Genomic DNA, 57,671 nt, shown 5'->3' with positions numbered 1-57,671 from the left:
GTTGCAGCACTTACCGCCCCCTGAGCCTGAGCAATCTTTGCCGACACCTCAGGTACGTCAAGCAGAGCCAGCGTATCACCTTTCTTTACAGTCTGACCTTCGGTTACGTATATTTTTAAGATTCTTCCGGTAACCTTTGGTGCAAACGAGATCACATCTTTTTTGGTCTTGCCTTCGGAATCATTAAGGTTTTCTTTTTTTTCGCCGCAGCTCCCTACTAGAAAAAGAGCAGCAAGGAGTATGAATATATTTTTATGCATCATTTTAATGGTAAGGGATTAATAAAGTTTGGTAATATCAAGTTCCTGAGTTGATCTCATCAGTTCTATTCCTGCTCTTCTCTGATTAAAAAGAGCATTCTGATACTCGAGCTCTACAAGTTCGAGATCATTTTCAGCATCGATGAGCTGTGAAGATTTGCTCATTCCGTATCTGAATTCTTTTTCAGCCTGAATCAATGCATTTTTCGCCAGTTCTTTTTCCTTTGCCTTTAAAGTAATCTGTGCGCTTGCAATGTCATAGTTGGTTTGGTTATTCGCCAGATTCAGGGTTAATTTTTTCAGAGCATCTTCTTTTTTATTCTGAAGCACCTCTTTTCCTACTTTAGCGGTTTCTTCGGCGTGTTTTCCTTCTCTGCCGTCAAAGATTTCCCATTTAAAACCTACACCGGCTGTAAACAAAGGAAGGATATTGATATTGGTAGGCCTCCAGTCGAGTTTAGCACCTTCGTATCCTAAGGCCGGAACGGCAGGAATTACATTTTCTGAGGTTTTGATACGGCTTCCATAAAGACCGATATAATAAGCGGATGCCATCAGCTGTACTTTAGGGATCATCCATGTTCTTTCTGCTTTTATTTTATAATCGGCAGCACTGATACCGTGTTCCAGAGCGCGTACCTCAGCTCTTTGCTCAATTCCTTTTTCTGAAGATAAAAGCTCTACAGGCGAAAGTACAGGATCAATCATTCTTAAACGTTCTTTACTGATTCCTGTCAGGATATACAGCTGGGTAAGAAGGAGTTCTTTTTTTCCTTCATATTCAACCATTTTAGCATCAAGTGTGGCCTGTGCCAGTTCTATTTTCTTATGATCATAGGGAGTAATAAGCCCATAGCCTAAAGCTTTATCTGCTGTTTTACGGTTGATGTCCAGTCTTTTTTTACTTTCATCCAAAACATTCTTAGACTGATGGATCAGAGCCAGCTGGTCATATGCCTTTGAGATATTAGCAACCACATCATCTTTTGTTTTTTCGAGAAGAATATCTTCGGAAATTTTCTTTTCTTCAATGGCTTTCTTCAGGTACTTCACTTTTCCACCTGAATAGAGAAGCATTTTGGCATCTGCTTTAGCAATTCCTGAGAATCCGGAAACATTGAGATTATTGTTAAAACTTCCCTCGGGAATATTAATAAAAGGAGCGAGATTAATTTCCGGTGATGTAAGCCTTGCTGTGGCGTTTAGATATCCGACCTGTCCGCTTACTTCCAGGGTGGGAAGAAAGATATCTTTCAGTTTGTGTCCGTCAAGATCTGTGAGTTTGTTCTGGGTAATCTGCATTTTGAGATCGGAATCACGGACCATGGCACTGTCTAAAAGTTCTTTAAAGTCCGGCGCAGACTGGGCCCAGCAAAAAGCAGGGAAAGTCAAAAAACTAAACGTAAAAATCAATAAATTGTTTTTCATGGTTTATGTTTATAACAAATATAATGCAAAAATCTGTTAAAACCACGAAGATAATTCATCAATACGGTGAATTTAAAGTAAGTTTAAAAAGCGTTTAGCTTTAACCCTCTATTGGTGATGGGGATAGGAGATCCGTTTAAGGTTGATTTGAGTTGCGTTTTAATTTAAAAAAAACTTAAATTATCTTTTGTTCATGGGAGTTTTCGAATATCATTCTGTTTCCTGTAGTTTGTAAAAAACAAATACATTATGCCAAATTCATGACTAGTGAGTCTAAAGGATTTAGCAGAGACCAGAGATTTCACTGAACAGATCACTTTTACAAACAAAAAACTCCCCACAAAATGTGAGGAGTTTGATATTTAAAGATTATTCAGATTATCTCTGAACTGCTGATTTCATTTTAGCATCGGCACGCAATACTCTGTAACGCACTTCAAGATCTTTCGGTACATAAAATACCAAAGGAAGCTTACTGTTGTATCTTACAATCTCCGGCTGAAGAGTCACAAACTTCTTTGTTTTCTTCTGATCGCGGCACCCCATTAAGGTTCCTGCTGCTTCACCGTTTGATTCTACTTCGTAATAGTTGTAGCCCCATCCCTGAAGGTCCTGAGTCTTTACATTCCCCATTAAAAAGTAATTGTTACAGTCCAGCATTTTCTCAGCTCCTACAAAAAACTCTACTTTCAGATCGTTTTCATTTTTTGCAACAGGCAGCTGAATATATACCTGCTTAAATCCTTCTTTAGCTTTTGGGAACATTTCAATTTCCAGCTTCTCAAACTTTTCTGCTTTCTTTTGTGCGAAAGCATTTACACCTGCAAACATAATCAGTCCCGTCATTAAAGTTTTTGAAAATCTCATCTTATTTTTGTTTTAAAATTTTTACTAGTTCCCTATAGCCAAAAATCATTCCAAAATCTGAACATTCGTACCTTTTGTATGAGCATTCATCTGCGGTGCATAGTAATTCTGCATCGTTGTGATCCCATTGGAGAACTTACCGGCTGCATTGGAGATCAGATCATATTCAAACACATATTTTCCTTTCGGCATGTACTGAATATAGAAATTCGTGGAAGCATCTTTGGTAGACTGATAATAGCCTAAGCTGTTCTTCCACTGGTAACCGGACAATGTATCAGCAGGTTCAAAACCAGCTGCACGCATATCTTTAATATGAATAAACTCCATTGCTCGGTCTGTATTCAGAATCATTCTTACGGTCACTTTATCCCCTACTTTTAAAGGCGTATCCGCTGAAATTTTCTGAAGTTCTTCACCATTTACCGTTTTTACTTTTTTGTAAAGCTCTTTGGTAATGGAGATATAGTTTTCAGAAGATTTTATTTTATCCAGATCTTCATAATACTGCCAGAACAATCCACCCTGTACAATTCCCGGACCTGGCTTGGTAACGGTCACAGTTCCTAAGTTTTTGTCTACTGCATCCGTTTTCACGGTTGATTTCACATAACCTGTAGCCTGTGTTTGCGGAGCTAATTCTTTTCCGCCCCAAACGATGGTAGCTTTATCGCTTTCAGCACTTGTCCATGATTTTCCTGAATTTAGGATCGTAAAGATCACTTCCGAAGTTCCTCTTGAACTTCCCCATGAGTTAACTTCCTTCTGCGTGATAAGCCAGATTTTCATATCTTCAATGAACTTCTGATCATTAGATTTCAGTTTGTTGAAGGCTTCCAAAGCACCCGCCTGATTCACAACTTTAGATCCAAACCATCCCCAGTCATTAAGATTCTGTTTCCAGTAAACACCCTGAGTTTTTGTATCGGCAGATGTTTCTTTCAGGTAGTTCATTAATTTATCGGAAACATCTTTTAATCCGTAATCATTCATCAGCAACGCAGCACGGTGAAGTCCGAAGAAAGTGAAATCTGTAATTTTTGCCGTTTTTGCTTTTTGTTTTACCAATGTTTTCAATGAAGCTCCTTTTCCTTTTAAAGGATACTGTTTTTCCCAATAGTTTCTGGTATCAAGATAATCCATGGTCCAGTTGTTCCAGATATTATTTTCCTTCACATCCCAGTATTTACTGATTTCATTATCTATATACTGAACCAGTTGACTGATCATTTCCTGCTGTCCGGAACCCTGATAATCTTTCGCATTATCTTTCAGCCATGTATTGATTTTCCCCAGGTTTTTAAGGATATACAGAGATGTCCCGTAAGAACTTGGATATCCCGAATACCATGAGAAGCCTCCGTCTGGATTCTGCAGTTTCTTAAGATCGTCCCAATCCTGATTAATCGAATTCCTCATCGTATTGGTATCAAATAGCAGGGCCAGTTTCTGCATTTGCTCTTCCTCATTTTTACTTTCCAATACCCAAGGGGTTTCTTCCAATAGAAGCTGTTTCAGTTCCTGATTCTTTTCAAGGTTTGATTTCAGCAATCCTTTACTCTGATATTCTTCAAAGACAGTTTTCATTTTCGGATTGGCCTTAAAAATTTCAGAAGCCAGTACATCTGCAAACCATCTATTGAAGACCACATCAGCAGAGCTGTTCTGATCATTTTTCAGGCTTGGTAATGCAAACATAATTTCCCATATCGGATTTGTTGTCAACTCCAGCGTGTTGGAAACATTGGTGATCGTCGTTGAAGTTGTATTTTTAAGATTATCTAAAACAAAAGTTTTCGTTTCACCTTCTTTTACAAACACAGGTACAGCATCAGTTACGAGCATTCTGTTCGGAAGTACGGCAACTGTCTGCTGTTCTCCATCTGAATACGCTCCTGCTTTTGCTACGACTTTTAATATAATGGAAGACACATTATTCGGAACTTTCAGTTTCCATGTTAATGCGCTGTTTCCTTTTTCATTTAAATTAAAATTCTGTGTTCCTGCATTGATCCCGAATTTGGAAGAAATATTTTCATTCGTAAAGGCATCCAGAATCTGCAGTTCTGCGGAACCGCTTAATTTTTTATCGGTAAGATTGGAAAGTTTCGACTGAAGATTCAGTTCGTCTCCTTCTCTTAAGAATCTTGGATAATTTGGCGTCACAGAAAACTCTTTCTGAGTTACTACCTGTTTTTCCAATACGGCAGCTCTCGCATCTTTTGTATGAGCCAGGAACATCAGTTTCCACTTGGTCAATGCTTCCGGAGAAGTGAATTCAAAGCTTACATTTCCTTCTGCATCGGTTTTCAGATCAGGATAGAAGAATGCTGTTTCGTTTAGATTCTGACGTACGGGAACTTTTTCCAGGTCTTCTTTTTCAACTGCTATTTCATTCAAAGATCCTGCAACATCAGCCTTAGCTTCGGCAGCTCCTACAGCCATTTCCGTCTTTCTGGCCATCTTAGCCTGCGCTGCAACAGGTGCATTGGGAGGAGCCGGAGCGTAAGCTGGACTTTTCACTTCGTCAACCATCGCATTAGCGCTGTAAATTGCATTACTCATTTGATATATATCACCATCAAACCAGTTGAAATTTGGAATATCTACATATTTTCCATTGTAATATTTCAGCCTTTTCTGATAGTATTGTTGAAGCAGATTTTGTCTGATATCATAAGATGTCACAATAGAATAAGGCGTATATAAATTCTGCCAGCTGAAAGTGTTAACAGCAAACTGATCCAATGACATATCGTACATATTGGCCAGTACTTCAGCATTCACTTTTTCTTTATCGTTTCCTGAAACTTTTACCGTCCATTTTTCTTTTGAGTTGGGTTCCAACTTATCTCTGAAAGTTACCGTCTCAATTTTAAGAGGCTGATTGGTATCTTTTATTTTTAAAGTAACAGCTTGGGTCTGCACATCGTTGAACGCTGCAATCTGAAACTGGATATTCAGAGCTGATACACTTTTGTCTTTTGGGATGTCTGTGGTATATTCCAGAACTCCTTTTTTCAGCTGATGAACCTCTGAAACTGTTTTTCCTGAACCATCCTGAACAAATACATTCACAACTGCATCCGGAACTGCTGAGTAGACGTAGACTTTAGCCTTCTCTCCTCTTGAGAATTCATTTTTCGGTTCAATAACTGTTAAGAAGGTTTTCTGAGAAGGTTTTAAAGATCCCTTATCCCAGATACTGAAATTCTGAGACGATTTTATAGTGTCTTTACCTTCCATATTATACAGCTCAAGCTGATAATCACCTGCCTCCAGTTTTCCTAAATCAAGCTCTGCACCTGACTGTTGAAGTTTATCAGAAATTAATTTTTCGGCTTTCCAGTTTTTAGTCTCATCTTCTTTATTAAATAAATCATGCGGAAATTTGCTGATAAACTCTTCCTTTGAATATTTTGGAAGGTTTTGAACATCCTGCGAGAAGTTATCTCTGAAAATCCTGTTGGGAGAATTCAGTTTGGACAATTTAACGTTATATGATTTTTTAAGATCCTGCTCGTTATAATTCAGAGTTTCTACTTTCAGTTTTACATTTTCATCACTGAATGTATTTTTGATTCCGTCAGCTTTGATATAATGAGAAACCGAGGCTACTTTCAACTGTGTATTGGCAGACTGCGTTTCTCCGTTAATATCGGTTACTGAAGCATTGATCTCATAATTATCGATCTGAATCCCTTCCAGCTTTTCATCTTTTTTAAGATCAAGACGAATTACAAATTCTCCTTTCTCGTTGGTTTTAGCTTCACCAAGAATCGAATTTTCATTATCATTACCACGTGGATACCACCAGAAATATCTCCATCTGATGTTGTGTTTTTTAATTTCGTAATTAACTGTGGTATTGCTCAAAGCGACTCCGGAGAACATCATGGCTTTTCCTTTCAGCTCAATGGTCTGTCCGTATTTGTATTCCTCTTTTACGGGATCAAAAGTCACTTCAAACTTCGGTCTTTTATATTCTTCCACTCTGATATCCTTATATCCCTGGGTACCTTCATCTGTTCTAAGGTAGAAAACCCCGTTCAGTTGACCTTTAGGAAGAATAAAACTTCCATGGTATGAACCGAATTCATTGGTAGAGAAATTCTGAGAAGAAACTTCCTGACTGTTGGCATCAAGCAGTGTGATTTTCTGTTTTAATCCTGACGTTACAGCTTCTGTTTCTTTATCGATCTTTGTATTGATCACCTTGAAATAAACAGTCTGTCCCGGTCTGTAGATCGCTCTGTCTGTAAAGATCTGTGCTAAAGTGCGGGTCTGATTATTGGGATTATAGTCTTCGGCATTTCCATTGTTTCCGTAAACCTGCATGATCTGGAAGTCATTGGTTTTTGGCTGGCGGATCAGGAAAGTCCTGTAATACTCTTTACTGTCTGTAGAAGGGAACTTAAACACACCGTTCGCGTCCGTTTTACCATCGATTTTATTTAACGTTTTATTGGCAACAAACTCATAAAATGTAAGACTTTCGTTCGCTGCCGGTTTTCCATTCTCACTGTTTACAAGCTTTAATGTATTGGACAACTGGTTTCTGTCTGTTTTAGTCTGATAAATCACTCTGTTTCCTGAAACCAGGAAATAAAAGTTCTGTCTGGAATTGTTATCCTTTAGCTCTGATCCTGCCACAGCATATTCAACAACATATACTCCTGAAGGAAGAGGTTTTATTTCCAGTGATGTTTTATGAACCTGATAATCTTTGGAATCACCAGGCTGGAATGTTTCTTTTCTTACAAGAGTTTTTTTAACTTTTCCAAAGGTATTGTTGTAAGAATTCTGTACATACTGCATGAGTGTGGTAAAATCCTCTTTTACTTCATAAATGTTCAGTGAAAATTCTGCCACATTTTTATGGTCGGCTACAAAATGAATGGGCAGATTGTTCTGGGTTTGCTGCTCATATTTGATCGTAAGAAGCGGATTGGTAATCTGATTCTCTTTACTTTTTATGTTTTCAATGAATGGAGACTTTGGATACTGTTTCTTCGCCTGATCTGCAATGGCTAAAGCTTCTTTCTCCTTCTTTTTCGCAATAAGCTCGTTCATGATATCTTCCATGATGATCACTTTGAAGTCCCCTTCTGCATCGGATTTCAAAAGGTTCTGAAGCTGTTCCAGTTTATCTTTACATTGACTGTAGTTACAATTTTCCGTCAGCTTTTCCTTCATGAAATACAGCTTGGGATTCCCGCTGTTTTGTGCAATCAGTTCATCAAAAGCTGCAGTAATCTGCGTTCTGTTTACCGTCAGTTCATCTTTTGTGAAAAGATTATTCTCCGAAAGGAAGCTGATCTTTTTCATGGAATACCATTCAAACAAAGTCGGAAAATAGGCAATATCCTTGTTTTCGGTAAAAATATTTTTGTACTTCGCCAGAGATACCTTTTTCATATCCTGTTTCTGCTGATCAAGCTCCTGATAACTTTTCTTCAAATAGTTTTTAAAATCAAGCTTGCTCCAGGTTTCGATCTGTGATAAATCCTGCGAGTTGATATTGGTTCTGCTTTCGATTTCCCATGAATTCTGATTATAGTAATCCATAAAAAATCCGTTCAGAAGAATAGTGTACACCAATTTCTCTTCACCCTTCAATTGCTTGTCTGCATCTTTAAGTTTGGTGAAAAATTTAGAGGCAGCATCATTCCTGTCGTCATCTACGGTAAGATTCACAACACTGAATTCCGCTTTCAGGGAACGGATGAGCTGGATGGCATTATTTTCTTTCATGGCGTGATTTTGTATATCTAAAATAATGGGAAGATTAGATTTGTAGGCACCTTTCGCACTGTTTTCGGTTACCTTCTTCCATTGGTCATCGTAGTATTTCTGCGCATGCATCTGGGCAAAAAAGCCGAAGCACAGGAATATTACTATCAGTTTGACATTTTTCATATAGTATTATTTTGTTATTTCTATTTTATCTCCTTTTGTTCTGGCATTCATCTGAGGCGCGTAATAATTCTGCAGAACGGCAAAACCACTGGAGAAGCTTCCCGAAGCATTACATACCAGATCATATTCAAATACATATTTTCCTTTTGGCATATAATAGATGAAGAAGTTCGTAGAAGCATCTTTAGTCACCTGGTAATAGGCCAGATTATTTTTATACTGATACCCGGACAGTACATCGACAGGCTCTAAGCCGGCAGCTCTCATATCTTTCAGGTGCATATACTGCATAGGGCGGTCTGTATTCAGGATCATTCTAACTGTTATCTTATCTCCTACTTTCAGCGGGCTGTTTTCCGTAATCTTAAGAAGCTGTTCCCCATTTTCGGTCTTTATCTTTTTATAAAATTCTCTGTTCATCGAAAGATAGGTTTCTGTAGATTTTACATTTTCCAGATCTTCATAGTACTGCCAGAATAATCCACCTTGGGCAATTCCCGGGCCAGACTTTGAAATGGTAACTTCTGCCAGGCTCTTATTGATCTGATCTGATTTGATGACCTGCTTCAGGTAACCTGTAGTCTTGGTCTGCGGCGAAACTTCTTTTCCGCCCCAGATTACCGTAGCTTTATCTGATTCCGGTGTTGTCCATGATTTTCCTGAATTCATCATAATGTAAATGATCTCTGCCGTCGTTCTGGAATTCCCCCATGAATTTACTTCTTTTTGAGTCGCCAGCCACACTTTAGATTCTTCAATGAAGTCAACATCGTTTGGCATCACTTTATTTAAAGCTTCTATGGCTCCTGCATGATTTACTGCTTTGCTTTCATACCATCCCCAGTCGTTCAGATTCTTTTTCCAGTAGGCGCCCTGGGTTTCTGAGGATACAGATGTTTCTTTGAGATAATGGATCAGCTTTTTTGAGGTATTTTGAAGCCCATAACTGTCATAGATCAGTGCTGCTCTGTGTATCCCAAAAAACGTAAGATCTGTTACTTTGAATTTATCTGCCCGGCTAATGATCATATTTTTCAGCGTTGCTCCTTTTCCTGTGATAGGATATTCTTTTTCCCAATATCTTCTGGCATCGAGATAATCTAAAGCAAAATTACTCCACGGATTGTCTTCTTTCTCCTTCCAGTATATATCCAGCTGATCGTCCAGAAAGCTGATCAGGGAAGAAACCATACCATTCCGGCCGGATGATTGGTATTCAGAAATTCCGTCTTTAAGCCATTCATTCATCTTTCCAAGATTTTTAAGGATATATAATGAGCAGGTATAGGAACTTTCGTAGCCTGGAAGCCAGGGAAATCCTCCATCACTGTTCCGGTATTGCATAAGCTTGTTCCAATCTTTATTGATGGAATTTTTCATAGCATTCACTTCGAAAAGCCGTGAAATATTATTCATGGTTTCAGCTTCGGATTTGGCCTGCAGGACCCATGGGGTTTCTTCCAGCAAGACCTGCTTAAGCTCCTGATTTTTTTCCAGATTGCTTTTCAGAAGATCAGCAGTTTTATATTCATCAAAAACGGCTTTCATCCTTGGATTTGCTTTAAAAATTTCTGTTCCTACCACATCCGAAAACCAGGTATTGAATATGGCATCAGAGGTTATATTTAAATTCTCGCTCAGATCAGGAAGTGCAAAAATAATTTCCCATATCGGATTGGTTTTTAACTCCAGAGTATTGCTGAAATTAACAGCCGTTTTTGAAGTGTTGTCCTTTAAATTGGCTAATGAAAATGTTTTGGTCTGTCCCTCCTTTACAAAAAGAGGAACAGTATCCGTAAGCAGCATTCTGTTTGAAAGTACCGCAACCGGTATCTGCTCACCATCGGAATGACTTCCTGCTTTCGCCACCACTTTAATGATAATTGAAGATACTTTGTGGAAAGGTGTTTTAATGCTCCAACTCACGGTTGAATTTCCTGTTGCTCCCACATTAAAATTCTGCACAGATGATGTAATCCTGAATAATGGGGAAATATCTTCATTGGTTTCTGCATTCAGGATCTGTAAGGACGCAGCTCCGGCCATTGCTTCATCAGTAAGATTTGAAATTCTGGTCTGGAAATTAAGTTCATCCCCTTCTCTTAAAAACCTTGGATAGTTGGGATTAACGGAAAGCTTCTTCTGTGTAACAATATCTTTTTCCAAAACCGCACCTCTCGCATCTTTGGTATGAGCCAAGAACATCAGCTTCCATTTGGTGAGTGCTTCGGGAGTGGTAAATTCAAAGTTCACCCGGCCTTCATTATCTGTTCTCAGCTGTGGATAGAAAAAGGCTGTTTCGTTAAGGTTCTTACGAACTTCCACATCAGCGAGGTCATCTTTCTTTTCTTCAGAGTTCTTACCTTCTTTCTGGTCAGCATTTTTCTGGATTTCTTCATTTTCAAAACGCCCTTTCCTTTTGCTTCCACTGCTGCTTACTTCCATGGCTACTACACTTTTTGGCCTAGGGCAACCATTATAAGTATCCAGTCCGGGAACCGTAGGACAGGCGTCTTTTGCATCATCAATCCCATCACCGTCTGTATCTGTCGTCAGGCAGTATTTAACCAACAGATTATAAAAGACATCTTCATCAAACCATTTGAACTGTGGAAAGTATACATTTTTAGTTTCTACATAATTAACCTGCCTGTACCAGTACTGTGACTCAAAAAAGTTATCAACCTTATAGTCTTCTATCACACGGTATGGTATATAGAATTTATTAAATCTATAGGTATTCGGTACAAATTTATCCAGAGATTTGTCGTACATCGACGCCAGTACCTCTGCCACGACTTTTTCTTTGTTTCTTCCTAAGACTTTAATGCTCCATTTTTCTTTGGAGTTGGGCTCTACTTTATCTCTGAAGGTAGTCAGTTCTATTTTTAAAGGGTCTTCTTCATTTTTAACATCAATATTGGCAAATTCATTCTGAACATCATTGTAATGAGCCAGAACAAACTGTACATTATATCTGATCACATTTTTGTCCATGGAAACCGGAAAAGTGTAAGCAAGTACTCCATTCGTAAACTTTTTCTCTTCCTGTTTTTTTTGCCCCTGCCCGTCCTGCCAGTACACATTAACCACCGCATCAGGAATGGCAGAATATGCATATAAAGTTACCTTTGAGCCTCTTTTTACGGCCTCTTTGGGAGCTGTTATTTTAAGAAATGGAAACTGATCCGGTCCAAGCCCTTTTTTATCCCAGATGCTGAAATCCTGTTGTGCCTTGATGGTATCTTTTCCTTCTATATTATAAACCAACAATCTGTAGTCTCCTGCTTCCAGTTTTCCAAGATTCAGTTCTTTATCATTTTGGGAAAGCTCTGTAACTGTTTTCAGTAATTCCCAGTTTTTACGGTCTTCTGACTTATCGTATATATCATGGGGGAATTTAGTCAGAAATTCTTCTCTGGACATTGCTGGAAGATCCTGAATATTATTCTGAAAGTTTTTTCTCAGAACCCGTTTCGGCTGTCTGAGCTGAACCAATTTTATTTTATAATTCTTTTGTAAAGGGATATCATTGTAATTGAAAGATTTTACATTGATTTTCAATTCTTCGTCAGCAGACGCTTCCTTTATTTCATCGGTTGTGAGATAATGTGAAACTGAAGCTACCTTTATATTGGTTTCTGCTGCCTGGGTTTCTCCATTGATGTCTGTGGCGGATGTTTTTACTTTATAATTATGGACCTGTATTCCTTCTGTATTTTCATCCTTTTTGAGATTTATTTTAATGATAAACTCACCTTTCTCATTGGTTTCTGCTTTTCCTAAGATTGAATTTTCATTGCTGTACTCATCAGCCGGATACCACCAAAAATAGCGCTGACGGATATTTTCTTTTTTGAGCTCAAAATTGACATTGGTATTGCTTAACGGAATCCCCGAAAATGTAAGAACTTTACCTTTCAGCTCTATGGTTTCACCATACCTGTAATCTTTTTTGATCGTATCAAAGGTAATCTCAAACTTTGGACGCTTATATTCTTCTACAGAGAAATATTTTGAATCACCGATAAGATAATTGTTATAAGTACCTGAAACCTGCATTCTGAATTTCCCGTTCAGTTTATCTTTCGGCAATACAAAACTTCCACTGTACGACCCAAAAGCATTCGTCTTAAATGTTTTGGTATCTACTACCTGATTATTGGCATCATACAATGTAACTTTCTGTTCATGGTTGATGATGATATCATCCCTTCTTTTACCAAAATCCGGAACCGTGGATACTGCTTTAAAATAGACTGTCTGCCCCGGTCTGAATATCTCTCTGTCCAGAAAAAACTGGGTATGAGGATAGGGATAAGCACGGGAACCGGCTTCAGAAGTTGCTTCCACCATATTGAAATTATTATTCATAGGATCATAAATCAGATACGGAGGTATATAATGGTATTGTACCTTTTCGGATGGAAAGCGCGAAAAATTATCAGTCTGAATCAACAGATGAGTCTCATTTACATTCGAATAATCTCCAAAACCGTATTTCAGAAGTTTAGTATTGGGCATAAGCCTCCCATCTTCCCTTGAAACCAGGATATGATCTTTCGTTTCATTGTAAATAACTCTTGAAGACGTTACAAAAAATAAAAATTTGGATACATCTTCTCCATTGATATATTCACAGATGTACATTCCTTTGGGAAGCGACTTCATTTCCAGAGCAGTGGTATGGTTTTTATAGTCTTTCTTAGTGGGAAGATTAAATACATCTGTTCTGTAAAGTGTTTTGTCAATTTTCTTATAAAAATCTATGTAATCAAGGTCTTTAAGATATTGGAGCTGTTTTTTGAAATGATTAACCGTGTAGATTTTTATGGTAAACTGATCAGCATTTTTGTGTTTGGCTACAATTTGAATCGGTTTTTCAGGTTCGTTGTGAAGTTCGTAAAAAATCTCTACAACAGGAGCCTTTACCTGGTTTTCGAGATAGGTAATATTACTCAGAAACTTTGATCCCGGATATTCTCTTTTTACTTTATCAATCATAGCATCTACTTCCGCAGGTTTAGACGTAAAAAGATTACCTGCAAAATCATTGACAATTAATATTTTGTAATCACCCACTATCGGAGAGTTCACCAGAGCAATCTGTTTTTCGGTAAACTGATCATCTTTCTTTATCTGGTTTTCATAGATCAGCTTCTGATGCTGAAAATAAAGTTTAGGATTCTGGATATTATAATCAATAAGATTCTGATAAAGGGCTATTACAACAGCTTGATTATCTTTCAGTTCATTTTTCGTAAACAGATCGCTGTTGTTGAGGAACTCTATATTTTTTTTTACCTTCCAGTCGTAGAGTGTTGGAAAAAACTCGAAATCACCTTTTTGGTCAAACGCATCTCTGTATTTTTCAAGACCTACTTTTTTAAGCTTTCTATCAATTGCCGAAAGCTCCTGAAACTTCTTCAGATAGTAATTTTTAAAATCAAGTTTCGTCCATGATTCTATCTCGGTAATCTCTCCTTTATCAACATCTGTCCGTTTCTGGATCTCCCATTTCTTTTTTTCATAATAGTTTTCGAAAAACTCTATCTCCAAAACTTTAAATAAGAGCAGGTCACTTTTTTTCAACTCTTTTTCTGTGCTGCTGATCTTTGAAAAGAAAACGGATGCATAATCATTTTTAGGATCGTCCTGGGTATCTTTATAGATCGCAAATTCAGCTTTTAAAGTTTTTATAATCTCAGCAGCTTTTTTCTCTTTAATGGCTTTTTTCTGAATATCCAGAATGAGAGGAAGACTGGACTTGAAATCTCCATTCTGATAGCCTTGCGCTACTTTCAACCATTGCTCTTCATAGAAATCCTGAGCTGAAAAAAATATACTGAAAAAAGTAAAAAACAACAGAACATATTTGGAGATGTTTTTCATAGGTATTAATTTTGATAAATGAATTTCTTAAAAATACTGAAAAAAACTGTTATCGACAGTCAGATTTATGTCTCCCTTATGGGAACTTTTTTTGCAGTATTTTTCATCAAAGAGCAAAACACATTCCGTTTCCCTACAATTCTGTTAATATTCATCACTTATTTCAGCGGCTATCTGTACACTAAATACCAGTATACCAGGCACTTTTTGAAAATACTGGCTCTGAATGCTGTTGCAGGTATTATCTGTGCCCTGCTGATCATTTACAATCATAATGAAATAAGGCTTTTGAAATGGTTTGTGATTGTGGTTCTGGGGCTTCTTTACAACAGTTTTTTCCTTGACGTTTACATCCGGAAGATTCCGTTGCTTAAAGTTTTTTATGTGGGGCTGTTGTGGGCTTTAGTCAATTGCTGGCTTACCCTTCCGGAATTCAGTCTTCCCATTTTTCTGATCAGTTTCTTTTTTATAACGGCACTTGTCCTGCCATTCGATATCCGGGATATGAAAAGTGATACGGTAGAAACATTCCCTAAACTGATTGGGGTACAAAATACAAAGTATATAGCCTACGTTCTGGTATTCATCAGCATCATTATGGCTGTTTTTTATCTTCGACTTAAGTATGGGACTGCATTTTTCTTATCCGGAATCATTACTTATATTTTCATCTACTTCTCTGAAAACAAAAGAGATGACACTTATTTTTCGTTCTGGATAGAAAGCTGCTCTGCACTTCCTTTTTTATTTTTACTAATAATGGAGTATTTTTGACGAATGATTATCAAAAAGCTTTCCCTTTACAATTTCAAAAACCATTCGGAGAAGAAATTCGAATTCTCTCCTCAAATCAACTGTTTTGTGGGAAACAACGGTGCCGGGAAGACCAATATCCTTGATGCACTTCACTATTTATCCGTAGGAAAAAGTTTTTTAGGCAATACGGATGTTAACAATATCAAAAGGGAGGAAGATTTTTTTACCATTGATGCTGAGATACAGAATGAAGACAGTGAAGATATCATTAAAATTTCCCAGCCCAAAGAGGCCAAAAAGCTCATTAAAAAGAATGATAAAAGCTATGACAGGCTTGCCGATCATATCGGGTATCTGCCAAGTGTGATGATTTCGCCTTATGACTCCAATTTAATTTCAGATTCCGGAGAAAGCCGCAGAAAGTTTCTGGATTCTATGATCTCTCAAACAGATTCTGAATATCTTTTTGATCTGATCCAATATCAAAAAACGGTGCAGCAGAGAAATGCCCTTTTAAAATATTTTGCAAAAAACAGAACCTGGGACAAAGATTCACTGGAGATCTATGATGCTCCGATCAGTAAATTCGGAACCAATATTTTCGTCAAGAGAAGAAACTTTGTTGAAAAGCTTGGCCCTATTGTTCAGAATTTTTACCGCATTATTTCGGGAGGAAAAGAAACCGTTTCCGTTCAATACCAATCTGACCTGATTGAAGATTACAACGCCGCTGATCCAGACAGGGCTTTTCATACTCTTTTAACAGAAAGTCTTGAAAGAGACCGGATGCTGACATATACTTCAAAAGGAATTCACAAAGATGATCTTCTGTTTGAAATGGATCAGGTGCTGATCAAGAAAATAGGTTCACAGGGACAGCAAAAATCTTTTCTGATCTCGTTAAAGCTGGCACAGATGAGCCTCGTGAAAGAGCTAACCAAGAAGACCCCTATCCTTTTACTGGATGATATTTTTGACAAACTTGATGACACCCGGGTTTCACAGTTGATCGAACTTGTTAATCAGGAAAATTTCGGTCAGATATTCATTACAGATACCCATCGGGAACGTACAGAAAGTGTCGTTAAGAAGATTAATGAAGAAAGCATCATATTTGATGTTTAAAATTTGAACCCAATAACCCGAAACCTGAAACGGCCCCATGAAAAGGAATAAAAAACGTGAATTTCAATCCTCAGAACTTGTAAAATCTTTTGCAAGGATCCATGGTTTTGAGCATAAATTAATCGCTTTTGAAATAAAAGATTTTCTTGAAGATTATCTGGATGAAAGTCTGTTCAATGAGATCAGAAGTGTGAATATTGAAGATCAATGCATTATGATCAAAATTGACTCTCCCCTTCTGAAGCACGATTTTCAGATGCGTAAAAGTTTCTATCTTAAAAAGTTTCAGGATAAGTTTGGAGAGGATAAATTCAATGATATCCGCATTTTATAGGTTTATTTTTCATTAAATTAATTCATGACATTGAATTTAATATTATATTTGAAAACAATATTAAATCACCTAAACATGAAAAAATCAATTAAAAAACTTAGTAGAGAAATTTTAAGCCAAATTATGGGTTCCGGAGTAATAAAAATATGCTGTGAGGCTAATTGTGACACAGGGGAATGTTTATCCTACGCTATCCTTCCAAACAGATGTCCATCACCGGATATTTGTTGATAATTTATATTTGACCTATCTGTAAAAAACAAAAAATGCTCCTTTTTCCGGGAGCATTTTCTTTATGTATGTTAATTCGGTTATATTCTAAATTTAATGTTCTTCCTGCTTATTGGTAAGGGTGCTGCTCATCAGGTCATCTGCTTTTTTATCCAGTCCTGAACTTAGAGGGAAGAAAAACTTGAATGGATTTTTCACAAAATATCTGAAGATCTCTCTGTAGATTTCACTTACCTGTCCGAAGTTCATTTTTCTTGATCTGAACGCCAGAAACATAGATAAACTGAAACTTACCAGGAAGTTGAAGAATCCAATAAGGAAGACTGTAACGAAGGATATCCAGAACGTATAGGAATCCACAGAAAAATCTTTTCCATAAAGGCCCAGAGCAAAGTTACCGGCAGCAAAAGTAATGTGTCGGATATCAAGATCCAGTCCGAAGAACAAACCTATCGGGGCGGTTGCTCCCAAAAATACCCCAAACCAGAAGTTGGAAACGATTCCCGGCCAGTTTTTAGCATAGTATTTAGAGAGTCTTTTCGCTGTTTTTTTTCCTAAGAAGTTTCTGATAGAAAGATTTTTTGCAATCCTTTCCGGAATCTGGTAAAACACAGAGTTATTTCCGATATTCCCTGAAATGATCCCTGAAATAAAGAGATAAAATCCGGCAATACTTGCATGAAGTATGGCTTTAGACTTAAAGGGGTCCAGGTCTTTTAACAATTTATCTGATCTTTCAACCGCTAAATTCTGGGAGAAAAACACATCCAACCCATAAATAATCGCTAAAGCAATTGGAAAGGAAAGAAGTACATTTCCTACAAACGCAATGAACTGGCTCCTGAATAGTTTGGAGACGAGATGGGCAAATTCGGTATTATTCCTTTTGCTGTTTCCCTCTTCTGACAGAACCTTGGTCATCGTAGCTGCGGTCATCGCCGGCTGTTTTGTAGCCAGTGTAAAGCCCATCAGATAGATCATAATGAATCCCATCGCATAGTTCATCGAGTATAAGAATGCATGTGAAAAATCACTTCCCGGAATATATCCGTAAAGCATTTTCAAAACACAGAGCGCCCCGACAATAATTCCACCGCCACTGGCTTTATAAAACATCGTCATATACTCTTTGCGGGTAGAGGTAATGTAATGCGTTCCTGTTTCTGCGGTGTGGTTGGTAATCAGGTGTGAAATCAAACGGGTACTGTCATTGATCAGATCCGCAATATTATTTTTATGGGATTTATAATTCAGGATATTAAAAATCAGCTGTTTTGATTTTATAGTAATATCCTGCTCATTATCGATCACCAGAAGCTGGACAATTTCATAAATTCTTTCGGTCTGCTGGCGAATCTTAAGCAGAGACTGGTTGATCTTACCGGAAATTCCATATTTAGCAGAATTTTTAAAAGCAATATTGACAAATTCATGACAATGTTCTGTATAGATCTTGATCTGTTTGTAACGGCTGTCTTTGGAATGCAGCTGCAGTTCAGGATCATTTTTAAGGTCTTCCGTAAGTGCTTCAAGCTCGTTTTGCAGGGCCAGAAATGGATTGTCGAGATTTCTGTACTGAGGCGCCATTCTTACCACCTCCACTTCCATCGCCATTCCCGTCACACGCCAGGAAAGAATGCTCATTGAAAAGATCAGCTCTTTCTTAACATTGGGCTTGGTGATAAAATCTGAAGCTCCGAGAAGGTTTAAAAAATCATCGATTTCATTTTCAGGAAGATTATGCAGATATCTCAGATCTTTTTTGGGTCTGATGCTGACATTATCGATCATGTACCACACCGTTTTCTCGTTTTCTACGGGTGGCAGTATTTTATTTAGAATCCTTTTTTTCAGTTCCGGAAAGAACGCGTTTTCTGAAAGAATATTAGCTTCGGTCAGGGAAAGATTGAAAGGTCTGCCTTCAAAAACATTATGGATGTAATGTTTAAAATTTTCAGCAAAATTGGGATTGTTTCTTAGAAAATTGAGAACATCTGTAAAATCTGACTTTTTAACACTCTCTAAAAACTCGGCAAACGGTTCTAAAGAACGGGTTTCGTTCTTAAAAGAGAAGTATTTTTTAAGAACTGATTCAAAATTTGTGCTGGAATTAAAAAATTTCATTACAACAAAGATACTATTTCAAACTCACATTTCTCATCTGTCTCATGATCCAATTATGTTTCTTTCTTAAATAAGGTGATGGATTTTTAGGATCATATTTCTTTGGATTTGGCAATACCGCCGCGATCCAGGCTGCATCAGAAGCACTTAGATCTTTAGAAGATTTGCCAAAGTAATACTGAGCTGCCGCTTCCACACCAAATACTCCCTGCCCCATTTCAATGGAATTCAGGTATCTTTCTAAAATGATATCCTTAGTCCATACTTTCTCAATGATAAAGGTATACATCGCTTCCAAGCCTTTCCTGAACCAGCTTCTGCCCTGCCAGAGAAAAACATTTTTGGCAGTCTGTTGTGAAATGGTGCTTCCACCACGGATCTTTTTTCCTTTCTCGTTATTTTTCATCGCTTTTTCAATAGCGGTGTAATCAAAGCCGTTGTGGTCAAAAAATTTCTGATCTTCAGAAGCAATCACTGCTTTTTTAACGTTATTTCCCATTTCATCGTAGGAAATGTAATCCCTGTGCAGCTTTCCGAATTCTAAGATGCCTCCAATCTGTGTGATCGTAATAGGAGGATTAAAAAATCTGCCCCAGATAATGAACACCACATTCAGAACAAGAACGATGAAAATAAGCTGTTTAATTTTTTTCCACATAATTTTTTCTAAAAAGGAACTGCAAAAATAAACATTTCGTCCGAGTTATTGAAGCTCTTTCATGTAGGTTAACTGATATTCCGGAAGAAGTTCCGGGTGAAAGATCTTGATATAGTCTTTCAGGATCAAATCAGCTCTTACTGCCCCGCTTTCAAAAAAGTCATTGGCTTTATTTTTTTCTTTCCCGGCTATGGTGTAGATCTTTCCTTTGTTGAATGCATCCAGTTTCCCATAGAAAGGATTGGTCGCCAACATTTCTTTTTTAGAGGTATGGCTTCCTGCATTTACCCAATACTGTACTCCGGCTGACTTTGCAAATACTTCCTCAAAGCTCATCGTCAGAGATTTTTCTTCTTTATTGTCTTTCATGATATAAGAGGCATTGGCATCGGTAATATAATTCGCTACGGATGTTTTTCCACCCGGCAGATACCAGACATCTCCGTACATCTCATTGGCCAGCACTACAGGTTTATCTTTTGCCTTTAATGCCAGCTGTTTCAGATCAGCATAGTTTTTTTCGATTTCTTTATATTTTGCCTCAGCCTCTTTCTCCTTTCCGAAAAACTCTCCGAAAAGTTTGATGTAAGCCGTTTTTTGCAGCGGAAGCTGTTCCATGTATTCATCCAGGAAAACCACCTGTATTCCATTATTTTTCAGCAGCTGATAGGCATTGTCAAAACTTGCAATATAGTTTGTAAAAATCGCATCCGGTTTCATAGAAATGATTTTTTCTACGTCATACTTCTGCTCGCTTCCTACATTCTGGATTTTTCCGGACTTCAAAAGATTCTGAATTTTTTCGGAGTAAATATATTCCGGACTTGAAACTCCGATAATCAAATCTTCAGCTCCCAGCTCAGAAATATACCCCGCCATGCTCGCATTTAAAAGGATTATTTTTTTGAATGGAGTCTGGTTGGCTTTGAAATTATAAGTGAAATTCCCTGACTTTAACTCCAAAAGACCGTCATGCTCCTTAAATTGGGTGCGGTTTGAGATATTAGTCCAGTCTGAGGACGAAATTTTTTGTTCTCTTTTACAGGAGATTAGCGCTATAACTGTAAATAAAAGTAAAATTCTCTGTTTCATCTTTCAAAGAACGGAAAAAAGTGCTATATTTGCAAACCTTAAAACATCAAGGAAACGACGGCCTCGTGGCGCAACTGAATAGCGCATCTGATTACGGCTCAGAAGGTTACAGGTTTGAATCCTGTCGAGGTCACGAAAACAACAGGTTAACAATTAGATCAAGCTCATTTCAACGTATGAAGTGTCGAGATTTAGGGGTTAACCTGTTTTCTTTTATCCCTTTGTCATAAACCCGTCACAACGATTCTGGTCATTTCTTTTAATCTTAAAAATATTATAAGCATGACTCAAAACCGACCTTCATTTCTTGTCACAGAGCTTGTCACAAATGCAAAATTTATGACAATTACCACACATTTTTACCTAAACAATTACAAAAGAAAAGACGGCAAGTGCCAGATTTTTTATGATGTCTCCATAAATGGAGAAAGAGATCGTATTCCAACCGGTCTTTATACAAATCCGGATAGATGGGATAATAACATCCGTAGAGTTAAAAAGAAGTTTGACAATGAAGACATCAATCTGTCTCTTGATAACATGGAATCAAAAACAACAGAAATTAAAACACATTACCGTCTATCTCGTTCTGCTTATTTAGATGTCAAAACTTTCAGAAATGAATTTTTCAATAAAACTCCAAAATATGATTTCATATCATTTGCAAAACACCACCTGGAGAAAGTACCTACAAAAGATTCTACTAAACGGATGGCAAGAAGCGTTATCACAAAGCTTGAAAATTATAAGCATCCAATTCCCTTCAGTAGTTTGACTTTGGGCTTTTTTGAGGATTATAAAGGCTACTTGTACTCTAAAGGAAACAAGCAGACAACAATTGCCGGAAACATAAAGACAATCAAAAAGTTCATTAATCTCGCAAAGAAACACGGGTTATTTATAAATTTTGACATTGATGACCTGAAGGTGGGCTCCATGAAAGGATCCAAGACCAATTTGACAATTCGCGAAGTTGAAATTTTAAAGCAATACTATTTTAGTGATAACATTGATAGAGGACATTTGTTGACTTTAGGTTACTTTCTTTTCGCATGTTATACAAGTTTAAGGATTTCAGAAATACAAAAGTTGAGAAGAATCGATTTCAAGGGGGATGCCGTGACGTTTCATTCCGAAAAAACAGATAAACCACATACGATTGTGCTTAATAATACAGCTAAAGCTATTATAGATAGACATCCAGCATTGTTTGTAAACCAGATCACACCTGAATCGATCAATCGAACATTGAAAACTATAATGAAATTAAATACCATAAACATTAAGAAAAATGTTTCAATGCACACCGGCAGACATACGTTTGCCACCAATTTTCTACGTAAAGGCGGCAACGTACGAGATTTGCAACAGATATTAAATCATTCAAGTATTCTGACGACGATGATTTATGTACATATTGTTGAGAAAGAATCAAATATGGCTTCTTTTATAATGGATTAGCTGATAGTTTCGGTGACAATATCTATTTGATAGGTATTGTCACCAACTTTATCTTTGTTCAAACTTACAATCAGATGTATATTGTTATTGCAAAAAATATGATTTTTAATTTGCACCTGGCTAAAACGCTCAGCATTAACCTCTTTTTGCCATTGATATTGAACACCTATAGTTCTTTGACGTAACCATTGCAAAAAGTTTTTATTAAAAAGCTCGGGATGTGCACATCCGGGAACATTCTTCGAATTGTTCTGTCCCCCAATTAATCCATCATAAAAAACCAATCCTATGACATCAGAAGATTCCAATGCATCAATAGCCGTTGGCACACTAGTTTCTTTAGGCTTTGCAACAGGAAGGGGATATCCATTTATTTCAACCTCTGAAGTATTCTCATTTTTAAGACCATTCAGCTTTACACCTTTATAATCATAATATATACTGTCCAACTTATAAGGCGCAGGCAGGTCTGGAAATTTAATCAAAAATGATCTCTTTTTAAGAAATGTCTTTTTCGGATTTTTTACTGAGAACTCATTAAAATCCTGAACATTAGAAGGTTCATTTTTCCCCAATCTATTCATATAAATTTTAGTTCCTACAACATCCATATCATAATTAAACCAGTTCTTTATCCCATTGACATAATCTCCAAATGTCATTTCAGGAACAGCTCTGCTTAAATCTATTTCATTGAGATTGTTAACCACTTTGGTGTCTTCTTCACTCGCGCCATCATCTGTTAAAACGTCTGAAGTCAGCCTAAAGCCTATTACATCATAATCAGAGGCATCAGAGTTTAATGGAATATATTCAACAAAAAAGCTGATTCTATTGGAGGTTAAGTTTAACGGGACGGAAATATCAGTAGGAAAAACCTTATCAAGAAACCCCTGAGTATAATATACATTATGCTCCCATATTATGGTATTATTAGCAGTAATTCTACAAACGATTCTTCCATAAAAAGATTGAATTCGAAACGATCCCTGTATTTTATAGGTACCCGGTTTTAAATCATAAAAAGTTCTATCATACAATCTTTTTCGCTTTTTATATACTTGTCCATTAATCAAACCAGTCCAAGGCTCATCTTGATAGTAATCCATTTGTGTTGCCTTCGCTTCCAATCTTGTCTGAGATTTCATCGTAAAATAGTCTGTACCTGAAAAAACCCATCTTTGCTGGAGATCCGGATCTGACAATATATCTCCTAATAAGTCAAAGCCAGCATCTCTAAAACCTACCTTTAATATATAAATCGAATGCGGACATGGATGTATAATATTTACATTGAAAATATTTCCAGAACCATCAATATAATTCCTTTTCATTTTTGGCAGATTATTCTCAATGACACTATCGTTATAATATCCATCAAAACTATCCCATATATCATCAGAACCAAATTTCTTAGTGAAAATCCTTGGAAAATTATAATTTGTTTGGGGCCATTTTTTCAAAACAATTCCTTCGGCAAATGAATAGATATCATCAACTTTGAATTTTTCGTATGGAAGTTCACTTAACTTTTTATCAAAGTTCGGAATCTCCTCAAATCCATAATCAATCTGACCTGTCAACACATAGCCTTCAATACTTTCAATCGTCAATGTTGCCTGATATGTTTTGTTTTCGTGAAAAAGATGTCCTTCAATAACAACTTCCACATCTTTACTCTCATCACTCAAATAATCACCAAAGGTTTGAAAAAAAAGATCATCAACATTAATTACAAAAGGAAAAAAGAACTTAGTAAAAACCCTGTCACTCATCATTGAATTCTGCTCCTGTGTACTAAATTTCACATTAGACAAATCAAGAATCCCCTTATTTGTATAAAATTTTATTTCCATTATTCTAATAATATAAAATCTAAATCAAACTGAATTAATTCTAAGCTAGAGTCAGCAGCAACAATTTTTTGAGCAATAACAAACCCCCTGTAAACCTTGTTATCAATCTCAACATAGCATAATTTACTCATGATTATTTCATCAATTATTTGAGTGCATTTTTCGAGAATAAATCCCGTATTTATCGTCCAGGTAGTAATTTTAGTCACATCATATTTCTCTTTGACGGATGAAAGAACATTTTGATCGTAAACATGGCTATATTCCGGAGTTTTCTTTAAATGTCCGGTAAAGCTGAAGGATTCTGGACATAGATTCTGATTTTCATACTGCAGATTAATTACATGAGGACCATTGTTTGGGATGGTATAATACACAAGCTGCTTATCTTCTGTGATTTGAAAAATCTTTTTTCTGGGGAAAATTATTTTATCTTCATCATCTTCAATCTTCACGCGTGTAACCAATCCATCTGCTAAAACATTTGGAGTTCCGATTCCTATTTTATTAGGTAAAATCAAGCCTTGTATGTAAGCAAAAATATATTTAGATCCTGCAACTCTTTGTTTTATCAAGTTATTAGAAAGTAGTGGAAACGCTGCGGGTTTTTTACCAGGATAAAAATGTATAGCTGCAACATTTTCCGAGTGAACAACATTATAATCAACATCCAATTCTTCAACTAGAATTTTAACTTCCGCAGGATATATCCATAATTTATTATCAAACTTATCCGGCTTCTTTTCTTCTTTAAGTATGCTTTTTTTTAATCTTAAAAAATATTGGTGAATTTTAGCTCCCAAATCAAAAGAGGCCTTTTCATTATAATAAGGAACAGTAAGAGGCACTTCCATGTTAATTGTTTTATCTTCACTTTGAAATTTAATTGATAATGTAGACCTCACATATCTAGAAGATAATTCCCGTTTAATAAAGTTTATAATTTTATCATCTAAACAAAAATTATATGTCTCGATTCCTGACAGAAAAATAAAACTAATCACTGATAAACTGACAGGAATACTTATTGTTTTGTCTTCGTATTTTATCAAAATATTGTCACTTAGTTCTCCTATAGGTAAGTTTGATGAATTTAAAGTTGATATAATTACTTCTGCTGACTGAGATCCTGAATTTATGGAAAATTCAAGCCAGTAAGGACCTTCTATTGTAAAAGCTTTGTTATACGGATTAATTACTTTTAACACCTCCTCTTTTATTTCTCCTGCTGATTGGAGTAAGGAAAAATTGAGACTTTTAGGAGTTATCATCATATCTCCGTTAACCACAATTAAATTAATAAGGAACGATTTCACATTTACGTATGGCCCACCAACAATTTTTTTAAAAATAGCAGAACTTATTTCATATTCGCCTTCAATAGGAAGATTTGAATTAGATATAAGTGGAGATTTTTCTTCTAAAACCAATGAGTTATTTACAATTGGATCTACATTTTTAAAGATTTCTAAATTATTGAAAAATCGCATCGGGCTATTATTAACATTTCCAATGATTTTAATATTTAAATCTCCTGTAAGGCTATTATTTTGTCTATTATAAATTAAATTATATTCATTCTTATCAGTTATGATACTTTCTGGAATTCCCTGAATATTTAAAGTAAAGAATGCACTTGCCTCATTCAAATAGTATCCAATTTCATTATTCACACCATAATAGGTGAAAAAAATCTCAATTGGATATGATCCAGCGCCTAAAAGCTCCAAATCTTTAAACTTTATAAATGCATTTTTGTTAAAAGACCCTGATCCATTTACAAACTCGTAGATTACATTAGTACCGTCAGTTATTTCTATAGGATATATGTCTGTATTATTAACATTACCATATAGAACAATCTTATACGAACCATACAATCCAACATTTTGCGTAGAAGCTTTTACATTAATTTTTACATCTGGAGGAAATGGGTTTCCGTGCTGCCAATTTACGTCAGTAGTAAGCGTTGACGCTTGTATATAATCTGGAATTTCTGGTAATTCTATAGGCATATTAATGTCTGTTTTTAGTTAATAAATTATCGTATTCGCTTGTCATATCTTTAATATCTTTCCCAGTACGAGCAGATTTTTCAAAAACACCTCTTACACCGTTGTTTTTTAAATAAATCATTACTTCTGTATTATCTCTAATAATGTCCAATGCCTTAATTAGCATTTCATCACTACCGGATGAAACAGTTTGTTTCGGATATAGTCCATTTTCAAAACCTTCAACTCTTCGAATTTCTTCCATATACATTTTTTGGATATTAGGATCAATTTTCTTCATAGTTTTTCCCGAAACAACGAGTTCTGGCATTGTGGGGCCTGCCTCGCCAACCAAAAGTGTTGGTTCATCATAAACACCCGTTTTCGAAGATCTTCGCCTTGCATTGAACAATTTATTGTCTTGCGATCTGAGAACCGGATAAAGCCCGTCCTCTGCTCCTGGAGCACTCGGTAACGGTGTACTCATTATAGTAGCCAATTGAACAGCTCCCATTGCACCGGCTAAAACAGTCATCGCTAAACCTAAAGGGAAAAATGGCTGTGTCTGTGCTGCATTAATTACCGCCATTGCGACCCCGGAAATTGCTTGGGCAATTTGCAGATCTCTTTGACGTTTGGCTGCTTTATATTCAAGTTCAGCCTTTTTTCTGTCTAACTCAGCATCAAGAAGTTGAGTTTCTTTTTTATAGTTCTCCTGGGTAATTAAGCCTGAATCAAGTTGACTTTTTAATTTCTTCTTTTTTCGTTCACTTGAAACCTCCATTTTTTGAAGCATTCTTTGCTCGTTGGCCTGAACAAATCCAGAATAAGCACTAAACATATTTTGAGCAATCTGAGTTGCTGCACCGACTTTTTGAATTTTTTCAGAAAGATTATCGGTGTTGGTAAACATTGCCTTCCATTGATCCTGAGTAAGACCAAATAAATCAGCATTACCAGCACCGAAGGAGCTGAGTTTTCCACCAAGCTTTTGATCGTCGCCTTTTTTAATTTTAGCAATATCAGCAATGATACCTGCTAACTTATCTTTATATTGCTGAATTCGCTCAAGCTGATCTTCAGTAAGAAATTCAGGAGCCAACTCTGCAACCGTTTCAAACATCGCAATTTGTTCCTGGAAGAATGTAACTTGCTCCTGGAGACTTTGCTTCTGATAGTATTTTTCAATAGCTGTCTTCCCCTCTTCCCAATTACTAATAAATTTTAAAGATTCTTCTGTATATCCTTTTGATGCAAGAAATTCTTTCTGTTGTTTTACTGAAACATTGGCGGATAACGTTTGATTTTGTTCTCTTGTTATTAAATTCAACCGCTTCTGCAGATCCTCTTCATCTTTTTTCAGTCCAATTTCGGTATACTTATCGTCCAGAGAACGAAGCTTAAAATTGGTCTTTTCTTTTTCAGCAGTTTTAGTATCTTCTACCAGCTTATTTTCCTTTATCCATTGCTCTTTGATTGCGATAAACTGTTTTTTAAGATCACCCTTTTCTCTTTTTATGATTCTGCCGATATCGTCAAAATCCGATTGCTTGAATTTCTGTTTTTCAAGTTCAGCAACCCTCTTTTTACCTTCTGCAAGCAGCAACGCTTTTTCTTTTTCATAGCCCTCGTTTTGAATTTCTGCGTTGGCTTCTTGTTTCTGTGCTTCCAATTCAAGCTCTTTCTGGTCATAATCTTCGGCATGTTCAAGAATCTTCTTACGCATGGCCTGATATGCATTTTCAGCTTTACGTGCTGCCTTGTCTTCATCCGTAATTTTTTTCTTTTTTTCTTTTTCCGGAAGAGGGGTATAATTTGAAGTAGTATCTGTTTTCTCAACTTTAGCATCAGCTATTTTCTTAACAACATCATCAATGTTTCCATCCAGCTCTTCTAAATCTTTATTTGTTTTTTCGACAAGACTATTAACTAATACAATACCCCCCTTGGCACTGCCATCAGGATTACGCATTGTTTTATCAGTCTTATTTTTCTCTTGAGTGGCTGTGAAAATCTCCTGTTTCCCCGCTAATTTTTCTCTTTTTTGATATTGCTCATCTAAAATCGCCTGTAGTGCTCTAACCTTTGCCGCAGCTTTTATTTTGTCGATTAAAGACGAATACACTTTATCAAGTTTAGAAGTTGCAATAAATTCAGCATCCAAAGTTCCTTTAAACTCCGGAGCAATCTTGATAAGTTCATCATAAGCTTTCTTACGCTCACTCAACTGCGTATTTTTATCCTTTAAAACTTTAATCAGCGGCTCAACTTTAGCTTTGAGTTCTGCAGCAGATTTAGATTCTTCATCATTGATTCTTTTAGAAATATCACCTTGCAATTCCAAAGCTCTACTTTGCTTAGTGCTAGCAGCGGCCGCCTCTTCAGCACTTGTTTTAAATAACATATAAGCAGTCACTACAGCCATCACTACCCCGACAACCGCAACCCAAGGATTTGCTGCTGTAACTAGATTTAATCTTTGCTGAGCAATAGTCTGAAGATTAGTAGACCCTGTTAGACGGGCTAACGCAAGCGTACTGTAACCGAGTGTTACATTCCAAATATTCTGAAGAACCGTACTTGTTTGATTTAGTAAATTACTTGCCTTCTGAACTATCGTATAGGCAAGCAATCTCTCCTTAATTTTAGCAAGAGTTAATTCAGATAAGGCCAAAGCAGTATTGTAGGAGAATATTGAAACTACAGCAATGGTAAGTATTTTCGTAAGAAATAGAAGTGATTCCCTAAAAATAGTGACCCCTCCGGTACTGTCTTCAACAACACCTAGTAATTTACCTATAGTTTGAATTAAAGAAGCTAGAACTTTTGCAACTTTTTCACTGGTGTAGATTTCTTTCCACTTCTTTTGAAGTTTATCATAAATGGCAGCCGCGTTATTATTCACCTTATTGAATTCATCCTGCAAAGAGGTAGCTTCATCCATTGCCTGTCCAGAGAGCTCTATTGAATTTCTGAATTTATCTGTATTTTCGGAAGCTGCTCCAATTATTGATATAACCTCTCCACTATTTAACTTAAGACCATCTAAAATTTGAGATAATTTGACTGGATCTAAACCTTTCGCTCCTTCCGAGAATTTTAAGAAGAATTGCATAGGATCTTCATTGAGTAGCTTTTCAACTTCCTTTTGAGAAATATGCATTACTTTAGCAAATCCAGCAGTTTCCTTTCCTGCAGTTCTTATAAATGTCATATAACCAGACGAAGCCCTTTCTGCATCGATACCACTTTCTTCAAAAGCAGCACCTAAAGCCAATGTTTCTGCAATACTTGGTTTTAGAGCTTCAGGTAACTGCCCCATTCTTAAAGCAAAATCTGCAATATTCTCTTCTGATGCAGCCCCATCTGCTCCAAGTTCATTTAGCCCAGATCCGATTTCATTCATAGCCTGACCAAAGCCTAATTCTTTAGTTTCTTTGAATAAACCTTTTATTTTACCTATTTTTTCGGCAACTTTCTCAACTCCTCCTGCAAATGAATCACCTAACGCAACATAAGCCTTGTCAACCTCTCTGGTAAAATCCTGAATTTCGGCTTTTGGAACACCTAAACGCCCGCCAATCTCAGCAATCTTAAGGAGATCAATTTGATTGGTACGGGTGTCGAAATCAGTATAAGCAGCCGTTAAGTCTTTTACCTCTTCGGTAGTCATACCAGTTGTCTTAGCAACCGCAGTCTGAGCATCTACCAATTCATTGTTTAAATCAACAACTTCCTGCATTTTCATTAAGAAACCAGCAACGGAAGCTACAGCCGCAACTATAACGCCTGTATATTCATTGAAGGTATCTAAGAAGGATGATTCCTCAGGCCCGGCATTCAATTCAGCTATTCTATCATTAATTTCCTGAAGTTCATCTCTTGTTTTATTAAGGGTATCGCCCTCAGTCATGTGCCTCATCGCATCCCGGAGATCTTTAGCTCTTCTAGTCAGCTGATCAGTTGTCATGTCCATTATCTTCATGGCACCGATTTCATCATCAATCTTTGACCGATTATCTCCTAACGCTTCATTTGTAGCCTCGATCTCCTTACGTAGGTTTTTATAGGCAGTATTAGCCTTATCAAAGTTTTCTTGAAATTTGGATTGTTGCGATGTGAGACCTTGTATCTCTTCATTAATCGCCTTTGCTGCTTCATCTGCCTTCTGCTTAACCTTATCAATCTGAGCCTGCAGCTTCTCATACTCTTTAGACCCCTGTTCATATGCAGATTGTTTTTGACGTAAAGCTTTTACTTCATTGATAACGAAAAGCTCACTTTCCTTAAGCTTAGTATTATACTTACCTATCTTATCGGTGTTAGACTTTAAGATCTTCTCTTCGGCTTTACGCTGTTTATCTAACTCCTTCTCCTGCTGCGTAAGATCTTCAAGCCTTACTGATAATACTTTGTTGGCCTGCTCGAGATCAAGCACTCTTTTCTGAGCCTCATTGCCATCGACAACTATCTTGAGCTTAAGTATCTCATCCGAAATCACATTTGCCATCTCTTTTTTTTATTGGCAATGTTAGGCAGATGACCGTACAACCTACGTTACATCAAAAAAGGTGCGACCCTAACTACCTGTGCATCATACTGATGACAAGGCAACTATTAAAAATGACTATATGTTGCAAAATCGGCCCTACAGGGCATTCTACAGGGGCATTTACAGCCAAACTGACCATATTTCCAGCAATCTGGGCGACTGCAACCGCAATTTCGATTCTTGGCGGCGTCGGCCTCAAGCTGTATCAACTTTATTTATTTATTTTTAACGAAGGTTAGAATGCTGATTTTCAGAATATTGATAAAATCTATCAGTTTTTAATTTTTGATTTTAGCCTTTTTTTTGACTCAAAAATCACTTTTTTATAAATATTTTAAGTCCTGTAAAAAGCAGGAAATTACTTGAAAAATTAAGCAAAGCAACTGCTAAATGTTATTGATAAAACACTATAAATTAAATGTTTAAAAAAGATTATCATCAGTGAATTATTATCTATTTAATTACAACAACTCAAAATGTTGCAAAATATTTTTTATGGTAAATATCCCAGAAAAATGAGTTGCAGGCGTTGGAATTGAAAAAATTGTGATTTACACTTTTAACAAAAAAACACCCCTACTGTGACGAGTAGGGGTGTTTAAAATAATCATAATTAATATGTAATTATGACTTCAACTATTTTCAAATTTACAATAAATATATCTAATTGATAAAAATTAAAAAATTATTCCTTTTTCCTTTAGTTCGAATATTTTCGTCTCTACAATAGCTTTTTTTAGATCTTCATGAAAAACATGATGCCATACATAATGCAAATATCCAAATATTTCTTCATCAACCAAAGCTGAAAGGAAGACATATAGATCACGCCTATCTTCATTTTCAAAGTAGTCTTCATCGAATTCAAAAATTGTATCTGCTGAGATCTCCCAACGTTCCCGGAAGTAGCCATCAAATTCAATGTTCTTATCTGCTGCAGCGCCCCTAATTAAATTCATAGCATCGTTATAGAAGTTTTCCATATCATCCGGATCTTCCTCAATGTAATTTCCTAGGAGCTGAAATATGTATTTATCATCTTCCATGGCTAAAATAAGGTGTTTGGGGTTTTCTCCGGTTCTAAGTTTTCTAAAATCAATTTTACATCATATTTAGGATGAGCAAAATCTAAATAGTCAGGATTGTTCAGCCATTTTAAATGATCATTTTCGTTCAAAACAACCGGCATTCTTTTCTTTGAATTGTGAACATCAGCCATTAAAGTATTTGCTTTCGTTGTACAAATTGAAAATGTTATTATATCATTCCAAATATTATAAATTCCTGCCAACGCAAAAGGTTTATCGCCATTGTCTAAGTGAATTCTATGTAACTGTTTCACTTTACCTTCAGAATCAGGATTACCAAATTTATCAAGCGAACGCCATTCGTAGAATCCATTTACTAAAACTAAACATCGTTTATTGATACTGTTTTTGTAACTATTTTTCAATTCCAATTCTTCAATCACAGCATTTAATGTTTTAGATTGAAAAGTTCTGTCTTTGCTAAAAAACGGCAATAAACCCCAGTCCCCGATAACTGCAGTATCTGGATTTTCGTCAGTTATTATCGGTAGTGGTTTTTCAACAGTTCCTTTTGCACGAAAGCCCGAGAGCATCTTTTCACTTTTAAATTCAGTGAACTCGGTCTCCACATTAAATACCTCACGGATTTCTTTTCTGGATAATTTTGCGTCAACGTAATAGCACATGATGATGTTAGATTTACTTTGCAAAGTACAAATATTATGCAATTATTTCGTATGCCTATCTGCCCAGCCTTCATTACTATTTTCATTATCACCTTTTCGCTTTTTTCCTTGGTATACGAATTTCTTTTTTGGGGAAATAATACTTAAAAGCCAGAATTTAGCCAACTTTAATCCGTAATAATCAATTGATTCAGCTGCCACACTGAAAAGCACAACTTCATTTTCAATGAGCTCTTCAATGTCAAATTTCTTACTCTCTGTATAAAACACATCTACCTCCTGTTTTTTATCAGAAGTAATGATCCGAACATGATCTATGTGCTTAGATTTAATTAAGCCTGCGATTTCCATGTTTCAAAATTGATACAAATTTAAACATCAACAAAAAATAAACGGATACATTTTGTATCACACATTATATGACAAAGCAAAACCCTTTATACGACAGAACTTGACGCATTAAAAAGTTATCCACAAAAAAGCCTCCCGGTTCACGAGAGGCAAAGTGTAATTTTTAAGAAATATGAATGGATGTAATTATTCAAAGATAATGAATCAGCTATTTTCCGGATATGATTGTAGTCATAATTCTACGGGAAACCGTAATTGTTGATTTTGAATTGTTTGTATATTGCTGTTCTAAAAATTATAGTAATGACAATAGAATTTACAAAGGAACAATGGCTTCCATTAAGTGACAAGTTTCAAATTTTTCATCAGTTTCAACAACCATTTGATGGAAAACCAATTATTCAAGTTTATTTTTATCCTGATAAAAGTCAGAATCCATTTGCAGTGTTGACTGATATTTCTCAAGTTAGCTACTCTGATTTAGGAAATACTTTAAACTTACTGTCTACCAATCCGTTTGATGGATATATAGTTGTTCGGTAACAAAATCCCCCACCTAATAAGTGGGGATTGTATTTTACAGAAACCCATAATTTTGGATTACGAATTATTTGTAAATTAGCAACCTAACCAATTTTCATGAAAATATATTTACTATTTTTTATACTACTATTCGTAACCGCTTTAAAGGCACAAGACAAAACTTTTAATATCACTGACGAAGGTTTAGCTAAGTATGTAGTCACTGATATTCCTGGAATCTCAAAAGAGGAGGCATATAAAAAAGTTATTGATTGGGTTAATAGAAAATTTAATACTCCTCAAAAAGCAATAAAAGGCATGATTGAGAATCAGTATATCAGAATAGAGGCTGTTAGCGAATCTGCAATGAGATATTCGGGCATAGGAGGTTCGGTATACTTACCTATCAAATATGAGATTGAAATATCATTAAAAGATAATAAATATAAATTTGAAATAATTTCTCTTCAAGAAAAGAACTATTTATACCCGCAACTATCAAGTACTGAATTTATAGAGCTTAATTTAGCAAAGACAGATGGGGCAAATGGATATAATCGTGTTCGAAAAACAAATGGAGAATTTAGAAATAAATATAAATACGCTTCCGAATTGGCGGATTACTTTAATTCTATAAATGAGAAATTGAAAATTTTCTTATTAGGATCAGATAATCCTGCTGACAATTGGTAAATGTTTTATCACAATATTTATAATAATCCCCACCTAATAAGTGGGGATTTATTTATCAGGTTAATTCTGTATCAGAAAATGTACTTTTTTTATTTTGGTAAATTCTCAACCAAGGACGTCTACATAATAGATATTTAAGAGCATCAGATAAATTAGTAGAATACATTGGAAGTTTTTCTTTAGGAAGTTTTTCCGACGATTTATCCTTGTATATTCTGGATATCCCTTTTGCATTTTTCTTCACGATCTGCTTCGCAACATTCATTGAAGAGATTAGCTGACGGCATTGATATTTATCAATCAATAAATTTGGAAGCTCCCGATAATTTTCATTCATTAAAGCTTTCACAAAATTAAATTCAAGCTGCTGCTCAATATTCCCCTGATTTCTTGACATTAGATTTACCGTCCAGCCGGTCGGTGTTCCGTCCGGCCAAGCTTCCAGAAATTTTTTCATTTCGTTTGCCCAGTCACGGCCTACATCTTGGTAGGCATTTGCCGAGCGGTCGAAATAAAAATCAATTACTTTCTTTTTATGGTGTGCAAAAAACTTTAGAAAACGTTCGCAGATTTTTTCTGTCTTCTGGCTTAAAGAAAATATGTTTTTTAAAACCCTGATAGTGTTCCCCTGAAGCTGAGCTACAACCATCGAAATCATATTTCCGAAATCGGCTCCTATTTCTAAAGGCTTATCTGGAATACAATATTTCAAATCCGTTGAAAAGGTTTCAGCATCGTCCCCGGTTCGATAACGGTAGTAATTCTCGCGTATAATTCCGTCCTCGTAAATATGGCGATTGTCGAATGCCAGATAAAACCTTTGGCCGGCTTCTACCATAGGAGCCTGGGAAAGTACGGCCGTATTAAATTCTATTTCGCCAAGAGCTGCCAAGGCCGTTTTGAAATAATCAAGCCTTAAAATATTGACATTGACAAAAGATGAAGCTTTATAGAAAAAAGTAGAATTTATACGAAGTCTTGTTTTCAGAACAGATAATTTTTTCATCTTATTCTGAAGCGTAGCTAATAATTTCTTGTTTCTTTTTTTCGCTGCCCGGATCGTACCCGCCAAAGTTTTATTAAGTTCAAGAGAAATTTGCAATAGATATTTGATCTGCTGCAGCTTCATTTCTTTTTCTTTATCCAATATCCAGTCGTATTCACCCGGCATAATAATGTTCGGATAATCGGTAGTGAAAGTTACTCCCAAGTAATAAGGAGATTTGGCAAACATGGTAGCATCCCCACGCAGTGCCGGGAATAATCTGTCAATTCTATTTTTTTCCAGATATTTTGTTTCATCACCCGCTAAATGCTGGTAAGAGTTACCGGCTCCGGAACTGGGTGTATCCATGGAGATATAATTGAAGAAATTGCCGGTAAAAGTAGAAATGGTATGCTTATACTCGTATGGAGTTTTATATGGTTTTTTAAAGTGATCCGGCGGCGGCTGATCTACCACGTAATGAATACCTTCAATCCAGCCTTTACGATTCCAACCTTCAATAATAGCTGGAACGACATTTTTTAAAAGATTTGTATAGGTGTTACCCACCAAAGCAATGTAGCTATGAGGCATCTCATAGCATATATTCATTAATCTTTCGGAAAGGTAATCTGTCGTTTTTCCAGTACCCCTTCCAAGTACCAGGAAAAGATTCTGAGGCTCCATAAGATCCGTGATCATTTTGAGCCAAGTGGAATACCTAACTTCTACATCATCATAGACCGAAAGCGAATCAATTCGAACCGTCTGGTTTTTCATCATCAAATATTTTAATCGGCAGAATCATTGCTTCCTGTTTTATTCTATCAATAGCTTTTGGAGAAAGTTCTTTTGTATTTTCATCTATCCAGTTTTCGATATCGGTAAGATCCTCATTTACGACATCAAACTGATTCATGTCCATAGTGTAAACTTTTAGAGGTTTTTCAAACATTGACTTAGGAAGCTCAGGCGGATCTTCCTGATCAAGTTGTCTAAACTTATAAGCCTTGTCGGCTATTCTTGAGGCTTTTTCGAAATCAGAAGCATCTTTAGATACAGCTCTTGCCATTTCATAATCCTGATCCAATTTTGCGGCATAAAACTTTCTCCAGGCCTTTTTAGATATCTTATCATCGGCATTAAAATATTCGAAAGACTCATTGTATAGATCAATCGCTTTAATTCTATTTCCCTTGAGAGATTCTTCAAAAGAAACCAAGTGTTTTACAATTGCTTCTTTGGAACCGTAGATATCTACCCGGTTCATCATCTGGTAAATTTTCTCCAAAAGATTTACATATTGAATAAACTCTTCCGGAGCAGATGTACTCTGTCCGGCTTCAATCCATTTATATAAATCGCTTAAATTATAATCAGTCAATCTCTTCGCCATACATTATTCTTTTCCTTAATTCTTCAAGCTTCTGAGAGTCTCTAAGTTTTGCCAATTGCTGTATTGCTGTAATACTTCCCGTAGCTGCACTTTTTGAAAGTTCTATTCCCGCTTTTGCGTCAACCAATAAGATTCCACGATCATAATGGTAACGTACCCAGGAATCTTCCTGCATGTATTCAGATTTCATTGTTTTCTTTGGGATATCAAAATACAGAGCGATTTTATCAATGCAATATCCTGCACCGGAAAGGTCTTCCAGCTCCTCCAACTGCTCCTGCGAAAGTCTTACCTCATAATCTCTCATTAGTTCATATTTAATCCTTTATAAGAGAAGAAAGCCGGCCCCTTTTTAGGAACCGGTTTCTTTGTAGCAATTATACTTTTAAGCATTTCCAGAGAAATATTAACTATAGGATTGTTTTCACAATCAGGATTGTCTTCCAGAGATTGTTTCAACTCTTTTATGCTGAAAAACTTATGCTTCATAATTATTTTTTTGCTTTCAATGTTTTATCAACCAAAGCTTTCTCTTTTTTAAGATTAGCAAGACGAACCTTTGCAGCTTCTACTTCTTCCGGATTCTTACTTGTATTAATTAATTTATTTGCTTTGGAAATGTAAGATTTAAGATTACTTGATCTGCCCGCAAGTTCTGCTGCAGTTAACTTTGAAATTTCCTTTTCAAGATTATAATCTGCGAAAATCTCATGCTTACCAAGTATTTCGCCAGTATCGGCATAATGCTGAAGTTCTGCATGAATCTCTCTGTTTAATTCAAAATCCTCCAAAACCTGATTGGCAATTTCAAAGATTTCATTTTCGTCCAGTATTGGATCTGCCAAGGATGCGACTTTAGTAAAAAGCTCTTCATGACCGGCTTTGTAATTTTCGAATGCCGTAATAGCATCACCAACTAAAATTTTATATTCTTTAGGACAATCAGCAGATCGTAAGAAAGTATATTTACCATATAGCTTCATTCCCTTCTTAGCATCTTCTGTAATCTCTGAGAGCAGTTCTGTAACTTTATCCGTATTTTCCTCAAAGAAAACTTCGAGATTTCTTTCTTCAATCACAGGCACATTTTCTTCTTTATACTTTCGGATATCCTGATCTTTTATCCCAAATGATTTTTTAAGATCATATTTTAGATTTTCCAAACCCTGTTTGGAAAATCCCTTATTATTATAGGATCTTACCGCATTTCGACTTGCAGGATTTTGCATTAACAAAGCTAAGCCCTGATTGTATTCTTCTTGTGGCGATAAACCTTCAGAAGTCAAGTATTTCAATACATCTTTACTCATATTTATTTTTGTACAAATTTTGACAATTGCAAGCAATTGCTATGTTACATTAAAAAAGCCTGTTATAATAACAGACTTCATTTTTATGCATCTTTCAGTTTCCTGAGCAGATCAGGATGTTTGCACAATAATCTTAAAATCTTTCTGCTTGCAATGTGAAATTCTGATCTCAGTGATTTTTCGTCCGACGACAGATCTCCCGATTGTAAATTTGCGTGTTCGAAAACATGGAAGATCATATCTTCCAATTCTTCCGGAGAATTTCCGATAATTAATTTTTGAAGTATTGAATAAACTTCATTTTCAGCTTTAGCAGGTTGCATTAGTTCTTCTCTCATGATTTAAATCAAATTTTAGTGAGTAAAAGAACGTACAAGTTTTATACAAGCTAAGACAAAATTGCGCTGTATAGCGTAATGTTCAGAACCGGAAGCTGAAACAACAGAAAATTGTTATACATAATAAAAAACTTTTAAAAATACGGATTCCCGCAATGGTGAATAAAAAATGGTATATATATTTACTGGACAATTTAAACATATATATATTATGAAAAATTTAAAAAAACTTTCTAAAGATGATTTGAAGAAAGTGAAAGGTGGTTATGGAGACATGTGTAATATGGGAAATAATGATAGTTGCGCCCAGTATGGTCTTGAATGTGGTCTTTACATGGGCCACGATCATTCCGTTGGTAATTGGTATGCTTTGAGATGTATGTAATAGAAAATTAACAAAGCAAGACTCCCTCATTTGAGGGAGTTTTTGATTTATATTTGTAATGTAATAATTTAAAATTTAGATATGGTTAAAAAGTATATTGCATTTATTTTTTTACTAATAGGTATAATTACATCAGCTCAAAATTTAACAGTTGTATATGAGGTTAAATATAAACCTTCTATCATTCATAAAGACTCAACAAAGTCCAAATTATTCTATCTCGACATATTTAATAATGAATCCGTTTTTAGAGATGATATGAGGCGAAGATCCGATTCATTAATATTTTATGGAAATGGATATGGATTAGGATATCCGGTTAATATTAATGATCAATTATACATTAAAAAGGATCTTAATAAACACACTGTGTTTAAATATCTAGTTCTTCCAACAACAAGAGATATATTCTACGTTAAGGTTAATGAGAAAATTAACTGGCAACTTCTTCCGGAAACGAAAAAAATTGGTGACTTAAAATGTCAAAAGGCACTTGCAGATTATGGAGGAAGACATTGGACAGCTTGGTTTACTGAAGATGTTCAGGTTTCTGAAGGTCCATATGTATTTAATGGTCTTCCTGGTATGATAGTAGAAATAAATGACAGTACAGAAGATTATTTATTCAAATTAGTGAAAATCAAAAAATCAACTGACAAAAATTTGTTTTCAATGAAGGGAGGAAAGAACGTAAGTTGGGAAGAATTTATAAAAATTCAAAATGATTATTATAAAGATCCTTATTCAGTTATCAAATTACAAAATATTAAAGTCATGACGGATGATGGAAATGGAGGACGTAAAAATGTAAATCTTCGAGAAAGTACAATTTCAATCCAAACGTCCCTGAAAGAATATAATAATATCATTGAATTAAATCAAAAAGCTGATTTTAAATAAAGCACCTAAGTAGGTGCTTTTTTAGTTTCTTGTATTCGCAGTTACTGCCTTTAGTTTTTGTTTTACCATTTAAACATTTTTATAACGATATATCATAATATCATCATATTTAGCGTTGTGAGTTAATGACGTATTTATAGAGACAGTGGTGGAACAGCTGAAGGGATTTTTAAAACATTTTTTCTTACTCATCCAATCACACAATTCAATTATCTGACTTTTATTACTTGTAAAGTAAAAATAAGATGTGTTATCTACTGTATTTAAGACATTCAAATAATCTGAAAGTTTCCAATAATCAGGATTTGTGTAAGTGCTGCAGTTCGTTGAAAGATATGGAGGATCTATTAAAAAAACAGCTTTCGGATAATGTTGATATTTAGCAAACAAACACTGATAATCCTCTCTTACTTTTGATACGCCCTCCAAATACCCATCAACACAATAATCAGATAATCTTACTTTATTATAGAATGTTTCTTTTTTTAATTGCTCGAAACTTGTAGCATAATTCATTGAAAAAAGTAAGCTAGAAGAAATTGTAACCCAATCAACAAAACCTTTTTCTTTAGATATCCTCCCTATAATTTCTGAGTGAAGCTCGTTACTTAATTTTCCTTTTCTATCTATAGATTTAGAGCATATCTCCCTAACATCCGAAAGTAAAGAATTTGTTTTTTGAACGTTTTCTAACCGAAAAGTATAACCGTCGAAATCATTGTATATAACTTCTGAATTTGGATAAAATTGCTTAACAGTATGGCTCAAAAGACCCGAACCGCCAAATAAATCGACATAGATTGCGTCTTCCGGAAAATCTTTCAGAGCTTCTTTAAATGATTTTAAAAACCTCCTTTTTTGTCCTTGAAATGGCAAAGGAGCCTGTACATAATTGAAATTCATAATATAGTTTTAAATAATTGTTTTTGTATATTTGCAACTCTCACGGTAATAACAACACAAAACCCACAATCAGACGACTTTTTGTCCTCCAACTGTGGGCTTTGTGCTTAATTAAATTACCGTGAGAAGTTTTTAATTTGTTGGAGGACATTTTTTTTAAGTCCTCTCTTTTTTCTACTGACCGCTCAAAAGATTATTTTCCTGAGCCATTTTTTCAAAAATCCCCCGGATCTCATCTGTAAAACCAAAAGATATTCTTTTCTGAATGTATCTTTTATGCCTGAAAATCGGCTTATTGTGAACCGGCAAAGACTGCTTTTGAACTTTCCCAGCTTTTCTTCTGGTCGTTGAAGGATTATAGCCAGATCTAGACACACGAGCTTTCATATCTAAGAACCTGAAGTTTATATTATGCGTGTAGGTCAATGTATCTCCGGAAACACTCATACTTCTCTTATTCCATCTGGCAGACCTAAAGCCTTTCATTTCGCGTTGAGTATCGGCAAGAATTGACACAGCCTGTTCCTGCAATGTTTTGGTAATAAACAAGCCTTCAATAATTCCGATATCGGCGGTTCTTCTTTCAGATAGTGACATATTATTCTGTTAAAATATCCATACTCCAGCCGTTACACTGCGCTTTTTTCTTTATAGGATCAATAGTCATTGAAGTAACATCGATATTACTCAACATGGGATAGCATCCATCTTCAATTTTTTCTAAAACAAAATCACGGACTTTAAAAAGAATCTTAAGAGTTCTTTCATACAATGCAACAAACTCATCATTATTAATCGCTGAATAATCTGTTTTCTCAACAATATCCAGTTGAAAAACAGGTAATGTTTTAAATGCTGAGATCTTACCAATATGTTCATAAGATGGAATAACACCAACCAAAACCATTTCTGAGGTCATCATATTTGAAGCAAAATCGGATAAATCTGAATCATCAATCAGACAGATCGTTCTTTTTATTTCGGGGATTTCAGATTTTATTTCTGAAAGCATTTCCTTAAGCTCTAGTGGAGTCATTTGTTTTATTTTTTTCTTTGTCGTCTAATTCTTTTTTCTTCAATTCGTAAAGTCTTATCAGGACTACCCATAAATTCGTTTTCTCAACACCCTTATAGGGGCCAAAAACCTGAGTTGCTGCCATGTCCGTGATTATATTCCTAAAGCCTGTTCCGGGAATGGTACTTTCAAAACCTCCTGAGTCTGGTTGAAAAATAATAGAAAGATCAATAGAATTTCCCATTACCATAATTTCACCTTGAAGGACAAAAGACTGCATTGAAGAAAAGAACAAAAAGAAACCGTATAAATGCCTGATATCAACATATCTGAAAATACCTTCAGCTCTCTTTTTTGATACACGATAATTGTAAACTTCATTTTTTTTCAAATAAAAAATTGAAAAAAGCATTCGCAAAGATTTAATATCTCCCGTTTTTGAATAATAAATATATTCATCAAGCCCGTCAATGTACTGACCAAAAATCACATCACTAAAGCCATCATCAGGACCGTAATAGGAATAAAACAGCCTGTATTTTGGAAGATAATTCTTTGTGAATTCTAATTTGATTCCGGTGAAATTTCCGTCTTCATCCTTATCGAAGAAATTGTCTATATATTCAGAAAGTCTGATTATATTTTCATATTTCTCAGGACTCTTTTTTTTTGATTTCCTTAGGTTTAACAATGGATAAACCGCCATATAACACAGCTGATCATAGCTGATCTGTTTTTCCTGCGCCATCCAAAGCAGTTTTGAAAAATCTGCATATTGTTTTGCATCACACTCAGCCAGATTCTCCGGCATATAGAGAAACTTATTTTTCTCAGGTATTTCAATTGCTATCATGTTGATACAAAATTATCGTCATTATCAAAATCCAATTCAGGCAGTCTAAAATCATCGCTCGGAACCGTCACCCGAAATGATGTCATTTCATTTTCTACTTTTTTAAGATATCGGTGATAATCTTTTTCAAAAACAAGTGCAAGCTCTGACGGTAATGGTCCAGTCTTAGATTTTGGACTGATCCCCCCTGAAGACTCTGTACTTCTGAAAATTGATTTAGGAAACATCTGGATATCTAAATGCCTTAATCCCCATTCAATTGAATAATAAACCGAGGATTTTTGTAAATAATTGTATAAAACTTTTTTATCTTTCAATGCATTTCTGTCATTGTAAAGAACTTCTCCAATTCTTGAAAGCATTTCTAAGTCTTCAAATTCCCTTAACCCTGGTAAAAGATTTAAGTATAAAAAATAAGATTCGTTTAATCCATAATGCGTTTCAAACTCTGCCAATGTAGGCACTATAAGTGTATTATGCTTATACTTTTCAAGATTAATAATAAGACTATTTTTGACCATGAATTTAAAAAGCAGATTCATGTGTTTATAAAAAAACCTCTCTAAAGACTCATTGTGATTAGAAATCTGCCATTCGAATGCCCCGACCTCATATTCATCACGTCTCATTGTTCTGCCTTTATTGGTCATTGCAAGATCTCCGGTAGGAGCATAATGCATGTACGCTTTAAAAGCAATCGCAAATCTTACCAATTCAAAAAACCTTTGTTGCCCCTCGGGAATAACTTCAGCACTGATAGTTGTATAATTAGTTTCTCCAATAATATCAACTATTTCATCAGTCGCAATCTCAAGTGACGGACGCATTCTGTCCCATGATAAATCCGCATCGATTATACCAATCACCTTTTTTATATCTTGGGAGAATCCCTCCTGGTTAAATAGTAACTTCATCATCTCAGCACTTTTAAATTTCTTTCATCTTTAGACATATCTTCCTGTCTTTTCGTTTCATCGTGGTATAATCCCATTTTAAGATTTTTACTTGGAAAATTAGCCTTTAAAGCAGCATTCATACACTCCATTATGACCATTTCAGGAAGATCGATTCCTGTTTGCAGATAATTGTTTAGCGCGTAATACTGCTCAGAGCCACTATTGCTTCCAGAATCAGAAACATTTCCTATAGCATTATGTACACCAACCCCTGAAGCCGTTGAAGTATCCGCCTTATTAGCAATCGAAATCTGAGCACTTACAGTATCATTCATTTTCTGATCAATAACCGTTATTTTCCACCCCATTTCAATCACATTGACCCCTTCAACCACAAGAACTTGCTCAGAATGCCAAAACTTCCCGGCATTCTCTAATCCGGACAAGACAATTTCTATTGACTTCAACATTTTTTTCTTGAAGGATTTAAACATTGATTCTTTGTAGTCAATATTTTTCAGCGTACACTCATCTTTGATATCATCTCTTTTTTGATCCCAATATTCTTTTGGTGAAGTAATGTGGTACTTTATATTGATGGAATTTTTACTTAAAGCGGCAAGAAATTTCGGAACATTGGTCGATTGTATAATCCACGGAATTGATCCCAAAATATGAGGAATACTAAAAAATGCAGATGCAAATGTATAAAGGTTGGAATACTTCATACTCAGTGGATATTTAAAAGGATTGTACTTATCGAAAAAAGGATAAGCATCATACTTCTCCGGAAAATCTTCCTGAGCTAACAATATGTGAGTAGGTGTATTTTTTTTTCCTGCAACGATTGGCTTTCTAACCGGGGAAACATGCTCTAAAGATTTTATCATTGGAGCCCTTCCAATTCTCCAACCTCTATTTTGGATCACCTTTGTAAAGCAGCTTTCAATATGTGAAAAATCTGTCGTACAACGTGCTATGTAATTTTCATAATCCCAAGTATCCAACCATCGCTGAATTTCGGGATCTGTTTTGTACACTCTCTTAAGCGAACCTTCTTCATCAAATGTTTCTTCATACAATTTCGGGCCTTTCCCCCAATTCATTCCGGTTTTTTTATTCAGAATACCTGGAGCAATCGAATTAGAATAAACGATATTTCTAATTTGCACTGGAAGATCATTATTTTCACCATAGGGGAAAACCCTCCAGTCTCCATGAACAGCCATAAAAGGTGAAGAAGAAAATACTTCCATTGCAAAATAAGGATCATTTTGCTGTCTTTTTTTGTCTATTACTTCAAATGTAAAAGCACTCTGTCCTCCGACAATGGCATCATCTCCTAAAAACTCTATCATGGCTGATTTGTAAATTATTGTTAACTGTCATTAAAAGCGGAACCCAGAATTGTCTATATTCACCAGTTTTTAGGTTTTGATACGCAATAAGATTTTTTGCATATTTTGATTTACTGTTAGGCATTCCTTTAGTTAAAATAGCCTCTTCAACTACCACCAAACCTTCTGAAGATCTCTTTGATCGGTCACAGCTTATGAAACTAAAACTGAACGGAAAATTTTCAGCAGAAAGTTTCCTCATTAATTTTAAAGCATCATAAACATTTATTTGTTCCATACAGCAAAAATATCCAGTATAAGAATGCTTTATTGTTACATCAAAAAAGCCACATTGTAAATGCGGCTTTTATATACAGGACAAATGTTATTTATTTTCTGGAAGCTTCCACAAGATATGTTTTTTCTGCCTTTACAACTTTGAGGTTGATGACGGAATCCTTCAAAGCAATCCAATTGCTTGCTTCTTTCAGCAGAACCGGGATTGTACCCGTTGGACTATTTTTCATTACATATGGAGCAGCACCACCACCGCCAATTATTGTTACAATCTGACCATGGTCAAAATCAGAAGCAGTAAACTTTACATCAGCCGTCACTGCTGCAGTGGGTAACTGATAAGAAGGTCCGTCTGTTTTTGCCAAAGTCACGTTTTCGTTTGCAACAACTTTCGGTTCAGCAAATGAAACGTCTCCGTTGTAGAATTTAATAAAATCCCTGTTAATCATTTCCTGCTCGAAAGTCAAGGTATTGATGTTTCCATCTTTATCATCTTTCCCTGCTGCTGAGAGCACCAATGGATGACATTCAGAACCCATCACACGCATTTCTTCTTCACCACCACATCCGCCATAGATGATTATAAAACCTTCACCCATGTGTTTTTTGATGAATGAAATAGCCTCTTTGGTTGTTCCCGGATGTTCTCCGATATACTTATTCATTGCGCCTTTGCCATCTGGGTTTCCCGAAGATTCATATGTTGCTGCCTGTGTAGGAGCCGTCATATAAATTCTAAAGAAACTTGTACCTGGCTTAAAGGCGAAGTTACCAATCAAAGTGACTCCATCCTCATCTACGGACGGCCATGAGACAATATCATCTACCAAAGCTGCAATAGCATTAGCCTTCTTAGGTGTGGGAGTACCAGCGTTATTTTTTGATTTTTTTAAATCTGTTCTCATAAGTAAAATGCGATTAACCTATACTTCGCGAGGTTTTTGGTTATTATTATTTACCCTCTTTCAACTTCAACCCAAGTTCCATTTATGAAGATTAAGTCAATCCATTTAGCATGGGCATCCATGACATAATCAGAATTTACATTAATATTTCCTGCATCTTTTACTGTTAATGCAGAACCAGCAGCCTCACCTCCAAAAATTCTGATTGTATTCCCTTCAGAACCGCCTTTAATTTCAGCTAAATCAACAGCAGCAGCACCCTTATAGATGAATTTATCTGAGTCTGCATAATCAATAGTAGCATCAGTAAAGTCTATCTGATTAGAAACAGTTTCCGGAGCATCAGTTCTTGAAATTTCTTTCCAGGTAGCTCCAACTTTGATTAATGTTAAAGTTCCACCCGACTTCAAATCGAAGTCTGATCCCAGAACCAATTCGGCATTTTTCTTCACCAAGGTATTACCCACCATAGAAATGTTTCCTCTGATAAAAAGATACCTGCCAACATTTCCTTTAATGGATGTAATATTCGTGGTGAAGTCTGGCGTTGGAGCAATTCTGTTATGATTAGCATTCACTACCCCATTTCCAAAATCAAAAACAGGAATGAAAAAATTCTTATCAAAAAGAGGCTCTGTGTTAGACCATACTGCCTGAAGTTCATATTTTAACGGATTATCATCTGCTGTTTCCAAACCAATGTGATTGATACCGATTCCTAGCTTATAATCAGCAAAAGCGTAAACATCACGAAGAAATCTTTCAAATGTTAACTTTGATTTTTCTTCCGGTTTAAATTCTAACGGCTTTACATTATCTTTAAATGTAATAAAGAAGAATTTCGAACCTTCCATTTGTACCACAGGAACAAATTCTATATTTGGATAGTCACGAGGATGTTTAACCAATCCTGTATAATCATTATTACCCCCGTAAATTTCACGATCTCTTGTTTGGTATTTCTTAATCCAATATGGTGACCAGTCAAACTGCAGATCCATATTTCTAACATCTGGAGGTAACGCTTGTATAGCTGCATCTACGTAATCACAAACATTCTGTTCAGTCAATTCACCCAGGTAGTATGGTCTGAATTTATGGGTGATATCCCTAGCATCAAATAACTGTTTGAAAACCCCATTATTTCTAATTAAATAAGTAACTGGCTTATCATAATCTGCTGGTTTTTCAGAAAAAACACCTCTAACCAATACATCAGCATCTTCAGACCTTGCCTTCTCAAGATATTTAACGATAAGAAACTCAATAAAACTCATTTTGTAAGCCTGAGAACCTTCTCTGTTAAACTGATGCATCCAAGAAGTTTCCAATGCCTGAAGCTTCCAGTAGTTAAACTGTAAATCAATTTGAGTAGGACGTACCTCCATAACTTCCGGATGAATTGTCACTCCTCCTTTAGCAACCCAAACAGCTTTTCTAGGCTGAGTAACTTCCTCAACTGAAATTATTGCAGAAACCAACCTATCAGCCACACCAAAAATCGTGTTTTGTTTCCACAGATCAGGTAGATTGTATTTTTTTTCAAAAAGGGTTTCAAACTTTGTTGGATATTCTGCCACAAAACCTTTGATATCTTCATTTAAAGTGTTAATTACCAAATCATTTTTGAAGTCAGTTTGAGGAGCTGACATTCCGGCAACAATCCTGGTATTCCAAGGACGATCCATCGCAAATACTGCACCCTGCATACCCATAAGAAAACCTGCAACAGCAATAATTTTACCCGCACCAAAGTTTGGAGTCACAGAATTCAAAGTCTCAACGATTGTTTCCGGAGAATCTGCCAGTTGGGCAATCACTTGCTGACTGTTTGCTAATTCCTGAGTAAGCGTTTGAACTTGAGCATTAGCAGCAGTCGCCTGCTGTGTAGTTGTAGCCAATTGTCCCTGAACTTCTCGAAGTTGCGTCTGCGCATCGGCAACCCCTGCCAGTTCTAAGTTTGCCTGCTCCACAAGCGTTGAAGCTTCCGCGGGCCCTAAAAGGCCGTCAATCTTTGTTTTTAATTCGTCAGAAAGATCAACTTTGTTATCTTTCTGCGGTACTGATGCAAGGCCTAACAACCCTGCCAACATGGTTAAAAATTTCATATTTATTTAGACTTTAATTTTTGTATCTCTGATTTAGCCAAAACCCAATTGTATGCATCGTTAATTGTTCCGACCGAATCGGCCAGGTTAAATTTGATTGCTTCATCTGCATAGTAAGTAGCACCTTTCAAGTGTTCTATCTTGATTCCTGGTCTAGCATTCATTACAGAACTTTGGAATTTTTGAGCGAGAGGTGATAGTTTTTTTTCTAATGCTGAGTAGTCACCGGCTAAAGCATCAATAAAATCTTGATTTTTCTCTTGAGATTCTGGAGGACGAACTATGATTATTTCGTTAGTAGATTTTTCCCACGAATATTGCGCACCAACAGAGCCCACTTCTGCGGTAAGATCGTTTGAAAGCATATTATACTGCCCCAATAGTATCGCTGCCCAATAATGAGCTGATAAAGCTTTATCAATTAGATTGATGCGGGGTTTTGTTAATTTTGGGGCAATTTCCTGGAATAAAGGAATAGCATCACCATTGCCACCATAGCCATCAATATGAAAAATAGTACCGATACAATCAGGATCATTTTGAGCCTTCATCGCTTCAACGCAAATTCTATCTGCGCCATTGATGCACATTCCGGAATACTTGGTCATTGTTCCAACCATAGGAATGTAAGCAACTTTATTAATCAGCTTAGTTTCTCCAGTAGATTCGTCAAATTGCTTTTCACCTAAAAAGGTTGAAAGTTCTGGTGTTTCTTCGTTGATTCTGCCACCGGCCAAAACAGTATTGACCAAAGTCTTAAGCTGCTCAGGAGCGTCTATCTTAAATAGCCACGTACCTCCAGTTATTTCCGATAATATTTTCATATCGCAAAACTACTTTAGAGCCTGTAAAAAGTTTGTTACATTAAAAAGTCTAAAAAATAAAAAAGCACTCGATATTTATATCAGGTGCTTTTTATAATTTTAATTGGTAAACCAGAATTAATTTTTATTTTCAGATCTCCATAAAATTTCATTATTTTCATCCATAAGACAAAAATTGATTCCCATTACTCTAAGAATTTCAAATAGATTACCCGCTTTAGATTCTGTCTCCAAATCAAAAATTCTTTTTATAGTAGATCTTTGAAGGCCTGAATCTTGAGCAATTTTATAATCAGATACTCCTTTACTTTCCTTTAGAGTCTTTAACTTTGAAATCAAAGAATTATAATTAATATTATTTTCCATAAATTTACATCTGATTTTAGTTGCAAAACTAAGATTAATTTGACAAAAAAGGCCCTCTATTAAGAGGGCTTTTTTAATTAAATGAATTCTGTCTCCGTATTTGTGTAGATTACTTTGGCAATTACCTTATCAATATGAATATGATAATTATCGCCTTTCTTATTCTTTTTCAACCATTGAATTCCAAAATTCACGATACACTCAAGGTCTGTGGTAGCATCCTCATACGTTTGTTTAAAATCTGCTAAATCGTCCTTTTCTGCGACTTCCCTTGCATAGTGTTCAAGGATTTCTTCTTTTGACATTTCTAGAAGATTCTTAGCTGAATCTGGATACTTTTCTGAAAATTTTTTAAAATTTTTCATTTTGTTTGTCCCATCATTATCACATTTGGGTTCGGTTTTTAGTTATACTTTGATTAATTTGACTTTGTAAAGATATAAAAAGCGTTGCATATAAGCAACGCTTTTTGTTACGGGTTTCAGTAAAATCAAAAATTTTAACTAAAAAATAAATCAGCTTCAGCTTTTCTTCTACGGATCAGTCCATTTAAGACCTTTCCTCCGGAAATAATGTACCTTTCGGTAAACCATTTATAAATTAAATCTTTGGAAGCCTTCCTGTTAATAAGATCAAATAATGTTGAAGATCCTCCGGTGTTATAGTAGTGAGAAACGAGCGCATCAAATTGATTTTGATTTACCACAACCTTCAGCTTTCTGGCTACATCTAATTCTCGGGGGACCAAATCTTCTGCCAATGCTTGTTCTGCTTGTTCTGCTGTATGGATTGTCGCTGTTTTTTCTGCAATACCTTTGTTGGCAATACCTTTTAAAAAGCGTCCTTTTCCATCCCTCATAGCCCTACCCCAGCCCTCTGTCCATATTTCTGATGGGTCCATTTTTGGCTGTAAGCCTATTTTCTTTAAATCTCCATCATGGAGACTTTCAAATTCCTTAATTAGGGAAATTCCCTTTTTTGATGTTATCATTTTTTTCCAATTAAATATTTTAAAGTTGGTAGGAACAAAGCACCACAGACAAAAAGCAGTATATAAAGCCACCAGAGAGGTTTATTACTTTTTACTGAAGATTCAATTTGTTTTTGCTGGTAAGTTTTTTCAGCCTGAAGATTAATGTTTTCTTTCTCCATAGCCGCGAGCTTCAGTTCTAAACTTTTCAACTTTGTCTGATGCTCAGAAGTATTTTCAAAATATATCCCCGAGTTTTCATCAACCGGAATATTTACTTCATTTCCTTTTGAATCTTTTACATTCATATTTCTGGGGAGCTGAGGATGTTTTGGACTTTGAGAACCTGAGCACTTATTTGCTGCAGGTATCACAGAAATTTTTGTTTTTGATAGATCAAAAATATGCAGATCTGCATCTTTTCTGTTAATTTTCACATTAGCATCAGAGTTACTATTTACTGAGATTTCGGCCTCAGTTTTTGTTTCGTTTTTTTTTGAATTTTTTTGTCTGGTTCCACAGGAAAGCAGAAAAAGACTAAACGTCAGTAGTATTATTTTCTTCATTGTCAGAATTTTTGTTTTGTTTGATATATCCGAAGTTTTTTAGGACTCCAGATAAAATTTCTTTAAAAGTGTGAATAACAAAATCTTTTCCGTCCTTGGTCATAAATAGCCAATCCGAAAGATCCTTAGCCAGGATAACTGATAGCGCGAATGGAAGAAAGAAAACCTTCAGGGGCCACTGATAATGAAGAGCCATCTCATAAAGCGAGATAGTACTTAATATTGTCAGAACAAAAATTCCTATCCAATCAATCACTTTAGGATTTTTGCTATCTATATTTTTATAAATAAGATACATTCTGAAGAAATAAGCAGATATTGCTAATACAATTATAATCCAGTCATTAGAAGAATATGGCCAATTAAGAAGTCCATCAGTGATCACTATTTTGATTTCTTTTTCCGGCATTTTCTTGTCTTTGTTTTATTCTTCTAAAATTTTTAAACTGATAACATCTAATTGCCTTCTTAATAATCCTGTATATTGAATACATTCCATAAAAAAGAAAAAAGAAATTAATAAATAATAGTAAATACCATCCGTAAGACCCTTCAGGTATCCTGATTAATATCGCATTGTTGGTACTTAGAACTTCGATTCCAAGCCATCCAATTAATGTGTAGAAAAAACCTTTCATTTTAAATTCTTTATATTTGTTTTTCTTAATTTTACTTTATGAAAAACTTAGTCAAAGCCATTGAAAGCAGATTTTACCGGATTTTCTTCAGCGAACCAAGGCTTGATTCCAAGCTTGAAAAGCTGAAGTATGAGTTTTTCATTAATAATCTTTCTTCTGAAAAACTAAGTGATCTACAACGCCAACTTAAAGCTTCATCATCCCAATCTGATCGGATTGAAATCAAGCTCAGAATAATCTCTGAACTAAAAGCATGTATAGATTGGCATATGGAAGCACATGTCTGGTGAAATTTTAGACAAACACAGAGCTTAACGCGTTAGCCATAAATAAATAGCCCTTAGGATTCGGATGTAAGCCATCCATCATTAGGCTATAATCGTTGTTTGCCAAACTATCGAAATCTATTAATCGGACATTTTTTGCCTTCGCAATTCTCCTCACAGCAAAAGCCAAATCACATCTCTTTTGATTTGTATATACTCCCATACCTGAAGCAGCTATATCAATCGGCATCGGCGTGGTAAGAATGGGAACATTACCCGTGCTTATAGCAGTATCAACCATGCTGGTCAGATTATCTATGGTAGTAGCAACCGGAATTCCAGCTCCTGACGTTTGACAGTCGTTTATAGCCCCTTCAATAATCACAACCTGCCCAGAAACACCTGTGAGCAATGCCGGAAACGCATTTCTCATTGCTGTTGTATTCTGGCCATTACCCCCTCCATTGATAATGTTAATGGACCTCCCCAATACATTGCGTAAAGTCGTTTGCAAAATGAATCTCCAGGTTCTACTGAGATCGACTCCAAAGCCCCCATCTGACCCAACACCGTTCGTGATAGATGTCCCAGATGCGACAATAGTCATAAAATTAGGAGGTATAGGTTGGACAAATGCTGGCAAAATATTAACTGTAGCGATAAGATTGCCTCCCATTTTAGCGCCTTCTTTAAGATTATCTGCGATCAATGTGAGCCCAGATTGCGCGACAATTACAGAGTTAGATGAAGAGTTTCCAAAAGGTATAAAGTCCAGCTCTGTAATACCGTCGGATTTTAATCCATTTCCCTTAACGAGCATAAGTTGAGGAGGGATTTGAGCTTCACCATTTGACATACAATTATAATATACACCGAAACAATCAGAAGGAGTAGTAAAAGTAAACCTTACATTGGGCGTACCACCCTGTATTCCTACAGTAGCACCTCCTGGGGAACTGGCAACCTTTGTTTTATCTGCTTTTGTAAATTGCATATGACGGCCGCCAATACCGTACTTTAGCCACGTATACTGTGTATTTGGTTCCGCAGGAATCCAGTGAGATAATTTAAATCCTGCAAAATCACCGAGATTAAACGCAGAATTTATAGCCTTTCCCAACTGTATCCCGGTACTGTTAATATTGAATAGATTATTAGGCAGACCGGAATCAACTAAATCTAAATATTCACTTCCTGCAGGAATTTCAAGTTCATTCTTTTCCCACTTAGTACCACTGTAGGAAATAATACCAAAATTTTCAATAATAACACCACCAGCATTAGTATATGTACCTGCACGAGCCCAATACCACTTAGCATCACCTGGATGAACAACCGGGATATCTGTAGGCTTTAAAACACCTGCATGATCAGATTTTTTATTTATGATCACCCAAGTACCATTCTGTCTATTAATATTAATAGACCCATCAGGAAGTATGAACATTCCTTGCTTACCTTTTAAATCTGAAATCTTAGGCAAAACATCTACTGTTACAGGAACTAAAAAATTCGTCATAAAACTAAATTACCATTGGTTATTAATTGGGAAAAAATTTTCTCTTATAAATTTTCCTTCGAGCATCTCTGCCCATTTATCTACTTGATCCTTATTAAGATTCGAACCATCTCGCCTTGCAAATAAACCGTCAAAATTTATATCTGGATCCTCAATAGCGCTTTCATCAAGTACAATTGTTCCATTATAAAAGAGAAGTGGATTTTCGTCTGCAAAGTTTTGTTCAAATGTTAACTCATATCCTTTTCCAGAATCATCATCATTAAAATCTCCCGTGAAATACAAAGGATTTTCAATACTTCCATAAATCCGATGGTATTGTTTATCATAAGAATTCATTATTATGACAAAACCCTGATTAATATTATTTTTAACGAATTGATGAATTTCCAAGTCATCTCCAGGAAAATTCCCGGTGACTTTCTTTTTAAACCCTCTGGAATCAACTTCTCCGTCAGATTTTATATTTCTTTTTTGTGTACTGGGAGTCAAATACAGTATATGAAATCTTCGCCCATTTTTTAAGTGAATATCTCCATTACATAGAATTCCTTTTTCGGCTACCGGAGGTAGTGAAACAATATCCTGTATGTAAAGAAGATAAAGCTCTCCTTTTGGTGTAGGAAGCCCCGCACTGTTTTTCGGTTTTCGCGCGTTCAATCTGAAATTAGACATTCAATTTTTTTTACAAAAGTCCAATTCAGAGCGTGATTATTATGTTACACCAAAAAAGCCGTAATTCAATTTGTTATTATTTTGGAAAAGCGAAAGAACTCCATTGTTGGTGTACCGGTAATATAATATTCGCATTTGATTCTGTGAATAACCATACTCATAAAGATCATACATATCACAAAACTCATCTATTGCTTTCTTAATTTTGCTTTTGTAAATATTACCTTTACAATAACCTTTTATGAAAAAGCAAAAGTAAGTTCTGAAATAAGAGTCAATAAACTTATAAAAACACTCCAAGTCATCAAAAGACAAATCAATTGAGAATTCAGCAGTATTGTAAAAATTTAAAATTTCCGTAGAAAAAACTTTCTTTTTACCTTCTGTGTTCGCATATATTGTGAGACAAAATTCACGTATAGGTTTTTCATATTTAAGTCTGGCATATAGGAACTGCCCCAGAACGCTTTTAGGCTCAATAAGAATTTGTTTATACTCTCCGCCATCTTTCAGAATTGAAATACCATCACATTCCTTCAAAATAAAAGGAATTAAGTAACCAGGAATTTCTATTGGGCGAAGTCTTATCATTTTATAATACATCCAAACTGGAAAGTGAAAATTTTATACGTGTGCGGTCCGTTGTAGAATCAACCTCTGGAACCAATTTAAGATTGTTGAAATAATCATTTCTGTACATGACTATTTTCCTTCCATTTTGAGTGATTGCCACAATAGCTTTTGTCTTATTTAATTCTGCAATTGAATTTTGATCACCAAGACCGGGTTCTGAGTAGACTATTTCATTAATATAATAATATCCGGAAGAGGTGTTTTTACGATCCCAAGTATAAAAAGCGGTCCCAGGAGTAATGTAAATTGGCTCTAGATTTTGAGTTTTAAAAATAATTTCTTCATCCTGAATGCCATCATACAGGTCAGCAGCAGAAATAAGATATAACTTACTGATATATAAACGTTCTGACTTCATCTATTAGTCTTTACGCAAAGATACAATTTATATCATTTGATACTATAGATAACTCATAAAAATACTAAAAGTTTGATTTTTTTTTGTAAGTCTGTAATTATGTAATAACTAAATGATTATCAGTCATTTGTATTTTAATAAAGCTTGTAATACCTCGAAAGAGGATTTGTAAGAGTTTTGTAATACTCTTTTTTATTACAATTATTTTGTAATTACTAATTAAGTATTACAAAAAATAAAATATACTGTAAGCCCTTACAATTCGGGGTTTTTGGTTCTTAATTACAATATTACAAAAATAAATAAATTTTATGGGGGGGGGTGTGGGGAGGATTGAAAGCTTGCCCCTCCCCTTTGTTTTAGCAATGATTTTGGAACTGTAAATTAAACCGCTGAGAATCGATCATAAAAAATCCCGGTGATATATACATCACCGGGAGAATTCTCACACGACTTAAAAATTAATAAGGAAGATCGTCTTCTTCATCACTGCCTACTGCATCCGAAACTGATTCCGGAGAAGCTTCTACAGCTTTTGGCTTTTTATATTTGAGATTACCAATGAATGCCTTGTTTTCACCTTGGAATTCTTCTTTGTTCTGAACCTGGATTGAGGCGTTGTGCTGATATTGATCAGCCTCTTCTTTTACCCAGACATTGATATCAACCATTAAACGCTTTCCTTTGTTTTTAAAATCAACCCAGGTGGCTTTTACTTTGCCGGTTTTCAAGGCTTCTCTTAATTCGGTATAATCTATTTGGCCGTAAAATGATAGTGGTTTATTGTCGCTCATAATTTTTTTGATTTTTAAATGTTTAATGTCGCTAGTAAATTGGAGGTTTAGGTTTTTCTATTGGTTGATAGTGTGTGTATTTTTTACCAAAAGGCTTAAGAGCATCATGAAAAAATGTTATCTTATTACCATTGATATTACAGACAAGTACATCTTCATCAGGAAAATCGTCTTCCCTTTCAATCTTTATCCAGCCGTTGTTGTTTTCGATTCCTTTTAATTGAATGGGTCGCCAAAATTCACAATGAACTTCACACTCTGTTTTCTCGTTAAAACCTAAATCTTCTGGAGATAAATTCATTCTATTTTGCGATCTATCAACCCAATGATGCACCTCTAAAATATGTTTTTGCATTGATATAGTAAGACGATTCCAACTTTCCCCAAATGCCTCTTTTATTTTCTGTTCTTTTGTCATAACTATTGATTTTTTGTTATAAATATCCAAACGCACGAGCTGCAGCTTCTCCGATATCGAGAAGAGTTCCTTGTTCTTCTTCTTCATCGCCGTAAAACTTTGATATCTCTTCATCAAGTTTATCCCATTTTGCAGCTTTATCCATTAAACAGGTTATATTTTGTTTTTTTTCCGGAAGATCAACTCCTAATTCGGTTAGTAATTTTCGATAACGTTTAACATTTTCTTCTGCATCCGAGAGATTATCAATATAATCTTCAATCTCTTCATCTCTTTCAATTTCCTTTTCTTCTTCTTCATGGCATTTATCACAGATTGTAATATTTGGATGCCACTTATCGGATCCGTAGCCGTCATTCAAATCAAACAAATCACCACAATGAATACATGGTGTTGGCATTTCCATTTCTTCAAATTCTTCCATAACTTATTTTTTGTTTATTGTTAATCGAACCAATTTTCACGGTAATAAAAACCAGAGAGAATACTACCATCAATAAATTTCATTTCTCGATCAATTATTGCTTTTGAATATTCGCATGCCTCTTCTTGACTAAGCCCTTTTTTAATTCCACACACGAATATTTCTAAGTAAATATTATCTCCCGGATATTTTATGGGTCTTGATCTATAACATTCTTGAAAGTATTGTAGGCCTTGTCTCAAAAGCTCTTTATTGAATTCATACTTTAATGCTTTTAAAATATATTTAATTTCAAAATAAAGAGCGTCTACAGCTTGCATACGGATGTAAGCATTTTCTAGATATGTGAGTTTGTTTTTTTTTGTTCTCATAGTATTTATTTATAAAGTTTTGCGATTTCTTTTTTAAATTTAGATCTTATAGCAATTTGATTATTTGGAGAAGGTTTGTGTTCTCCGGAAAGCCACTTTTGAATAGTACTTGGATTCACTCCTATATCAATTGCAAATTGCTTTGAGGTTCTTCCGGAAGATTCGATTATTCGGGTGATAAATTCTTTTCCCATATCATACTGTAAATAGTTTGTGACTTTTATAATTCGTTATTAAAATTTCAGTCCTTCTATTTTTAATGTTAGCCCTGCTTTTTAGAGGAATAATATTTAGATTTCGTGCTTCAGCTTCTCTAATTATAAAATCACTATCGAACTCCGACATGGCTGATCTTATGCCGCATTCAACCATTAAATCGAGACAGTCGATTGAATCTTTTTCGCTCCATTTAGGCACACTATAATAATGTTCAGTATCGTGGTAAATAGGGTCTAAATAAACGAAGCATTTGTCTCTATCGTTTAAGCCTTTACTAAAACTAATAGCAGGTAAAACTTCTCTAAAATCTCGATTCATTATTTTAACATCCTGGAGAAGATGAAATGTTTTATCGAGATTTTTTAATACAGATTGCTTTGCATTATCTAACCCTAATCGTAAAGTATCCCCTTTCCCCATGTATGAAAAATTCGAAAGGAAAATAAATCTCAAAGCTTTTTTTATAGGATCTATTTCTTTGTTTCTCTTCCAGTGCTTCATTAAGCTTTCAGTCAATGGAACAATTCTTATTTGCTCTCTGAATTCATTGAGATGGTTTTGAACAACCATGTAAAGGTTTGTTACATCATCATCTAAATCGTTTACGATAGTATATTTGGCTTTAGGTAGATAAAAAAAACTACCTCCAGCACCAAAGAATAATTCTATTCGCATCCTGTGCTCCGGAAAATGGCCGATTAATTCTTTACTCATTCTTCTTTTATTTCCTAATCTTGTTAATATCATTTAAGCTGCTTTTCTTAATTCAAATAATCGATTTGCAGTAGCTTCACAGATTTTCCGGGCCATTGTTACTTCAACCGCGTTACCGATAAATTTTTTCTGGTCTGCCTGGGTTCCAATCAGCACATAATCTTTCGGGAATCCCATGATTTCTTTAAGCTCCTGTATCTTCAGCATACGCATTTTGATATCCATCAAACCATAATGAGCCATAAATTCTTTGATCTTCTGTAGCATGGGCGAATCCGTCTCATAGATCTCATAAACAACGACGTTTCCTTCAACTTGAATAAAAGGCTGCATTTGTTCTTCTTGGCTAATTTCAACCAGGTAAGGCGGTGTTTTATCCATTCTTGCTATCAGGGTGAAACACGGCTTGTCCAGATCATTTCCGATTCTGCTATATTGAGCGTCCATCAGGTAATGCCA

55 protein-coding genes and 1 tRNA gene (1 of these 56 running past the window's edge) are annotated in these 57,671 nt (G+C 35.5%); 10 read left to right on the top strand and 46 right to left on the bottom strand.

Annotated elements, in window-relative coordinates; all coding sequences use genetic code 11:
- From IW16_RS17135 to IW16_RS17115, 5 genes are all read right to left on the bottom strand, one after another.
- Positions 1-260: the start of an HlyD family secretion protein gene (locus tag IW16_RS17135; RefSeq protein ID WP_034747605.1), read on the bottom strand. It extends 697 nt beyond the left edge of the window; the window shows 260 of its 957 coding nt (coding positions 1-260); it begins with the start codon at positions 258-260; its stop codon lies beyond the left edge, outside the window.
- An 18-nt stretch (positions 261-278) separates the two neighbouring features.
- The gene (locus IW16_RS17130) at positions 279-1,688 is read right to left on the bottom strand and encodes a TolC family protein (RefSeq protein ID WP_034747105.1); all 1,410 of its coding nucleotides are present in this window, start codon (positions 1,686-1,688) and stop codon (positions 279-281) included.
- A gap of 378 nt (positions 1,689-2,066) precedes the next feature.
- Positions 2,067-2,555 carry a serine protease inhibitor ecotin gene (eco, locus tag IW16_RS17125; RefSeq protein ID WP_034747104.1) on the bottom strand — a complete coding sequence of 163 codons (489 nt, stop codon included), beginning with the start codon at positions 2,553-2,555 and terminating at the stop codon, positions 2,067-2,069.
- Between the two features lie 45 nt (positions 2,556-2,600).
- Positions 2,601-8,474 carry an alpha-2-macroglobulin family protein gene (locus IW16_RS17120; protein WP_051890382.1) on the bottom strand — a complete coding sequence of 1,958 codons (5,874 nt, stop codon included), beginning with the start codon at positions 8,472-8,474 and terminating at the stop codon, positions 2,601-2,603.
- A 6-nt stretch (positions 8,475-8,480) separates the two neighbouring features.
- Positions 8,481-14,366 (bottom strand): alpha-2-macroglobulin family protein, encoded by a 5,886-nt coding sequence (locus IW16_RS17115; RefSeq protein ID WP_034747102.1) that lies wholly within the window; start codon positions 14,364-14,366, stop codon positions 8,481-8,483.
- 18 nt (positions 14,367-14,384) lie between these two features.
- Here IW16_RS17115 and IW16_RS17110 point away from each other — a divergent pair, with 18 nt between their 5' ends.
- The 3 genes from IW16_RS17110 to IW16_RS17100 are packed head-to-tail and all read left to right on the top strand — an operon-like array spanning position 14,385 to position 16,581.
- Positions 14,385-15,140 (top strand): UbiA prenyltransferase family protein, encoded by a 756-nt coding sequence (locus IW16_RS17110; RefSeq protein ID WP_034747100.1) that lies wholly within the window; start codon positions 14,385-14,387, stop codon positions 15,138-15,140.
- 3 nt (positions 15,141-15,143) lie between these two features.
- Complete coding sequence (gene recF, locus IW16_RS17105; protein WP_034747099.1) at positions 15,144-16,247, top strand: DNA replication/repair protein RecF; 1,104 nt, start codon at positions 15,144-15,146, stop codon at positions 16,245-16,247.
- A gap of 37 nt (positions 16,248-16,284) precedes the next feature.
- On the top strand, positions 16,285-16,581 hold the full coding sequence (locus tag IW16_RS17100) for a DciA family protein (RefSeq protein ID WP_034747097.1): 297 nt from the start codon (positions 16,285-16,287) through the stop codon (positions 16,579-16,581).
- Between the two features lie 324 nt (positions 16,582-16,905).
- On the opposite strand, the gene IW16_RS17095 is transcribed toward IW16_RS17100, so the two are convergent.
- From IW16_RS17095 to IW16_RS17085, 3 genes are read right to left on the bottom strand one after another with little or no spacing between them, the layout of a single operon-like run.
- Complete coding sequence (locus tag IW16_RS17095) at positions 16,906-18,936, bottom strand: recombinase (protein WP_034747096.1); 2,031 nt, start codon at positions 18,934-18,936, stop codon at positions 16,906-16,908.
- 13 nt (positions 18,937-18,949) lie between these two features.
- Complete coding sequence (mtgA, locus tag IW16_RS17090; RefSeq protein ID WP_034747093.1) at positions 18,950-19,594, bottom strand: monofunctional biosynthetic peptidoglycan transglycosylase; 645 nt, start codon at positions 19,592-19,594, stop codon at positions 18,950-18,952.
- 45 nt (positions 19,595-19,639) lie between these two features.
- Positions 19,640-20,686, bottom strand: coding sequence for an ABC transporter substrate-binding protein (locus IW16_RS17085; RefSeq protein ID WP_034747089.1), 1,047 nt, complete (start codon positions 20,684-20,686; stop codon positions 19,640-19,642).
- 59 nt (positions 20,687-20,745) lie between these two features.
- Between IW16_RS17085 and IW16_RS17080 the strand changes: the two genes are divergently transcribed.
- Both IW16_RS17080 and IW16_RS17075 read left to right on the top strand, forming a co-directional pair.
- Positions 20,746-20,819, top strand: a tRNA-Arg gene (locus IW16_RS17080).
- A gap of 149 nt (positions 20,820-20,968) precedes the next feature.
- Positions 20,969-22,147, top strand: a complete 1,179-nt coding sequence (locus IW16_RS17075) for a site-specific integrase (protein WP_034747087.1) — start codon at positions 20,969-20,971, stop codon at positions 22,145-22,147.
- Here IW16_RS17075 and IW16_RS17070 read toward each other — a convergent pair.
- The 6 genes from IW16_RS17070 to IW16_RS17040 all read right to left on the bottom strand — a co-directional run bounded on the left by IW16_RS17070 (position 22,144) and on the right by IW16_RS17040 (position 32,614).
- On the bottom strand, positions 22,144-24,003 hold the full coding sequence (locus IW16_RS17070) for a hypothetical protein (RefSeq protein WP_034747085.1): 1,860 nt from the start codon (positions 24,001-24,003) through the stop codon (positions 22,144-22,146). The genes IW16_RS17075 and IW16_RS17070 overlap by 4 nt on opposite strands.
- The gene (locus IW16_RS17065) at positions 24,003-26,018 is read right to left on the bottom strand and encodes a hypothetical protein (RefSeq protein ID WP_034747083.1); all 2,016 of its coding nucleotides are present in this window, start codon (positions 26,016-26,018) and stop codon (positions 24,003-24,005) included. Before IW16_RS17065 ends, IW16_RS17070 begins: the two co-directional genes overlap by 1 nt.
- A gap of 1 nt (position 26,019) precedes the next feature.
- Positions 26,020-30,507: a phage tail tape measure protein gene (locus tag IW16_RS17060; RefSeq protein ID WP_051890380.1), complete on the bottom strand. Its 4,488-nt coding sequence runs from the start codon at positions 30,505-30,507 to the stop codon at positions 26,020-26,022.
- A gap of 719 nt (positions 30,508-31,226) precedes the next feature.
- The gene (locus tag IW16_RS17050; protein ID WP_034747077.1) at positions 31,227-31,595 is read right to left on the bottom strand and encodes a hypothetical protein; all 369 of its coding nucleotides are present in this window, start codon (positions 31,593-31,595) and stop codon (positions 31,227-31,229) included.
- Between the two features lie 2 nt (positions 31,596-31,597).
- On the bottom strand, positions 31,598-32,263 hold the full coding sequence (locus IW16_RS17045) for an SOS response-associated peptidase (protein ID WP_034747074.1): 666 nt from the start codon (positions 32,261-32,263) through the stop codon (positions 31,598-31,600).
- Positions 32,264-32,305: 42 nt separating this feature from the next.
- Complete coding sequence (locus IW16_RS17040) at positions 32,306-32,614, bottom strand: hypothetical protein (protein WP_034747070.1); 309 nt, start codon at positions 32,612-32,614, stop codon at positions 32,306-32,308.
- Between the two features lie 303 nt (positions 32,615-32,917).
- Between IW16_RS17040 and IW16_RS17035 the strand changes: the two genes are divergently transcribed.
- Together IW16_RS17035 and IW16_RS17030 are read left to right on the top strand one after the other, a co-directional pair.
- The gene (locus IW16_RS17035) at positions 32,918-33,157 is read left to right on the top strand and encodes a hypothetical protein (protein ID WP_034747067.1); all 240 of its coding nucleotides are present in this window, start codon (positions 32,918-32,920) and stop codon (positions 33,155-33,157) included.
- A 96-nt stretch (positions 33,158-33,253) separates the two neighbouring features.
- Positions 33,254-33,829 carry a DUF4468 domain-containing protein gene (locus IW16_RS17030; protein WP_034747064.1) on the top strand — a complete coding sequence of 192 codons (576 nt, stop codon included), beginning with the start codon at positions 33,254-33,256 and terminating at the stop codon, positions 33,827-33,829.
- Positions 33,830-33,884: 55 nt separating this feature from the next.
- Here the strand turns inward: IW16_RS17030 and IW16_RS17025 are convergent, their stop codons facing one another.
- The 6 genes from IW16_RS17025 to IW16_RS17000 form a co-directional block, all read right to left on the bottom strand.
- Complete coding sequence (locus IW16_RS17025; RefSeq protein WP_034747060.1) at positions 33,885-35,597, bottom strand: hypothetical protein; 1,713 nt, start codon at positions 35,595-35,597, stop codon at positions 33,885-33,887.
- A complete protein-coding gene (locus IW16_RS17020; RefSeq protein ID WP_034747055.1) occupies positions 35,569-36,210 on the bottom strand; it encodes a hypothetical protein in 642 nt (213 codons plus the stop codon). The genes IW16_RS17025 and IW16_RS17020 overlap by 29 nt, the downstream gene beginning before the upstream one ends.
- Positions 36,191-36,517 (bottom strand): hypothetical protein, encoded by a 327-nt coding sequence (locus IW16_RS17015; protein ID WP_034747052.1) that lies wholly within the window; start codon positions 36,515-36,517, stop codon positions 36,191-36,193. Before IW16_RS17015 ends, IW16_RS17020 begins: the two co-directional genes overlap by 20 nt.
- Positions 36,517-36,699: a hypothetical protein gene (locus IW16_RS17010; protein WP_034747049.1), complete on the bottom strand. Its 183-nt coding sequence runs from the start codon at positions 36,697-36,699 to the stop codon at positions 36,517-36,519. Before IW16_RS17010 ends, IW16_RS17015 begins: the two co-directional genes overlap by 1 nt.
- 2 nt (positions 36,700-36,701) lie before the next feature.
- Entirely contained in the window at positions 36,702-37,520 is an 819-nt protein-coding gene (locus IW16_RS17005; protein ID WP_034747046.1) for a hypothetical protein, read from the bottom strand.
- Positions 37,521-37,603: 83 nt separating this feature from the next.
- On the bottom strand, positions 37,604-37,858 hold the full coding sequence (locus IW16_RS17000; RefSeq protein ID WP_034747043.1) for a hypothetical protein: 255 nt from the start codon (positions 37,856-37,858) through the stop codon (positions 37,604-37,606).
- A gap of 211 nt (positions 37,859-38,069) precedes the next feature.
- Here IW16_RS17000 and IW16_RS26685 point away from each other — a divergent pair, with 211 nt between their 5' ends.
- Positions 38,070-38,243, top strand: a complete 174-nt coding sequence (locus IW16_RS26685) for a bacteriocin-like protein (RefSeq protein ID WP_165571992.1) — start codon at positions 38,070-38,072, stop codon at positions 38,241-38,243.
- A gap of 81 nt (positions 38,244-38,324) precedes the next feature.
- Positions 38,325-39,143 carry a GLPGLI family protein gene (locus IW16_RS16990; RefSeq protein ID WP_034747037.1) on the top strand — a complete coding sequence of 273 codons (819 nt, stop codon included), beginning with the start codon at positions 38,325-38,327 and terminating at the stop codon, positions 39,141-39,143.
- 69 nt (positions 39,144-39,212) lie between these two features.
- Here IW16_RS16990 and IW16_RS16985 read toward each other — a convergent pair whose 3' ends face one another.
- From IW16_RS16985 to IW16_RS16915, 15 genes are all read right to left on the bottom strand, one after another.
- On the bottom strand, positions 39,213-40,046 hold the full coding sequence (locus tag IW16_RS16985) for a DNA methyltransferase (protein ID WP_034747034.1): 834 nt from the start codon (positions 40,044-40,046) through the stop codon (positions 39,213-39,215).
- Positions 40,047-40,220: 174 nt separating this feature from the next.
- Positions 40,221-40,643: a hypothetical protein gene (locus IW16_RS16980; protein ID WP_034747031.1), complete on the bottom strand. Its 423-nt coding sequence runs from the start codon at positions 40,641-40,643 to the stop codon at positions 40,221-40,223.
- A gap of 1 nt (position 40,644) precedes the next feature.
- Positions 40,645-41,082, bottom strand: coding sequence for a hypothetical protein (locus IW16_RS16975; RefSeq protein WP_034747028.1), 438 nt, complete (start codon positions 41,080-41,082; stop codon positions 40,645-40,647).
- Positions 41,063-41,914, bottom strand: coding sequence for a hypothetical protein (locus IW16_RS16970; protein ID WP_034747026.1), 852 nt, complete (start codon positions 41,912-41,914; stop codon positions 41,063-41,065). Before IW16_RS16970 ends, IW16_RS16975 begins: the two co-directional genes overlap by 20 nt.
- The gene (locus IW16_RS16965; RefSeq protein WP_131327926.1) at positions 41,911-42,831 is read right to left on the bottom strand and encodes a DUF6712 family protein; all 921 of its coding nucleotides are present in this window, start codon (positions 42,829-42,831) and stop codon (positions 41,911-41,913) included. Before IW16_RS16965 ends, IW16_RS16970 begins: the two co-directional genes overlap by 4 nt.
- Positions 42,828-44,168 carry a hypothetical protein gene (locus IW16_RS16960; protein ID WP_034747022.1) on the bottom strand — a complete coding sequence of 447 codons (1,341 nt, stop codon included), beginning with the start codon at positions 44,166-44,168 and terminating at the stop codon, positions 42,828-42,830. The genes IW16_RS16965 and IW16_RS16960 overlap by 4 nt, the downstream gene beginning before the upstream one ends.
- Entirely contained in the window at positions 44,146-44,445 is a 300-nt protein-coding gene (locus IW16_RS16955; RefSeq protein WP_034747020.1) for a hypothetical protein, read from the bottom strand. Before IW16_RS16955 ends, IW16_RS16960 begins: the two co-directional genes overlap by 23 nt.
- Positions 44,446-44,536: 91 nt before the next feature.
- The gene (locus tag IW16_RS16950) at positions 44,537-45,349 is read right to left on the bottom strand and encodes a hypothetical protein (protein WP_034747018.1); all 813 of its coding nucleotides are present in this window, start codon (positions 45,347-45,349) and stop codon (positions 44,537-44,539) included.
- A 50-nt stretch (positions 45,350-45,399) separates the two neighbouring features.
- On the bottom strand, positions 45,400-47,457 hold the full coding sequence (locus tag IW16_RS16945; RefSeq protein ID WP_034747016.1) for a hypothetical protein: 2,058 nt from the start codon (positions 47,455-47,457) through the stop codon (positions 45,400-45,402).
- A 2-nt stretch (positions 47,458-47,459) separates the two neighbouring features.
- On the bottom strand, positions 47,460-48,281 hold the full coding sequence (locus IW16_RS16940) for a Clp protease/crotonase-like domain-containing protein (RefSeq protein ID WP_034747014.1): 822 nt from the start codon (positions 48,279-48,281) through the stop codon (positions 47,460-47,462).
- Between the two features lie 117 nt (positions 48,282-48,398).
- Complete coding sequence (locus tag IW16_RS16935) at positions 48,399-48,647, bottom strand: helix-turn-helix domain-containing protein (protein ID WP_034747009.1); 249 nt, start codon at positions 48,645-48,647, stop codon at positions 48,399-48,401.
- Positions 48,648-48,724: 77 nt separating this feature from the next.
- A complete protein-coding gene (locus tag IW16_RS16930; protein WP_131327925.1) occupies positions 48,725-48,952 on the bottom strand; it encodes a hypothetical protein in 228 nt (75 codons plus the stop codon).
- 194 nt (positions 48,953-49,146) lie between these two features.
- The gene (locus IW16_RS16925; RefSeq protein ID WP_034747003.1) at positions 49,147-49,638 is read right to left on the bottom strand and encodes a lysozyme; all 492 of its coding nucleotides are present in this window, start codon (positions 49,636-49,638) and stop codon (positions 49,147-49,149) included.
- Positions 49,635-50,183, bottom strand: coding sequence for a hypothetical protein (locus tag IW16_RS16920; RefSeq protein WP_034747000.1), 549 nt, complete (start codon positions 50,181-50,183; stop codon positions 49,635-49,637). The genes IW16_RS16925 and IW16_RS16920 overlap by 4 nt, the downstream gene beginning before the upstream one ends.
- Positions 50,155-50,592 (bottom strand): hypothetical protein, encoded by a 438-nt coding sequence (locus tag IW16_RS16915; protein WP_034746997.1) that lies wholly within the window; start codon positions 50,590-50,592, stop codon positions 50,155-50,157. Before IW16_RS16915 ends, IW16_RS16920 begins: the two co-directional genes overlap by 29 nt.
- 267 nt (positions 50,593-50,859) lie before the next feature.
- Between IW16_RS16915 and IW16_RS16905 the strand changes: the two genes are divergently transcribed.
- Positions 50,860-51,111, top strand: a complete 252-nt coding sequence (locus IW16_RS16905; protein ID WP_034746991.1) for a hypothetical protein — start codon at positions 50,860-50,862, stop codon at positions 51,109-51,111.
- 4 nt (positions 51,112-51,115) lie between these two features.
- Here the strand turns inward: IW16_RS16905 and IW16_RS16900 are convergent, their stop codons facing one another.
- From IW16_RS16900 to IW16_RS16850, 11 genes are all read right to left on the bottom strand, one after another.
- On the bottom strand, positions 51,116-52,606 hold the full coding sequence (locus tag IW16_RS16900; protein ID WP_034746988.1) for an SGNH/GDSL hydrolase family protein: 1,491 nt from the start codon (positions 52,604-52,606) through the stop codon (positions 51,116-51,118).
- Positions 52,607-52,615: 9 nt separating this feature from the next.
- Positions 52,616-53,281: a hypothetical protein gene (locus IW16_RS16895; protein ID WP_034746985.1), complete on the bottom strand. Its 666-nt coding sequence runs from the start codon at positions 53,279-53,281 to the stop codon at positions 52,616-52,618.
- A 39-nt stretch (positions 53,282-53,320) separates the two neighbouring features.
- Positions 53,321-53,884 (bottom strand): hypothetical protein, encoded by a 564-nt coding sequence (locus IW16_RS16890; RefSeq protein WP_051890376.1) that lies wholly within the window; start codon positions 53,882-53,884, stop codon positions 53,321-53,323.
- On the bottom strand, positions 53,874-54,272 hold the full coding sequence (locus tag IW16_RS16885; RefSeq protein WP_034746982.1) for a hypothetical protein: 399 nt from the start codon (positions 54,270-54,272) through the stop codon (positions 53,874-53,876). Before IW16_RS16885 ends, IW16_RS16890 begins: the two co-directional genes overlap by 11 nt.
- 461 nt (positions 54,273-54,733) lie before the next feature.
- On the bottom strand, positions 54,734-55,066 hold the full coding sequence (locus IW16_RS16880; protein WP_034746979.1) for a hypothetical protein: 333 nt from the start codon (positions 55,064-55,066) through the stop codon (positions 54,734-54,736).
- A gap of 31 nt (positions 55,067-55,097) precedes the next feature.
- Entirely contained in the window at positions 55,098-55,484 is a 387-nt protein-coding gene (locus tag IW16_RS16875) for a hypothetical protein (RefSeq protein ID WP_034746976.1), read from the bottom strand.
- Positions 55,485-55,500: 16 nt separating this feature from the next.
- The gene (locus IW16_RS16870) at positions 55,501-55,908 is read right to left on the bottom strand and encodes a hypothetical protein (RefSeq protein ID WP_034746973.1); all 408 of its coding nucleotides are present in this window, start codon (positions 55,906-55,908) and stop codon (positions 55,501-55,503) included.
- 20 nt (positions 55,909-55,928) lie between these two features.
- A complete protein-coding gene (locus tag IW16_RS16865) occupies positions 55,929-56,279 on the bottom strand; it encodes a hypothetical protein (protein ID WP_034746971.1) in 351 nt (116 codons plus the stop codon).
- A 5-nt stretch (positions 56,280-56,284) separates the two neighbouring features.
- The gene (locus IW16_RS16860; protein ID WP_034746969.1) at positions 56,285-56,473 is read right to left on the bottom strand and encodes a helix-turn-helix domain-containing protein; all 189 of its coding nucleotides are present in this window, start codon (positions 56,471-56,473) and stop codon (positions 56,285-56,287) included.
- A gap of 1 nt (position 56,474) precedes the next feature.
- Positions 56,475-57,245 (bottom strand): DNA adenine methylase, encoded by a 771-nt coding sequence (locus IW16_RS16855; RefSeq protein ID WP_034746966.1) that lies wholly within the window; start codon positions 57,243-57,245, stop codon positions 56,475-56,477.
- Positions 57,246-57,671 (bottom strand): DNA cytosine methyltransferase (locus IW16_RS16850; protein WP_034746963.1); only part of this gene is annotated, 426 nt, incomplete at its 5' end.

This window comes from Chryseobacterium vrystaatense, assembly GCF_000737765.1.
GTDB lineage: Bacteria > Bacteroidota > Bacteroidia > Flavobacteriales > Weeksellaceae > Chryseobacterium > Chryseobacterium vrystaatense.
This window is presented reverse-complemented; position numbering and strand designations above follow the sequence as displayed.

What these genes read in the sequence shown, in the direction of transcription:
- IW16_RS17130 (WP_034747105.1), bottom strand. Translation starts at nt 1,688, where the DNA reads ATGAAAAACAATTTATTGATTTTTACGTTTAGTTTTTTGACTTTCCCT.
- eco (WP_034747104.1), bottom strand. Translation starts at nt 2,555, where the DNA reads ATGAGATTTTCAAAAACTTTAATGACGGGACTGATTATGTTTGCAGGT.
- IW16_RS17120 (WP_051890382.1), bottom strand. Translation starts at nt 8,474, where the DNA reads ATGAAAAATGTCAAACTGATAGTAATATTCCTGTGCTTCGGCTTTTTT.
- IW16_RS17115 (WP_034747102.1), bottom strand. Translation starts at nt 14,366, where the DNA reads ATGAAAAACATCTCCAAATATGTTCTGTTGTTTTTTACTTTTTTCAGT.
- IW16_RS17110 (WP_034747100.1), top strand. Translation starts at nt 14,385, where the DNA reads ATGAATTTCTTAAAAATACTGAAAAAAACTGTTATCGACAGTCAGATT.
- recF (WP_034747099.1), top strand. Translation starts at nt 15,144, where the DNA reads ATGATTATCAAAAAGCTTTCCCTTTACAATTTCAAAAACCATTCGGAG.
- IW16_RS17100 (WP_034747097.1), top strand. Translation starts at nt 16,285, where the DNA reads ATGAAAAGGAATAAAAAACGTGAATTTCAATCCTCAGAACTTGTAAAA.
- IW16_RS17095 (WP_034747096.1), bottom strand. Translation starts at nt 18,936, where the DNA reads ATGAAATTTTTTAATTCCAGCACAAATTTTGAATCAGTTCTTAAAAAA.
- mtgA (WP_034747093.1), bottom strand. Translation starts at nt 19,594, where the DNA reads ATGTGGAAAAAAATTAAACAGCTTATTTTCATCGTTCTTGTTCTGAAT.
- IW16_RS17085 (WP_034747089.1), bottom strand. Translation starts at nt 20,686, where the DNA reads ATGAAACAGAGAATTTTACTTTTATTTACAGTTATAGCGCTAATCTCC.
- IW16_RS17075 (WP_034747087.1), top strand. Translation starts at nt 20,969, where the DNA reads ATGACTCAAAACCGACCTTCATTTCTTGTCACAGAGCTTGTCACAAAT.
- IW16_RS17070 (WP_034747085.1), bottom strand. Translation starts at nt 24,003, where the DNA reads ATGGAAATAAAATTTTATACAAATAAGGGGATTCTTGATTTGTCTAAT.
- IW16_RS17065 (WP_034747083.1), bottom strand. Translation starts at nt 26,018, where the DNA reads ATGCCTATAGAATTACCAGAAATTCCAGATTATATACAAGCGTCAACG.
- IW16_RS17060 (WP_051890380.1), bottom strand. Translation starts at nt 30,507, where the DNA reads ATGGCAAATGTGATTTCGGATGAGATACTTAAGCTCAAGATAGTTGTC.
- IW16_RS17050 (WP_034747077.1), bottom strand. Translation starts at nt 31,595, where the DNA reads ATGGAAGATGATAAATACATATTTCAGCTCCTAGGAAATTACATTGAG.
- IW16_RS17045 (WP_034747074.1), bottom strand. Translation starts at nt 32,263, where the DNA reads ATGTGCTATTACGTTGACGCAAAATTATCCAGAAAAGAAATCCGTGAG.
- IW16_RS17040 (WP_034747070.1), bottom strand. Translation starts at nt 32,614, where the DNA reads ATGGAAATCGCAGGCTTAATTAAATCTAAGCACATAGATCATGTTCGG.
- IW16_RS17035 (WP_034747067.1), top strand. Translation starts at nt 32,918, where the DNA reads ATGACAATAGAATTTACAAAGGAACAATGGCTTCCATTAAGTGACAAG.
- IW16_RS17030 (WP_034747064.1), top strand. Translation starts at nt 33,254, where the DNA reads ATGAAAATATATTTACTATTTTTTATACTACTATTCGTAACCGCTTTA.
- IW16_RS17025 (WP_034747060.1), bottom strand. Translation starts at nt 35,597, where the DNA reads ATGATGAAAAACCAGACGGTTCGAATTGATTCGCTTTCGGTCTATGAT.
- IW16_RS17020 (WP_034747055.1), bottom strand. Translation starts at nt 36,210, where the DNA reads ATGGCGAAGAGATTGACTGATTATAATTTAAGCGATTTATATAAATGG.
- IW16_RS17015 (WP_034747052.1), bottom strand. Translation starts at nt 36,517, where the DNA reads ATGAGAGATTATGAGGTAAGACTTTCGCAGGAGCAGTTGGAGGAGCTG.
- IW16_RS17010 (WP_034747049.1), bottom strand. Translation starts at nt 36,699, where the DNA reads ATGAAGCATAAGTTTTTCAGCATAAAAGAGTTGAAACAATCTCTGGAA.
- IW16_RS17005 (WP_034747046.1), bottom strand. Translation starts at nt 37,520, where the DNA reads ATGAGTAAAGATGTATTGAAATACTTGACTTCTGAAGGTTTATCGCCA.
- IW16_RS17000 (WP_034747043.1), bottom strand. Translation starts at nt 37,858, where the DNA reads ATGAGAGAAGAACTAATGCAACCTGCTAAAGCTGAAAATGAAGTTTAT.
- IW16_RS26685 (WP_165571992.1), top strand. Translation starts at nt 38,070, where the DNA reads ATGAAAAATTTAAAAAAACTTTCTAAAGATGATTTGAAGAAAGTGAAA.
- IW16_RS16990 (WP_034747037.1), top strand. Translation starts at nt 38,325, where the DNA reads ATGGTTAAAAAGTATATTGCATTTATTTTTTTACTAATAGGTATAATT.
- IW16_RS16985 (WP_034747034.1), bottom strand. Translation starts at nt 40,046, where the DNA reads ATGAATTTCAATTATGTACAGGCTCCTTTGCCATTTCAAGGACAAAAA.
- IW16_RS16980 (WP_034747031.1), bottom strand. Translation starts at nt 40,643, where the DNA reads ATGTCACTATCTGAAAGAAGAACCGCCGATATCGGAATTATTGAAGGC.
- IW16_RS16975 (WP_034747028.1), bottom strand. Translation starts at nt 41,082, where the DNA reads ATGACTCCACTAGAGCTTAAGGAAATGCTTTCAGAAATAAAATCTGAA.
- IW16_RS16970 (WP_034747026.1), bottom strand. Translation starts at nt 41,914, where the DNA reads ATGATAGCAATTGAAATACCTGAGAAAAATAAGTTTCTCTATATGCCG.
- IW16_RS16965 (WP_131327926.1), bottom strand. Translation starts at nt 42,831, where the DNA reads ATGATGAAGTTACTATTTAACCAGGAGGGATTCTCCCAAGATATAAAA.
- IW16_RS16960 (WP_034747022.1), bottom strand. Translation starts at nt 44,168, where the DNA reads ATGATAGAGTTTTTAGGAGATGATGCCATTGTCGGAGGACAGAGTGCT.
- IW16_RS16955 (WP_034747020.1), bottom strand. Translation starts at nt 44,445, where the DNA reads ATGGAACAAATAAATGTTTATGATGCTTTAAAATTAATGAGGAAACTT.
- IW16_RS16950 (WP_034747018.1), bottom strand. Translation starts at nt 45,349, where the DNA reads ATGAGAACAGATTTAAAAAAATCAAAAAATAACGCTGGTACTCCCACA.
- IW16_RS16945 (WP_034747016.1), bottom strand. Translation starts at nt 47,457, where the DNA reads ATGAAATTTTTAACCATGTTGGCAGGGTTGTTAGGCCTTGCATCAGTA.
- IW16_RS16940 (WP_034747014.1), bottom strand. Translation starts at nt 48,281, where the DNA reads ATGAAAATATTATCGGAAATAACTGGAGGTACGTGGCTATTTAAGATA.
- IW16_RS16935 (WP_034747009.1), bottom strand. Translation starts at nt 48,647, where the DNA reads ATGGAAAATAATATTAATTATAATTCTTTGATTTCAAAGTTAAAGACT.
- IW16_RS16930 (WP_131327925.1), bottom strand. Translation starts at nt 48,952, where the DNA reads ATGTCAAAAGAAGAAATCCTTGAACACTATGCAAGGGAAGTCGCAGAA.
- IW16_RS16925 (WP_034747003.1), bottom strand. Translation starts at nt 49,638, where the DNA reads ATGATAACATCAAAAAAGGGAATTTCCCTAATTAAGGAATTTGAAAGT.
- IW16_RS16920 (WP_034747000.1), bottom strand. Translation starts at nt 50,183, where the DNA reads ATGAAGAAAATAATACTACTGACGTTTAGTCTTTTTCTGCTTTCCTGT.
- IW16_RS16915 (WP_034746997.1), bottom strand. Translation starts at nt 50,592, where the DNA reads ATGCCGGAAAAAGAAATCAAAATAGTGATCACTGATGGACTTCTTAAT.
- IW16_RS16905 (WP_034746991.1), top strand. Translation starts at nt 50,860, where the DNA reads ATGAAAAACTTAGTCAAAGCCATTGAAAGCAGATTTTACCGGATTTTC.
- IW16_RS16900 (WP_034746988.1), bottom strand. Translation starts at nt 52,606, where the DNA reads ATGACGAATTTTTTAGTTCCTGTAACAGTAGATGTTTTGCCTAAGATT.
- IW16_RS16895 (WP_034746985.1), bottom strand. Translation starts at nt 53,281, where the DNA reads ATGTCTAATTTCAGATTGAACGCGCGAAAACCGAAAAACAGTGCGGGG.
- IW16_RS16890 (WP_051890376.1), bottom strand. Translation starts at nt 53,884, where the DNA reads ATGTATTATAAAATGATAAGACTTCGCCCAATAGAAATTCCTGGTTAC.
- IW16_RS16885 (WP_034746982.1), bottom strand. Translation starts at nt 54,272, where the DNA reads ATGAAGTCAGAACGTTTATATATCAGTAAGTTATATCTTATTTCTGCT.
- IW16_RS16880 (WP_034746979.1), bottom strand. Translation starts at nt 55,066, where the DNA reads ATGAGCGACAATAAACCACTATCATTTTACGGCCAAATAGATTATACC.
- IW16_RS16875 (WP_034746976.1), bottom strand. Translation starts at nt 55,484, where the DNA reads ATGACAAAAGAACAGAAAATAAAAGAGGCATTTGGGGAAAGTTGGAAT.
- IW16_RS16870 (WP_034746973.1), bottom strand. Translation starts at nt 55,908, where the DNA reads ATGGAAGAATTTGAAGAAATGGAAATGCCAACACCATGTATTCATTGT.
- IW16_RS16865 (WP_034746971.1), bottom strand. Translation starts at nt 56,279, where the DNA reads ATGAGAACAAAAAAAAACAAACTCACATATCTAGAAAATGCTTACATC.
- IW16_RS16860 (WP_034746969.1), bottom strand. Translation starts at nt 56,473, where the DNA reads ATGGGAAAAGAATTTATCACCCGAATAATCGAATCTTCCGGAAGAACC.
- IW16_RS16855 (WP_034746966.1), bottom strand. Translation starts at nt 57,245, where the DNA reads ATGATATTAACAAGATTAGGAAATAAAAGAAGAATGAGTAAAGAATTA.